We start from the raw sequence: 48,370 nt of genomic DNA, 5'->3' as shown, positions 1-48,370 counted from the left end.
GGCGCCACCCCCGCGGGGGGGGGGGGCGCCCGGCGGGGGGGGGGGCCGGGGGGGGTGGCCCCGCCGGGGGGGGGCTGCCCGGGGGGGGCCGCCCCCGGGGGGGGGGGCCGCCCCACGGCGAACCGGTCAGTTGGGGTTGTTGGCGTGGGTGAGCGTCTCCCAGGCGACGAACAGGTTGTTGGTGCCGGCCGGCCGTTGTTGCAGCGTGAGCGTCTGCGTGTTGGTCATGACGTTGCCCAGCCGGTTGCTCATCGCATTGAAGCCGACCTCGGTGATCGGGCCGAGGCCCCGGGTGAGGCTGCCACCGCACAGCCAGGAGGGTGCCGCCTCGCCGAGCTGGTAGCGCGAGTGCAGGCCGAGCGCCTGCCGCAGCCGCTCACCGACCTGCGGGTAGAGGTCCCGTCCCTGGATGCGGGAGGTCTCCGCGACGTGCGAGATGGCGGAGATCCCGTACCCGGTGTGCACGAAGTCGCGGCACGTCTCCTGGGCGAGGCCGGCGACGAATGTGGACTGACCCTGCCAGTAGCCGATGATCTCCGAGCTGGTGTCCAGGCCGCTGCCCGGCACCGTGTACGGCAGCGCGCCGTCGCTGGGCAGGTAGACGAAGGCCCGGGTGCGGTTGAGGAAGCGGGTGACCGCCGCGTCGTAGGCGCTGCGGTCGTCCAGGAAGACGGCGATGCCGACGGCCGCCTCCATCATCGTCAGCTCCCAGTTGCCGTTGCTGTTCGAGCCGTTGCGCACCACCGGCAGGTAGACGGTGCGCAGCATGGTGGCGAACCGGTTGGCGTTGGGCCAGCTCGGGTACGTGTACTTGATGATCTCGGCGGCCCGGGGCCAGACCGAGGCGGCCCAGCCGGTCTGCAACGGGCCGTTGCTGCCGGTGTGCGCGGTGATCGTCGCCGACCACGCGTCCATGAGCTGGATCGACTTCTGCGCGTACCTGACGTCTCCGGTGACGTACCAGGCGAGCGCGTCGGTGTACGCGGCGATCGCGTCCTCGCGCTCGTCGGTGCAGCCGTTGTTCGGGTTGGAGTAGGACCCGCACTCGACCACCGAACGGGGAGCCGGGGTGCGCGACAGGGAGGCGTACCGGCTGCCCATCATCTGGTTGTAGGCCGACGCCCACGGCTGCGCGCCGGCCTGCACGCGACCGCGGACGAAGTCGAGCTGATCCCGGCTGACCAGCACGCCGGGGTGCGTGAAACCACCGGACGGGGGTGGCGTGGTGCCACCGCCGGTGGGCAGCGTCCAGGTCTGGTTGGCGGCGCCCGTGCAACTCCAGATCTGCAGCGGGGTGCCGTCGGCGGCGCTCTGGCCGGTCGCGTCGAGGCACTTGCCGGAGGTGGGGTTGACCACCTGCCCGGCGGTGGACGACCACTGCTGTGCCCCGGTGCCGTTGCAGTCGTAGATCTGCACCCGCGCGCCGTTGGCGGTGCTGGCGGCGGCGATGTCCAGGCACTTGCCCAGCGCCCGGATCGTGCCGTCGTCGCCGACCGTCCACTGTTGCGCGGCCGAGCCGTTGCAGGTGTAGAGCTGGACGGCCGTGGCGTTGGCCGGGTTCGCGGCGGCCACGTCGACGCACGTGCCGCCGTACCCGGTGATGGCGCCCGTCGCGGCCGCGGCGGCCGGCGCGACGGCGACCAGCAGGCCGATCGGCACGGCGAGCAGGGCCGCGGTGAGCGCGGAGGTCAGTCTGATGCGGGGGCGGCGGGGCGCGAGCCCGGCCAGTCGTCGCGCCATGTGGGGTCCTTCCGGGGCGGCGAAGTCAACTGTAAAGTGTGTTAATCATTACAGCCGTGTGCACCGATATCAATGTCTTCGTCGCCACGGATGCCCTAAGGGTGCATGGACGCACCCTTGAGCACCTTGTCCACCACATTGCGCGGGGCGTGCAGCGCCACGCCGACCAGGTCGAGCTTGTCCCGGCCGACGGCCTGCACGGCGGCCCGGTTGTCCCGGTCGTTTCCGGTGGCGAACAACTCCGACGTGAAGGCCGCCATCCGCAACCCACGGGCCAGGGCGCGCGAGTGCGCGCCGACAAGCGTCGCCCGGTCACCGGCGAAGACCAGCACCGGCTGGCCGAACATCGGCAGGTAGGCGGTGCCGTCCGCGTCGCGGTACTCCTCGCCGAGCAGCTCCGGCACGGCGTTCGCGATGCCACTGACCAGAAAGGCCGTGACGTTGAGCCGCTGCCAGCTCGCCAGGTCGTCACGCAGCAGCACAGCGATCTTGGTGGGGAATCGGATGGGTTCGCTCATGGCATCGAGCCTGCCCGCCGCGACACCTACCGGTCTTGTACGTTCTTAGCGTGGCCACCCGCCCGCCGGGCTCGCACGTCAGCGCGTGGCGACCCGCGGTAGCCGGGGTCGCCGAGGTCTTCCACGCCCATTTCGTGGACCACGCCTACCCCCGGCACATCCACGACGTGTGGACGCTGCTGATCGTCGACGACGGCGCGGTCCGCTTCGACCTCGATCGACACCGGCACGGCGCGCTGCGCACCTCGGTCACGCTGCTGCCGCCGTACGTGCCGCACGACGGCCGCTCCGCCACCGCGAACGGCTTCCGCAAGCGGGTCCTGTACCTCGACACCTCGGCGCTCGGGGCCGAGCTGGTCGGCCGGGCGGTCGACGAGCCGGACCTGGCCGACCCGCAGCTGCGCGACCGGATCGACCATCTGCACCGGGTGCTCGCCGCACCCGGTGACGAGTTCGAGGCCGAGAGTCGGCTCGCGCTCATCCTGGACCGGCTGCGCGGGCAGCTCCACCGGCGTACCCCGGTCAGTCTCGCACCGCCCGCGGGTGGCCTCGCGGCCCGACTGCGGGAGCTGCTGGACGCCCGGACCGTCGAGGGCGTCACGCTGGGGGAGGCCGCCGAGCTGCTGCACGCCCACCCGACCCACCTGGTCCGTACGTTCACCCACGTGCACGGGGTGCCACCCCACTCGTACCTGACCGGTCGCCGGGTCGAGCTGGCGCGCCGCCTGCTCCTCACCGGGGAGCGGCCCGCCGCGGTCGCCGTCGCGGCCGGCTTCTTCGACCAGGCGCACCTGACCCGCCACTTCCGGCGTCACCTGGGCGTCAGTCCGGCCCGCTACCCGAGCACGCGGCGACCGGCCCAGCGCTCCGGCGAGGGCTGACGCGATCAGACGAGCTGGCCGCCGATGACGGTGAGCAGCCGCAGTTTCTCGTCGCTCGCCGAGCCGGGCGCGGCGGTGAAGACCAGCAACGTCTGGGACTCGTCGGGGTCCACCAGGGTCTGACAGTGCAACTCCAACGCCCCGACCTCCGGGTGCAGGAAGCGCTTCGGCGGGCAGGAGCCGGCCGGCACCGGGTGCTCACGCCAGAGCTGGGCGAACTCCGGGCTCCTGGCCAGCAGGTCGTCGACCAGGGCCGCCGCCCGCGACCCCCGGCCGTCACGGGTGTACGAGGCGTGCAGGCTCGCCACGAGCAGGCGGCTCTGCGTGTGGTGGTCCTCCACCGGGTACAGCCGCCGCGCCGTCGGGTCGGTGAACCAGCGGTGGTGCGCGCTGCGGGCCAGCCCTGTGTGCCGGGTCTCGTCGCCGAGCAGGGCGACGGCCGGGGCGGTCTGCGCCAGGGTCTCGCCGAGGTGGTTCACCACCTGGGCCGGTGTGTCGGGCATCCGGTCGAGGATCCGCATCATTCCCGGATTGACGTGGTCGGCCCGCACCGCCCGGTGGGGGATGGCGTGGCCGGCGAGTTGGAACAGGTGGTCCCGTTCGGCCAGGGAGAGCCGCAGGCCACGGGCCAGGGCGGCGAGCATCTGCTCCGACGGGCGCGGCCCCCGCTGCTGCTCCAACCGGCTGTAGTAGTCGGTGGACATACCGCTCAACAAGGCGACTTCTTCGCGGCGTAGCCCACCGGTGCGCCGACGTGGGCCTCGGGGCAATCCGACGTCCTCGGGCTGAAGGGCCTCGCGGCGGGTGCGCAGAAAACTGGCGAGCGGGGCGCGGTCCACGGTGTCTCATCCTTCCACCCGGAGTCGGATGTGGTGGACGCCGGCGGTAGCCGGCACATCAGGTGCAACAGGCGGGCAGGCGTGCGATGTTCCGCCGGCGGACGGCCTGGACCACAGGCGGGCCTGCCGCTGGGCGGGCCCGCCGCAGATGGATCATGGGGGCTGAAGGTGTCGTACACCTGTTCTGAGCTGCGCTCATGGTCGAGGAATTGACGCAGGCAGAGGACGCCTTCGCGGCCTGCGCCGACGCGGCCACCTGGGCGCTGCCCGAGGACGAGCTGATCGCCGCGCTCGACACCGCGCACCGCGTCGAGCAGCGTCTCGCCGCAGTGAAGCTGGCCCTGATTCGCGAGCTCGACGGCCGCAGCACCGCCGTCGCGCAGGGTGCCTCCTCCACCGCGGTCTGGCTCCGCGAACGGTTGCGCCTCACCATCCCGGCCGCCCGTCGCCTCGTCGACCTCGCCGCCCCCCTGAAAACCGGCAATCCTGGGGTACGCCACGCACTGGCCGACGGCCACGTCACCGTGGACCAGGCCCGGATCATCGTCGACGCGGTCGACACGGTGCAGACCGCGGCCGGTCCCGACGCCGCCGCCAAAGCCGCCCTGGACGCCGAGGCCCACCGCGCCACCCGCGATCGTCACCTCACTTTCTCCACCCTCACCGACGGTCGCCTGCGGCTCGCCGGCATCCTCGACACCGAAACCGCCGGGCTGCTCCGCGCCGCCATCGACCTTCTGCCCGCCGTCCTCAACAGCACCGGCCAACCACTCGACCTCGGCCGGCAACGCCGCCTCATCACCGGCCCTCTCCGGCGAGCCCTGGTGCTGCGCGACCGTGGCTGCGCCTTCCCGGGCTGCGACCGCCCACCGCGCTGGTGCGACGCCCACCACATCCACCACTGGGCTGACGGCGGCACCACCAGCCTCGCCACGCCGTCCTGCTCTGCGGCCACCACCACCGGCACCTGCACCACAGCGACTGGACCGTGCGGTTGGCGGGCGACGGCCCTGCGCCCGCTCAGCTACTGCGGTCGGTGGACCGGTTGATCACCAGGGCACCACACCGGCGTCCTCGAAGAACCCGCCGGTGGGCCCGTCGTCGGGCAGGGTCGCGAGTCGGATCGCGATCGCCGCGCCCTGTTTCGGGGTACGGATGCCGCGGAAGCCATTGAGGTCGGTCGCGACGAAGCCGGGGCAGGCAGCGTTGATCCGGATCTTCGTGTCGCGCAGTTCCTTGGCGTACTGGACGGTGACGGCGTTGAGGAACGTCTTCGATGGCGCGTACGCGACGGCGAGCGGGCCTGTCGTCAACTCGTCGGTGGAGTTGCTCTGCCGGGTGAGGGAGCCGACGCCGCTGGACATGTTCACGATCCGCGGTGACGACGAGTGGCGCAGCAGGGGCAGCATGGCGTTGGTGACGCGGATGACGCCGATCACGTTGGTCTCCACCGCCGTCCGTACGGCCGCGAGGTCGACCGTGGTCGGCTCCTGCGGCGCACCGCCGGTGACGCCGGCGTTGTTGACGAGTACGTCGAGGCCGCCGGCACGTTTCTCGACCAGCCGGGCGGCGGCGGCCACGCTCGCGTCGTCGGTCACGTCCAGTGGCACACCGAACGCGTCGACGCCGGCGGCGCGCAACGTCTCCACCGCGGCTTCTCGGCGCGTGTCGTCCCGAGCGCCGACCCCGACGCTCCACCCGAGGGCGCCCAGGCCGGCCGCGATCTCGTATCCGATTCCCTTGTTCGCGCCGGTGACCAGCGCGATTGTCGTTTGGCTCATGCATCCGATCCTGTCCACGCCCCAGCGGGCCGCCAACACCGCTTGGGTGGGCGTCGATACCTCCCGGGTATCCATCGAGGCCGCGGCGTCGGCGCCCGAGCGGGACGGGTCATGCCGTGCCGTGCCGTCGGTACCGTTGGGGCATGGAGACGCGTGAGCTGCGGTATTTCGTCGCGGTCGCCGAGGAGTTGCACTTCGGGCGCGCCGCGCGGCGGCTCGGGATCGCGCAGCCGCCACTGTCGCGGGCGATCGCGCAGTTGGAACGGCGGCTCGGGGTGGCGCTGCTGGAACGCACCAGCCGCGCCGTCGCGCTGACCGAGGCCGGCTCGGTGCTACTGGTCGAGGGCCGGGCGGCCCTCGACGCGGTCGAGGCCGCCGAGCGCCGTACCCGCCGTGCGGCCCTCGTCGGGGCCGGCCATCCCGGCCTGGTCCTCGTCACGAAGGCTGGAGCGTCCGGCGAGTTGCTGTCGAAGCTGCTTGACGCGTACGCCTCCGAGCCTGGCGCGGTCTCCGTCGACGTTCTGCTGTGCGGGATCGGCGAGCAGGAGCGGCTGTTGCGCGACGGGCGGGCGGACGTGGCGCTGCTGCACCGGCCGTTCGACTCGACGGTCGGACTGGACACCGAGGAGCTGAGCACGGAGGGGCAGGTTGTGGTCCTGCCGGCCGGGCACCCCCTCGCCGCCCAGGCCCAGGTGCGGATGGCCGACGTCACCGCGCTGCCCGACCTGCCGCCGCCCCGCCGCCCCGGCCCCGATGGCACGTACCCGGACGGACCCGGTCCGCAGGTACGGGACAGCACGCAGCTGTACCAGCTGATCGCGCTCGGCCGAGCGTCGGCGGTCTTGCCCGAGTCGTGCCGGGCCGACCTGCGCCGCGATCTCGTCGCCGTGCCGGTGCTGGACGCGCCAACCGTGACGACGGTGATCGCGTGGCCGCCGCACAGTCGATCCCTGGCCCTCGCCGCGCTGATCCGGACCGCGATCCGCCTCTAGGGCGCATGTCAAAGTCCTAGGGCGGCTGGTGCCGCTGCACACCGTCGTCACCGTCGCCGGCTCCCGCTGGAGCACGAGTTCCAGCCCCGGGACCGGAAGGCACTCGTCCCGCTGTTCAAGCGCGAGATCTTGTCCCCAGCGTGGCCCCCGACCGCTGGGTGGATCCGTCGCGGTCCTCCAGCCTGACGGCCGGATGTTCGAGTCTGAACGTTCTTGAACGTCTCCGTCTGTTTCCTGGCACCTATAGATCCGGATAGCATAAATATGCTTCGATGTGATCGGACGATGACGTGCCACCTCTGGACATCGCAGGCCGGTGAGCCCGAGGCGTCGCCTGCCACACCTTGACCGGTTGACTGGAGATCTCATGACCAGCCCTCGATCCGCTCCGCCTCGGCAGACTCCGGGAGTAGCCGGCCCGCGCCGTGCCCGCGTCAGGCCCAGCGCGCTGAGCATGCTGTCGGTCGTCGTGCTTGCCCTGACGTACGTGGTGACCATGCCTGTCGCATCCACGCCAGTGGGCCTCACCATGGAAGCAGCCGCCGCCTACGTCAAATTGGGCAACCGGACCACCGGCAAGTTCATCGACGGCATGGGCCGGACCACCAACGGCGCCGCGGTCGGCCAGTATTCCTCGTCGTCCAGCGTCAACCAGCAGTGGACGATCGATGCCGTCGGCGACTACGTCCGGATCAGGAATCGGGCCACCGGCCTGTACCTGGACGGGATGGGCCGCACGACGGGCGGATCCATCTGCGGCCAGTGGAGTGAGAGTGGCAGCACCAACCAGCAGTGGACCCGGGAGGACTCCGGCGGCTACGTCAAGTTCAGGAACCGCGCCAACGGGCTGTACCTGGATGGCGGGGGCAGCACGTCCGACGGCGCCAACCTCGTCCAGTACGCGAACAGCGGCAGCACCAACCAGCAGTGGATCGTCACTGACGTGTCGACTCCGGGGTCGGGCACGATCACGGTGGACGGCAACAACATCCGCACCGGCAACGTCAACGGCCTGACGTTCAAGGGCTTCGGTGCGCTCAGCGCCAACAGCACCAGCGAGTTGCTGATGGATTACAAGGCCCAGAGCCCGACCGCGTACGCGCAGCTGCTGCGGGTCCTCTTCGGTGGGGAGAATCCGGTCTTCACCAACGTGAAGATCGAGATGGGCAACGACCGCAACAACTCCACCGGACCGGACCCCTCGACCATGCGGTGGGAGTCCGAGACCCCCAACGTCGAGCGTGCGCAAGGCTTCCAACTCGCGGCCGACGCGAAGAAGGTCAACCCGAACGTCAAGGTGTCCCTGCTGCGCTGGAACTCCCCCGGCTGGGCGAACAGCAACGACAAGGTCTACACCTGGTTCAAGAAGACCATCCTGAGCGCGTACCGGACCTACGGGTTCATGGTCGACTACGTCAACCCGGGTCTCAACGAGCGCGGGGCGGACCTGAACTGGACCAAGACCTATGCCAACCGGGTCAGGACCGACAGTGCCGACTTCGCCGACTCGACAGAGCGATCCCGGTACAACCAGATCAAGGTCGTCATCTCCGACGAGGTCGGTGTCGGATCGTTCGGCGGCAGCATGATCAGCGACGCCGGCCTGCGTGACGTGGTGGCGGCGGCCGGCTACCACTACAGCCCCGACGACGACGGCGCCGGCAACTTCAAGCGCCTGGCGATGGACTACGACAAGGAGATCTGGAACAGCGAGGCACAGGCGACCTTCGGCAATTCCGCCTTCCGCCCCAGCAACAACATGCGGTCCCCGTCGGTGGTCGGAACCGGCATCGGCGGCACCAACAGTGCGCTGGAGATGGGAAACACCATCATCAAGGGATTCGTCAACTCGCGCCGGACCAACTTCATTTACCAACCGGCCATCGGGTCCTTCTACGAGGGTGGGCAGTACTCCTACAAGGAGATCGTCAGCGCCCGTGATCCCTGGTCGGGCTGGCTGCACTACGACGCCGCCATCGACGTCCTGCGGCACTTCAGCTGGTTCGCCAAGACCGGCTGGGAGAACTCCAGCAACACGGCCGGTATCTGGCGCGCCGTCCCCGAATCCAGCTATACCGGAGCGACCGGGACGAACCCGGTGGTCGGACGCAACGGCACGCCCAGCTACCTCACGCTCGCCGCGCCCGACAAGCGAAACTTCTCCACGGTCTTCATGAACGACAGCGAGTACACCCAGTCGTACCGCCTCCAGCCGGTGAACATGGCCTACTCCGGCGCTCCGGCCCTACAACTGTGGGAAACCCGCGCGGCCGACCCCGGCCAGGCGTTCAACGCCAACTACCTGAAGCACGTGGGCAGCGTCCCGGCCGATGACGGCGGGGTGTACTCCGTGACGGTCAGGCCGAACTCGGTCGTCACCGTGACGACGCTGGCCAACCACACCAAGCCCGAGTACCTGGAACCCCTGCCGGTGGAGGGCCAGCGCACCGTGCTGGACACCGACATCTCCGGCGACGTGCAGAACACCAGCGACAACATCCTCTACGCCGACGGCTTCGACTACTCCGGCAAGACGGTCCCGGTGATCGGCAGTGGCGGCACCATCACGGGCACGGCGGACTTCATCACGTCGCGTGGCGGCGCCAAGAGCGTCATCCCGCGCTACGCCAGCGACCGCAACGGCGCCTTCGAGGCGTACCGGCCGGACGGATCGACCAACTACGTGCTGCGCCAGCAACTGGATGGCCCGAGCCAGGGCCTGGGCGGTGCGTGGAACGGGGGCGACGCGGTCACCAGGATCGGTGACAGCCGGTGGCTCAACTACAAGGCCAGTGTCGACGTCTCCTTCGAGAACAGCAGCACCCAGAACGGCGCCAACCACGCCCGGCTGGGCATCCGTGAGCAGCACGGTGACAACGGTGCGCCGTACTCGGTGAAGTTCACCTTCGACGGAGGCTGGCAGTTGCTGGTCAACAACAACGCGGTCGCCAGCGGCAACGTGGTCAGCGGCGCCGGCGGCGTGCGGATCGGTGGGTTCAACACCGCTCACAACGCGTGGCACAACATCGCGCTGAAGGGCGTCGGAAGCACGGTGACCGCCTACCTCGACGGCGTCACACTGGCCACCTACACCGACCCGAATCCCAAACTGTCCGGCCGGATCACGCTGGGCAGCGGCTACTACTTCACCCGGTTCGACAACCTGCGGGTGGAGACGGTCGACGGAAGCCCGTCGTACTACTCCGAGGTGCTGGACAACCTGGAGATGTCCGACCTGGCCAACCCGCCCGCCAAGAAGCTGGTGTACGGCGGGTCCTGGGCGCACGAAAACGGCAAGGGTATGTACAACGTTCAGCGGAGCCTGTCCACCAGCCAGGGAAGCGGCTCGACGCTGACCTACACGTTCGCCGGTACCGGACTGGACATCATGGGGCCGAACAACGGCTCGGCCGTCCTGCAGGTCAGGGTGGACGGTACGGTGGTCAACTCCGCGGCGAGCACGCTCGCCTCTCCCGAGTTCTATCAGACGTACGCCCTGCGCAACCTCGGCGCCGGCACGCACACCGTGGAGATCACGGTGCGCAGCGGCAGTCTCGTCGTGGATGCCGTCGGGGCCGTCCGGCCGTGATGCCGGTCGCGCCTCGTACGCATCGACGACCTCGCCCTGCGAATCCCCACCACCGAGTGGCAGCCGCGCAGTCGCGGGCCAGGAGCGGAAGGACCCCACGACTAGTCACCAACCGCACCGCGTCAGCCGCGCGGTGAGGACGTCAAGATCAGTTACAACCGGTGATCACAAAATGGACAAAGAAGCCATCATCAATGGCTGGTTCACCCACAGTATTATGCCCGTTCAATTCGAGGCCTCAGAGCATTCTTATTAGCACAGACGGGAGCGGCGTCGGTGACTGGCGAGCTTCGCGCCACCGACGCCGCGACCGTCCGAGGCTGGCCCGGGTCTGACATTCGTCAGATGTCGTTCAGGTCGAACACGCTAAGAATATTGCCGCCGTTGGCGAACGAGTAGAGGCTCGCCTCGACGACTACGAGGCCGCGGAACTGTCCGGCATCGTCGATGATCTGCAGGGCTGGCTTGAGATGCCCGGCGTAGGGCGAGCCGCCCCCACCAATGCAATGGTCCGCGTTGACGCTGTACAACTGGTGGTTGTAGTACATCTTGCGATCCGTGCCGCTTCCGGCCAGGTAAATTTTGTTGCTTGGCACCGTCACGCCGGTCTCGTCCGGCTTGACCGTCGAGAGGTTCATGCAGTTTACATTGCACAGGCGGATCGGATTGTAGTCGTCGGGCCAGTGGATCTTCTGCGACGCGGACGGGAACTCCGTGATACTGCCGTAGTTGTTTTCCACTCCGGGGCCGGAGTATGTGCCGTGGAGGTTGTAGATGTCGGTGACACTGACGCCTGTACGGAAGTGTGTCGTACTCCCCCAGCCAAAGCCGCGATTGGCGGTCGGATGGCTGGCCAAGTCCACCTTGGTGACCGTGGCCATGTTCGTGAATTTCCACCGCTCGGTCTGGAAGTTGGTCGTCCACTGAATGGTCAAATCGTCACCCGTTACCGACCAGGTGCCATACAACTGCTTCGGCGCGGCTTCGAATCCGGCGGCCGTGTAGACCGGGCAGGCGTGGGCGCATCCGGACGTGGTGAATCCCGTCGTCGCTCGGCCTACGAGGGTCTTGGCGTTCCACGCCCAGTAGTCCGCCCGAGCCGTACCGTCCGACCGAAGGCTGTACTCGGCCAAGCGAACGAAGGACTCGGTACCCACGTTCCGCATCAGGGCCACCGTGTAGTTGGCACGCCCACCGGGCGGAACCGACACGGCATGCGCTGGCGCGGGAGCAGCGGCCATAACCGCCACCACGGCCAGCAGCACTGCCACCAGACGAGACCTGTAGGAGCGTCTGCCCCCATCCAAGATCGCCACAAACACCCTCCATACCCTGACCGGCTGCTCCACCTGAGCAACCATCAGCCGCAGCAGCGCGGCGGTCGACAGCCCGGCGGCGGCAAGCTTCCCATAAGGTCAACGGGTACGGGAGCCCACATTTCAGGCAGGCAAGCCGAGGACAGTGCCACGCCGAGCTCGCCGGGTAGGCCACCACCAGCAAGCGTCACCAGCGGCGCGTCCCGCTCGCCGCTGGCGGCCACCTTGGCTCCAGGTACGCCTGCACTGCGGAACTGGGTCCGCCAGGACGAGGCTCACCGCGGCCTCCACGGACAGTGACAGGGTGACGGCGACCGTGCGCTGGTAGTCGTCCGGAAGACCGTTGGGATCGTCGGGGCCGGGCATTAAGTCATCGAGGCGCACGCGGCGGTCGGCCCAGCGTGCCCGGTACTGGGAGCAGGGCACGTGCTCGTCGAGTAGAAACGCACTGGCCTGGCCCAGAGCAGCGGCAGGCTTCCCAGATCGGTGACCACGCCGTCGATGTCGTCGGCAAGGTCCAGGTGGCCTTCGAGCCGGGCTTGTAAGTATGCCGCCCCCTCAGCGGCGGTGAACGTGCCCATCTGCACAAGACGCTGATCCGGACCTTCGAGGGCCACACCGCGAAGGCGAGTGGTCAGCACGGTCCGACCGAGATCGCGCAGTGCTCTCGCTGATCGACGCCCCGACGTTCGGCCGTAACGGGACGGCCGAACGGATTGTGACTTCCCGGCGGTCACGAAACCTGGAGGCGAACCGTCACAACTGACGGTTAGTCTGCCAGCGCGTCGTCGCCTCGGCACGTCGCGTCACGCGCCGGTGCAGGCGCGGCACCTCGCCACCACCCATCATCCGGCGCTCAATCGAAGACTTCAGGAGAGTTAGTGACACAGCAATCCGTCGCGACATCGGACAAACTCGACGCCGCGGTGCTCAAGGTGGCAGGCGTCGTCGTCCTCGGTGCGATCATGTCGATCCTCGACGTGACGGTGGTCAGTGTGGCGCTGCCCACATTCCAGAGCGAGTTCGACGCGACGTACGCGCGCGTCGCGTGGACGATGACCGCCTACACCCTCGCGCTCGCCACCGTGATCCCGCTCAGTGGTTGGGCAGCCGACCGGTTCGGCACCAAACGGCTCTACATGGTGGCGTTGGCTTTGTTCACCATCGGATCGGGGCTCTGCGCCACGGCCGACACGATCGGCGAGCTGATCGGCTACCGCGTGCTCCAGGGCCTCGGCGGCGGCATGCTCATGCCGCTGGGCATGACCATCATGACCCGCGCGGCGGGGCCGCACCGGATCGGCCGACTGATGGCCGTCCTCGGCATTCCGATGCTGCTCGGGCCGATCGGTGGCCCGATCCTCGGCGGCTGGCTGATCGACACCGCGAGCTGGCACTGGATCTTCCTGATCAACCTGCCGATCGGCGTCGTCGCCCTGATCTACGCGCAGATGGCGCTCCCGAAGGACGCCCCCGAGCCGTCCGAGTCGTTCGACTTCGTCGGCATGCTCATGCTCTCGCCGGGCCTGGCGCTCTTCCTCTATGGAGTGTCGTCGCTGCCGGAGGCGGGCACCTTCGCCGCGACAAAGGTGTGGGCCCCGATGCTCGTCGGCGGCGCGTTGGTGGTGGCGTTCGTGCTCTACTCGTTCAAGCCCCGGCACCCGCTGCTCGACCTGCGGCTGTTCCGCAACCGCAGCCTGACCATCTCGTCGCTGACGCTGTTCGTGTTCATCATCGCGTTCATGGGCGCCGGCCTGCTGTTCCCGAGCTACTTCCTCCAGGTGCGCGGCGAGACGACGCTGACCGCCGGTCTGCTGATGGCCCCGCAGGGCATCGGCGCGATGATCACCATGCCGATCGCCGGCACGTTGGCCGACCGGGTGCCGATCGGGCGTACCGTCCCGTTCGCGCTGCTGCTCATCGTCGTCGGGTTCTTCAGCTTCACCCAGGTCGATCCGCAGACCTCGTACTGGCTGCTCGAGGGCTCGCTGTTCGTGATGGGCCTGGGCATGGGCGGCACGATGATGCCGATCATGACCTCGGCGCTGCGGACGTTGTCGGCAAACGACGTGGCGCGCGGCTCGACGCTCGTCAACATCCTTCAGCAGATCGGCGGCTCGGTCGGCGCCGCCGTCATGTCGGTGATCCTCACCAACGAGCTGAACGGCTCCCGGCTGATCCCCGGCGTGGTGGATCGGAGCGGCACGCCGGTCACCGAGGCCGGGCTGGCCATCGCCTCCCAGCGACAGCCGGAGCTGCTCCAGCAGATGCCGGTGGACCCGTCGATCATCGAGCGCGGGCTCGACTTCGCAGCCAAGTCGTTCGCCACCACGTTCTGGGTCGCGTTCGCGCTTGTCGTGCTCACGCTCGTTCCGGCGGCTCTGCTGCCGCGCCGACGTGAGCCGGCGAAACTCGACGACCCGCAGGGCGAGCAGGTCCGGACGCCCGTCGTCATCCACTGAAACGACGCGCCCGCCGCGCTCAGCACCTCCTCGGGTGGTGAGCGCGGCGGGCGCGGCAGTCAGCGCAGCGGGCCGTCGCCGGGCCCGTCCGGGTCCTCGACCACGTGGATCGCGGCCTCCTCGGCGCTTGCCCCACCCGCGTCGATGCCGGCGTCCCACGCCACCGACTCGGCCTCGTCGTCCTCGCGGACGCCCTCGTCGTAGGCGACGAGGCGGCCCGCGCGGGCCTCGCTCTCGTACCCCCGGCGGGTCAGCTCGTCCTCGTCGTCGCCGCCCTCGGCGTAGGGGTCGACATCCGGCACCTCCTGGGCGAGGTGCTGCGCCACGGACTCGCCCGCCCGCTCCTCGGCCGGCGTGGTGCCGAACCGGTTGGCGGCGGTCCAGTGGTCCTCGGCGACGATGCCGGTGTCGAGGGGGTCACCGACCCGGTCGTCGTCGAGGGTGTCGGAGGCGTCCAGGACACCGTCGTCCTCGGCCACGTTCCACTCGTCGACGGAATCCATCCGCTCGGTCTGGCTCACGGCGGTCTCCTCTTCGTCACGGTGCACCAAAGTGCCCAGCCTATGACCGCGCAACGCCAGCGAGCGCCGCGGCCTGCCCGCTGTGACGAACCGACCTCGGGTCGCGCCGGTTCAGCGCGTGAGCAGCCCCACCACGGTATCGGTGAACTGCGCCGGCTGCTCGATGTGGGCGAAGTGCCCGCTCTGTTCCAGCAGCACCAGCCGCGAGTCCTTGAGGCCCGCGTGCAGTTCCTCGGCGCGACGCGGCGGGCAGATGAAGTCGTACGCGCCGACGATCACCACGGCCGGCGCGGTGATCTCCGCCAGGTTCTCCCGCACGTCGAAGGGCGTCGGGTCCTGCGCGCTCGCCGGCGCCAACGAGATCCGGACAGCGGCCTGAAACGGTACGAACTCGTCCTGCCGGCCCCAGAAGTCCGCGAAGTAGACCGGAAGGGCGGCGCGCAGGGCGGTCGCCAACGACTCGTCGTCGGTGGCCGCGCCGATCTGCCCGAAGGCGGCCGGGATCGCCGCCGCCTCCGGCCGGTCCGGGTGCCGCTGCGGGTACGCGGAGAGCCCGGCCATCGCCTCGGCCCAGAACTCGGCCCCGGTGACGGGCGAGGTGTCGTACAGGGCGAGACCGGCGACCCGGTCCGGGTGTGCGAGCGCGTACCGCTGGATGACGAAACCGCCGTGCGAGTGCCCGAGGAGGTACACCCGGGGCTCGCCGAGGTGCGCGACGACGGCGTCGAGGAACCGGACATACGTGTCGAGACGGTAGTCGCTGGGGTCGTCGAGCCGCCCCGAGGCGCCCGTGCCCACCGGCTCGACGTACACCATCGTGAAGTGCTCCTCCAGGCTCGGCGTCCGCAGGTAGGCCCACTCGATGCCGGGGCCGCCGGAGTGCGCCACGCACACCGGGCCGGTGCCGGCGACGTGGTAGACCTGCCGGACGCCGTCGACGGTGAAGGCGTGGGCACCCGGTGCGAGGGCGCTGACGTCGTGGCTTGTGGAACCCATGAGTTGTCTCCCGATCCGAGATCCGCGCGGCGTGTGCCGGCACGGCAACTGGTGCATGACACGGACCAGATGCGTGGGTCGACGGAAAAGTTCGCTCGGTCGGGGATGTTCTTTCAGCGCAGCGCGGGCACGGGGTGGAAGAGGGTGAGCTGGCGCACCCGCCCCTCGCGCAGCACCTGCAACCACAGCGCCGAGGGCGGACAGTGCTCCGGGTCGTCCGGCGGGCTGATCAGGTCGGTCTCCCAGATCAGCACGTCGCCGCTGGCCACCACGTTGCGCAGCCGCTGGCGTACCCCGGCGGTCAGGTCGCGGTTCATGCCGGTGACCGCCAGGTCACGGCCACCGCGCGGGCCACCCGGCACGATCATCTCGGCGTGCGGCCACCAGCTCTCGCGCACGACCCGGTCGAAGTCGCCGCCCATCGCCGTGGCGACCATGTCGCGACCCTCCCGCCACCGGGACTCGCTCGCCGCGGCGACGTCGGTGTGCGCGGCGTCCGCCGCCGTGCGCAGGCCGCCGGTGAGCGCACGGCGGGCGTGGCTGAGCCGGCTGCGGACGGTGCCGACCGGGATCCCGCACACGGCCGCGATCTGCTCGTACGAGGACGCGTCGCTGAAGTAGCGCAGGAGCGTGACCAGCCGGTCCGGCTCGGACAGCCGCCCGATGGCGTGCCACACCCAGTCGCGCATCGCGCCCCGGTCCAGTGCCTCCTCCGGGGTGGGTGTGTCGGCGGGGCCGGCGAACCACTCCGGCTCGGCGACCGGGATGGCTCTGGGGCCGCGAAGCGCCGTCCGACTGTTGTTGCGGACGATGGCGCGCAACCACGGGCCGACGGCGGCCGGGTCGCGGACGTCGCCGATACGCCGCAGCGCCACCAGCATCGCGTCCTGCACCGCGTCCTCGGCGTCCGGCCCGTAGCCGAGGATGCTCAGCGCGACGGCCCGCATCTCGGCCTCGTGGCGGGCCAGCAGCGCACCGAGCGCCGCCGCGTCACCCGCCTGCGCCAGCACCACCAACTCCGTGTCACCCTGCGTCACGCGTACGTCCTCCTGCCCGTCCCATTAGCGGCGGTATAGGCGGTCTGCTCGGTGCCTGTCGCCCCTACCAGCCTACGACGGGTGACGGCGTCGATCTCTGGGCCGGAACCCGGACGGTCGGCGGCGGCTGCCGGAAAGTGACATACGTCGGTCGTAGCGTGGGCGGCATGACCAGACGCGCTCTCGAAGCCCCGCCCGCGGCCGGGGCCGACGTCCACGGAGGCCGCCCGTGACCGAGCTGAGCTGGGCGCAGGTGTCCGCCCGGCGGCTGGCGCGACACGGGCTCTCGGCGGCGTCCGCGCCGGACGCCGCCCCGGACGCCGCCCCGGACGCCGCCCGCGTCGCCGACGTGGTGTCGACGATGTGCGGCGCGCACGCCCAGGTCGCCTCCGCCGCCGAGCTGTCCGTCGGGCTCCGCGTCCCGGGTGCGACTCGCGCGCTGGTGCGCCAGGCGCTCTGGCGGGACCGCACCCTGGTCAAGACCCGTGGCCCACGCGGGACTGTGCACCTGCTCGCCGCCGCCGACCTGCCGATGTGGACCGGCGCGCTGACCGCGATGCCCGTCCCCGCCTGGGAGCAGAGCCGAGGGCTGTTGACTCCCGAGCAGACCGAGCAGGTCCTCGCGGCGATCGCCGACGCGTTGGCGGAGGCCGAGCTGACCACCGTCGAGCTGACCGAGGAGATCGTCGCGCGCACCGGCGCGTGGGCGGGCGAGCGGGTCATGGAGGCCTTTCAGGACCGGTGGCCCCGGTGGATGGCCGCGATGTCGGCCGCCACCCGGGGCGGGGTCATGTGTCACGGCCCGACCCGGGGACGCGCCACCACCTACACCAGCCCGGCCCGCTGGCTGCCCGGGTTCACCCCGATGCCCGGCCCGGCGGCGCTTGCCGACCTCGTCCGCCGCTACCTGCACGCGTACGGGCCGGCCACTCCGGCCCAGTTCGCCAAGTGGCTGTCGGCGACCGAGCGGTGGGCGACCGAGGCGTTCCAGTCGCTGGACCTGGCCGAGGTCACCGTCGCCGGCACGCGGGCGTGGGTGGTCGCCGGCGACACCGAGTTCCCGGACGATCCGCCGTCCGGGTTGCGGTTACTGCCCTACTTCGACGCGTACGCGGTCGGCTGCCACCCCCGTGACCGGCTCTTTCCCGGTGCCGCCGCCGAGCGGGCGCTGGCCGGAGGGCAGGCCGGCAACTTCCCGGTGCTGCTCGTCGACGGGACGGTCGCCGGGGTGTGGCACCAGCGGCGCTCCGGGCGCACGATCCGCATCACTGTCGAGCCGTTGCGGGCCCTCGGCGCGGGTCGACGCCGGGCGTTGGACGAGGAGGTCGAGCGGGTCGGCCACATTCTGGAAGGCAATCCGTCGTTGACAGTCGGAACCGTGGACGTCGGCCCGCACGCCTGAGACAGGATGAGGGCGTGCACATCGAACCGGTCGACCACTCGCCCCGGCGGGCGTTTCCCTGGGCGATCCTGCGGCAGCGCTGGGAGGACCTCACCTTCCTGCACTGGGCCGTCGCCCCGGACATCGTCGCGCCGTTGCTGCCGGCCGGCACCCGCCCGGACACGATGGACGGGGTGAGCTTTGTCGGCCTGATCGGCTTCCGGATGGTCGGGCTCGGCTTCGGCCGTGGTCCGGGTGTGCCCTATTTCGGCACGTTCGACGAGACAAACGTCCGGCTCTACTCGGTCGACGACGCCGGCCGGCGGGCGGTGGTGTTCCGCTCGCTCGACGCGTCCCGCCTGGTGCCGGTGCTGGTGGCGCGGGCGACACTGCGCCTGCCGTACCTCTGGTCGTCGATGCGGTTGGACCGCGACGGCGACCGCCGCACCTACCGCTGCCGGCGACGCTGGCCGGGCCCGGCGGGTACGACGAGCCGCATGGTGGTGCGGGTGGCGGAGCCGATCGCCGACCCGACCCCCCTGGAGCACTTCGTCACCGCGCGCTGGGGCCTGCACACCCGGGCACACGGGCGCACGCTGCACCTGCCGAACTGGCATCCGCGCTGGCCGCTGCACCGGGCCGAGCTGCTGCACCTGGACGACGAGCTGGTCGCCGCCGCCGGGTTGCCGGCACCGGTCGGCCCGCCGGTCAGCGTGCTCTACTCGCCCGGCGTCGGGGTCAGGTTCGGCCCGCCGGTGGCGGCCCGGCCGTGGGGTGCCGGGCCGCCGCAGCCTCAGTAGCGACCGCCCTCCGGTGCCGGCAGCGCGTCCAGGTCGGCCAGGTCCTCGGCGTCGAGCCGCACGTCGCCGGCGGCGCAGTTGTCCACCAGGTACTTCGGGGTCTTGGTGCCCGGGATCGGGATGACCTGGTCGCCCTGCGCGACCACCCAGGCGAGGGCGACCTGTGCGGGGCTGACCCCGGCCCGGTCGGCGATCTCCCGGACCCGGGCGACGATGGCGAGGTTGGCGCGCAGCGCGTCCTGCTGGAAACGGGGCAGGCCGCGGCGGAAGTCGTCGGCGGGCAGATCGTCGAACGAGGTGAACCGGCCGGCCAGGAAACCGCGACCGAGCGGGGAGAACGGCAGGAACGCGATGCCCTGCTCGACGCAGTACGGCAGCACCTCGGTCAGCGGGTCGCGGGTCCACAGCGACAGCTCGGACTGCACCGACGCCACCGGGTGCACCGCCTGGGCCCGCGCGATCTGGGTCACCGTCACCTCGGACAGCCCGATCTGCCGTGCCTTGCCCGCCGCGACGATCTCCGCCATCGCGCCCCAGGACTCCTCGATGGGCACCTCCGGGTCGACGCGGTGCAGTTGGTAGAGGTCGACGTGGTCGGTGCCGAGCCGACGCAGGCTGTCGTCGATCGCGGCGCGGATGTGCTCGGGGCGGCCGTTGTTGCCGATCCTGGGGGAGTTGCCGGGACCGCCGGTGGGGGAGGTGGCCACCAGGCCGGCCTTCGTCGCCAGGACGGCACGCTCGCGGTGACCGCCGGCCAACGCCCGCCCGACCAGCTCCTCGTTCGTGTACGGCCCGTACACGTCCGACGTGTCGATGAGCGTGGCGCCCAGGTCGAGTGCCTGGTGGATGACCGCGATCGACGTGTCGTCGTCGCGCGGGCCGGTGATGTCGTAGGCGTGGGTCATGCCCATGCAGCCGAGGCCGATGACGCCGACCTCGGGGCCTGCGCTGCCCAGCGTGGTGGTTCGCATGCGTCCCACGCTACGACCCGGCGCGGGCGGTGCGCACCCGGCGTGCCGGGGCGGCTCGGCAGGCCGGGGCGGCTCGGTAGGCCGTGGCGGCTCGGTAGGACACCGTAAGCGGACGGTAAGGCGGCCGGCGCAGGGTGAAGCACATCGGCCGCGGCGAGCGGTCGTTCACCCAGCGTGAAGGGACACTCCGATGTCGACAGGTCGCCTCCTCCCCGTACTCACCGCCCTGCTCCTGCTCGCGTCGGCCGCCCCGGCGAACGCCGCGAGCACCGGCCGCGACCACCCGGCCACCTGGTCGGCGGCCTGGTCGGTCACCCACCACCACCCCGTGCCGGGTAACGACTGGTTCGGCGCGAACTGGTCCGTGCCCGGCTTCGCCAACGAGTCGGTTCGGCAGGTGGTCCGGGTCAGCGCGGCCGGTTCCCTGCTCCGGATCCGGGTGTCCAACAGGTACGGCAGCCAACCGCTGCGGCTCACCGGCGCCACCGTGGGACGCCCGGACGCCGGCGCGGCGGTGCGGCCCGGCACCCTGCTCCCGGTCACGTTCGACAGGCGGCGCACGACCACCGTGCCGGTCGGCGCAGAGACCACCTCCGACCCGGTGCTCCTGCCGGTACGGGCGCTGGAGGCGGTGACCGTGACGCTGTACTTCGCCGGCGCGACCGGCCCGGCCACCTACCACCAGGACGGACTCACCAGCACGTACCGCGCGACCGGTGATCACCGCTTCGACCATCGTGCCGCCGCGTTCTCCGGCGAGACCAGCCAGTCGTGGTACCACCTGGCCGGGGTGGACGTCGCCGGGTCGCCCCGTACCCGGGGCACGGTGGTGACGTTCGGTGACTCGCTGACCGACGGCTACGGCTCCACCCCGGGCACCGACAACCGTTACCCGGACCAGTTGGCCGAGCGCCTGGTCGCCGCCGGCCGCCCGCTTGCCGTGGCAAACGCCGGGATCGGCGGCAACAAGCTGCTCGCCGACTCGCCGTGCTTCGGTGAGCGGGGCGTCACCCGGTTCCGCCACGACGTGCTCGGGCAGCCGGGCGTGCGGTCGGCCGTCGTCCTGATCGGCATCAACGACATCGGTGGCGGCGGCTTTCCCGACTTCGGCTGCGGCGCCTCGCCCGTGGTGACCGCCGCGCAGCTCATCGACGGTCACCGGGCGCTGATCCGGGCCGCCCACGCCCACCGGATCACCGTCATCGGCGCCACGGTGCCGCCGATCAAGAACGCGGCCGGCTACGACACCCCGGGCAACGAGGCGGTCCGCGACGAGGTGAACACGTGGATCCGCACCAGCGGCGCGTACGACGCCGTCGTCGACCTCGACCGGATCCTCGCCGACCCGGCCGACACCGACGCCCTGCGGCCCGCGTACGACCACGGTGACCACCTGCACCTCAACGACGCCGGGGCGAGCGTCGCCGCTGCCGCCGTCGCCGCCCGGATCCGCTGAACCCGATCGCCCGTCGGGCGGCGGGCTCCGGTCGGAGCGAGGTCGAAAAAGAATCAGGGGAACGTGTCGAGAGCGGCGGCGCCGGCTTCGACCACTGGGTGAGGGCCGGGGATAACCCGGTCCCACCTGAAGGCCGACCTGGCCCGGACCAAGGAGTGGATCGATGACGAAGGTGACGACCGGCGCGACGATGTCGTTGGACGGCTACATCGCGAACGCGTCCCACGGTGGCTTCGAGTACCTCTTCCAGTGGTACAGCAACGGCGACGTCGAGACGCCGACGGCCAACCCCGAGATGACGTTCCGGACGTCCGCGGCGAGCGCCCAGCACCTGCGGGACCTCAACGAGCGGACCGGCGTGCTGGTCGTCGGCCGGCGACTGTTCGACATGACGAAGGGGTGGGGCGGCCGGCACCCGATGGACGTGCCCGTCGTGGTCGTCACGCACAGCGTGCCGGAGGGCTGGGAGCCGGAGAACGAGTCCTTCGTGTTCGTCACCGACGGCATCGCCAGCGCCATCGACCGGGCGAAGGCGCTCGCCGGTGACAAGGAGGTCGGCGTCAACGGTGGCACCATCGCGGCCCAGGTCGTCGAGGCCGGCCTGCTCGACGAGGTGCACGTCGATCTCGTCCCGGTGGTGCTCGGCGGTGGGGTCCCCCTCTTCGCCGACCTGCGGATCGCGCCACTTCAGCTCGACGGCCCCCTGCGCGTCGTCGAGGGCAATGGCGTCACCCACCTGGCATACCGGGTACGCCCCACGGCCTGAGCGCCTCGGGGACCGGCCCGGTCGGGTCGGTCCCCGCTCGACCTGACGCCGGGTCCGCTGCTCTCCGCGCCACCGTCGGCTCTGGCGGGCACGGGGCACCGGGCGGTATGATCCGCCGCGATGATCACTTCCTCTCATTCCAGATTGGGGGTCCATTCCGCGAACGGTGAGTGCTGATGCATTCCCGGGCCGCGGATGCGGATCCTCGACTGTCCTTCTGGCGGCGCGTGCGCGAGTTCGCCGTGCCGCCGTCCATGATCGAGCTAGCGAGTGCTCGCCGTCAGGTCGGTGACTGGGGCGGGGCATGTGCCGCCGCGCGCGTCGATGCCGACATCAGCCTGCGCGCGGTCGCCCACCGCCACGGTCGAGACCTGGCGGCACGGCTGCGGGCCGACCTCCGTCACCTGGCCCCTGACCTGCTGCGCTGGCACCTGCCAAGGGTCGCCCCCGATGGTCTGCTACGTCCGGGCCTGACCATCTCGCTGATCCGGTACGACCCGGAGCAGCCCACCGCCGGCGCGGTGCACCTGGTGGCCCGCACTCCACCGGCCTGGGCCGACGCCGGGCAACGGATCAGCCTCGGGCTCTGGGACGAGTCCCGTCGCGGGTCCGGCCCGCATCCCCACCCCGACCAGCGCTTCCGCCTCGACCTGCACCGCCACCTGTTCGACGCGCGCCGGACCGGAGAGTTGCGGGCGCGATCAGGTGCCGGCCGGGCCGGCGCCCCCGCTCCACCCGACGAGCTGGGGACGACTGTTGGCGCGCACCGGGACCGGTACGCGACCGACAGGTGGCCGGCCGAGGCCGCGCTCCTGCTCGGGGCCGAGGGTCGGACCAGCGGGGCCGTCACGGTGCGGCTCGGCACCGGACGCCGGCTGGTCCTGCGGGTCGGCGATCGAGCGGGGATGACCTCGGGCGGGGACGGCAGCCGGTCGGTCGTGGCGCGGGTCGGCCCGCCGGCGGGCGGGACGCGTCCGCCGGTGCTGCCCGACGCGGCGACCTGGGTCCTTCCCGATCTGGCGCTGCTGCGCGCAGGGCTGATCGAGCCCGCCGAACTGCATCCCCTGGTCGCGGCGGCGCTGGTGCCCGAAGGTCAGGCGCCCACCCGCCCGGCGGCGTCGGATCCGGCCTCGGCACCACGGCTGGTGCCCTGCCGAGGCGCCCTGCATCGCGTCGGCCTGGTCGACGGGGTGCTCAGCGCGCTGGACCACGGCCCGGCCGAGATCCGGCGGGAGGAGCTGCTGGCCGCGCTCACCGGGACCCCGCTGCCCTGCCTGCGGGCCATCGACGAGGCGCACCGACAACCGGAGTGCCTACCCGACGTGCGGGCGCGGCTCGACCACGGCGACACCGCCGCCGCGCTGGCCACCGTCGAGGCCCTGCTCGGCCCCGAGGCGCTGCTGCGCGACGGTGCCCTGCGCGACGAACTCGAGGCCGCCGTGGAGCGGCGGCTCACCCACGGCCTGTTCCGGGCCGGACTGATCGAGGCGGGGCGTGGCCCCACCGCCGAGAAACCCCGCCGCTCGGGCGGCCGCCGCCAACGCACGCGGCACGCGACAAGCGGCTGACCGAGCACCCCTCTCCCCGGTACGGCTCCCACCGCACCCCACGCGAACCCCAAAGGTGATGACCATGCCCACGTCCAGTCCTCAGCTCGATGTCGCCGACGACCTGCTCGCCCTGCTCGGCGCGACCACCACCGAACCCCGCACCGACACCCAGTTGTCGGCCCTGACCCTGACCGTGGCGGCCGACCTGCCCGTCCTCCTCTGGGGGGCGCCCGGCATCGGCAAGACGGCGGCCCTGACCCACCTGGCCGCAACCCTGGACCTGCCACTGACGACTGTCGTCGCCAGCGTCCACGAACCGTCCGACTTCTCCGGACTGCCGATCGTCGGCGACGACCCGGCGACCCAGGGTGTCCCGATGGCCCCGCCGGACTGGGCGGTCCGCCTGGTCCGGGCGGGTCGCGGCCTGCTGTTCCTCGACGAGTTGTCCACCGCGCCACCCGCCGTCCAGGCCGCCCTGCTGCGCCTCGTCCTGGAGCGCCGCGTCGGCGCCCTGCGGCTGCCACCCGGCGTACGGATCGTCGCCGCGGCCAATCCACGATCGTCGGCTGCCGATGGATGGGAGCTGACTCCGCCCCTGGCCAACCGCTTCGTCCACCTCCAGTGGATACACGACCACGAGGTCGTCGTACGCGGACTTGGCGGCACCTGGCCGCGTGCGGCGCTGCCCCGGCTCGACCCGGACCTGCTGCCGGAGGCCGTCGCCTTCGCCCGCCGGGCGGTGTGTGGTCTGCTGTCCGTCCGTCCGGATCTCGTGCACCGGCTGCCCACCACCGACGCCGCCCGTGGTGGGCCGTGGCCGTCGCCCCGGAGTTGGGAGATGGCGCTGCGCCTGACCGCCTTCGCGACGGCGGCGGGTGTCTCCCGTGAGGTGCTGTCGCTGCTGGTCCGGGGCACGGTCGGCGACGGCCCCGGGCTGGAGCTGCTGGCCAGCATGGATCGGATGGACCTGCCCGACCCCGAAGACCTGTTGGCTGACCCGGCTGCGGCGGCGCTGCCCGACCGGGGTGACCTGCGGCAGGCCGTGTTGGACGCCGTGGTGGCGGCGGTCCGCAACCGCCCGGAGCGGTCCCGGTGGGACGCGGCGTGGGTGTTGTTGGCGCGGGCCGTGGAGACGGGCGCTCCGGATCTGGTGGTGGTCCCCGCGACCACTCTCGCCAGCCTGCGCCGCGAGGACTGGGACGTGCCCGCCATGATCGAAGGCCTCGCCGGGGTGGTGTCGCTGTCCCGGCGAGCCGACGAGGCGGCGACCCGGATCGCGGCCGCCGCCGGGGCTCGACGATGAACGCGGGGGCCTCGACGACGTGGGACGTCGACAAGCTGTACGCCGCCCGCCTGTACGCCGCCAAGGTGCGCCCCTACCTGGCGACCGCGTTGTTCGCCCTGCACCCGGTGGAGTCGAGGCAGGTGCCGACGATGGCGGTGGACCGGCACTGGCGCTGCTACGTCTCGCCGACGTTCGTGGACCGCACCCCGCTCGAGGAACTCGCCGGGGTGTGGGTGCACGAGGTGTCGCATCTGCTGCGCGACCACCATGGCCGCGGTGACCGGGTCGCCCGGGATCGAGGGCTGAACGGTCCGGGGGAGCGGCTGCGCATGAACATCGCCGCGGACTGCGAGATCAACGACGACGTCTTCGGGGACGGGCTGACGATGCCCGAGGGCGCCGTCGAGCCGGCGTCGTTGGGGCTCGCCCCCGGGGAGTTGATGGAGGACTACCTGCGTCAGTTCGGGCTGGGTCCGCGTACCCAGGGTTTGGTCTGGTTGGACTGCGGCAGTGGCGCGGACGGGTTGGAGCGGGGGTGGGACCTGGGACCGGACGGCGCGGACGGCCTCAGCGAGCAGGAACGCGACGCGGTCCGGTTCCGGGTGGCGGAGGGCATCACCGGCCACCCGGGATCCGTGCCCCAGGGGTGGCGACGGTGGGCGGAGCAGGCGTTCCACCCACCGCAGCCGTGGCGTGACCTGCTGGGTGCGGCGGTCCGCTCGGCGGCGGTGGCGGCCGGGACCGGTACGGACCACACCTACGGCCGGCCGTCCCGGCGATCCCAGGGCGTGCCAGGGGTGATTCTGCCCAGCCTGCGCCGCCGACCTCCGACGGTCTGCGTCATCGTCGACACGTCCGGGTCGGTCAGCGACGCCGAGCTGGGCAGCGCGCTGCTCGAGGTGGCGGCGATATCCCGGGCCCTGGGCGGTCGACGTGATCTGGTCAGCGTGTTGCCGTGCGATGCGGCAGCACGAGTCGTGCATACGCTGTGTCGTGCGGAGGAGATCCCGCTGATCGGCGGTGGAGGCACGGATCTGCGGGCCGGCTTCGCCCGTGCGCAGCGGGTGCGGCCGGACGTCATCGTGGCGCTCACCGACGGGCAGACGCCCTGGCCGAGCGCCCGTCCGGTGGCGCGCACGGTCGTGGGCCTCTTTTCCCGCAGCCGGGCGTCGTGGAGCGAGGACGTGGACCGCGTTCCGGACACCCCACCGGAGTGGGCGCGGGTGGTGACCATCGGGCCACACTGAGTCCGACGAGCGGCCGCCCACGGCCGACGCCCGGTCAGCGCGGCCGACGCCCGGTCAGCGGGAAAATCGGCGGGCCGACCTTGAAATGCATAGTGGATGATCGATATTGTCTGCCGCAGGCGCCGCCCCGCCCCAGGCCATCACCGTCGATCGACCGAAGCGGGTTCAGCATGCGCGCACTGAGACTTGTCACGACTCTGGCCGTCGCCGGCCTGCTCGCCGGTGCGGTGGCGACGCTCGCCACACCGGCCAGCGCGGCGACCGCCGTGTTCTCCGTGACCAACACCTGGGGCAGTGGCTACCAGGGGCAGGTCACCGTCACCAACAACACCTCCACCCAGATCAGCGGTTGGCGCGTCGAGTTCGACCTGCCGGCCGGCACGAGCATCAGCCAGTCGTGGAACGCGCAGCAGACGACCTCCGGCAGCCACTATGCCTTCAGCAACGTGTCGTGGAACGGGACGCTCGGCGCCGGCGCGTCGACCTCGTTCGGTTTCCTCGTCAACGGGTCGGGCACCCCGGTGAACTGCACGGTCAACGGCGACAGCGTGTCCTGCACCGGCGGCACACCGCCGACGACACCTCCGCCGACCACCCCGCCCCCCACGACTCCACCGCCGACCACCCCGCCCCCGACCACCCCGCCCCCGACCACCCCGCCCCCGAGCACCGGCACGCCCGTCGAGCGGCACGGGCAACTCCGGGTCTGCGGCACGACGATGTGCGACAGGTCCGGCGCGCGGGTGCAGTTGCGCGGCATCAGCAGCATGTGGCTCAACTGGGAGACCGCCCCGTACGCCGAGAACCTCTCCGCGCTCACCTGGATGCGGGACAACTGGAACCTCCAGGTGATCCGCGCGGCCATGGGCGTGGAGCCGGCCGGGGCGTACCTGAGTGACCCGAACAGGGCGCGGGCGCAGGTGGAGACCATCATCAACAACGCGGTCACCGCCGGCGTGTACGTGATCGTCGACTGGCACGCGCACGAGGCGCAGAACAACAGGTCCCAGGCAGTGGCGTTCTTCGGTGACCTGGCCCGCCGCTACGGCCACCTGCCCAACGTCATCTGGGAGCCGTACAACGAGCCGTTGCAGGTGAGCTGGACAAGCGTCATCAAGCCGTACCACCAGGCGGTGGTCTCCGCGATCCGCGCCGTCGACCCGGACAACATCGTCGTGCTCGGCACCCCGACCTGGTCGCAGGACGTGGACGTGGCGGCGGCCAGCCCGGTGACCGGCACCAACCTCATGTACACCCTGCACTTCTACTCGTGCACCCACGGCGCGTCGCTGCGGGCCAAGGCTGACGCCGCGATCCGTGCCGGACTCGCGCTCTTCGTCACCGAGTGGGGCGCCAGCAACGCCGACGGCGGCCTCGACGGCCGGTCCTGCCTGCCGGAGGCGCAGTCCTGGATCGACTGGATGAGGGCGAACGGCATCTCCTGGACGGCGTGGAAGCTCGACGTCGGCACCGACACCACGAACCTGCTCAGCCCCGGCGCGCCGGTGACCGGCGGGTGGAGCAACTACCTGCACGGCCACGCGCCGTTCGTGGTGGCCAACATGAGGTAGTTCCCGTTCAGGTCGACGAGGTCGGGGTGTCCGGGCACGTGGGACACCCCGACCTCGTCGATGCCTGTCAAGCGCCTGCTCCCGCCGCGCGTCGCCGGGGTGCCCGCAGAACGGTCCGCCACCTTAACGCACCGGAAACACGCCCGGTACCAAACCTGGGAACGCTCGTCGGACAGCCACGACCACCGACACGTGAACCGGGGTGACCATGGCCGACAACACCACGAACGCGCCGACGTTCGACGGGCCGATCAGCCGGTCCGGCAACGGCCGGGCAGTGCCCACGCCGCGCGCCAACCCGGCCGCGACAATCGACGACGGCGACCCGGCGGATCTCGCCACGATCGGTGTGGAGGAGGAGTTCCACGTCGTCGACCTGCACACCCGGGAGCTGGTGCCCCGGGCGGGGGAGTTGCTCGACCGGCTGCCGGCCGACTCGTTCACCGCGGAGTTGCACCGCAGCGTGGTGGAGACCAACACCGCGGTCTGCCGCACCCTGGACGAGATCCGCGCCGAGCTGACCCGGCTGCGCCAGCTTGCCGTCCAGGTCGCCGACCGGGCCGGGCTGGGCATCGTGGCGGCCGGCACGGTGCCGTTGCGCGCCGACGGCGACCCGAGCGTCACCCCCACCTCCCGTTACCGACGCATGCTCGACGAGTACCAACTGCTCGCGCGGGAGCAGCTCATCTGCGGTGCGCAGGTGCACGTCGGGGTGTCCGACCGGGACCTGGCCGTCGCGGTCACCCGTCGGGTGCAGCCGTGGCTGCCGGTGCTGCTCGCCCTGTCGACGAGCTCGCCGTACTGGATGGGTCAGGACAGCGGCTACGCGAGCGTCCGGTCCCTGGTCTGGCAGCGCTGGCCCACGGCCGGCGACCCGGGCGAGGTGACCAGCGCGGCAGATCATGAGGCGCTGGTGGCCGAGCTGATCTCGTCCGGCACGATCACCGACCCTGCCATGATCTACTTCGATGTCCGGCCGTCGGCGCACGTGCCCACAGTGGAACTGCGGATCACCGACGCCAACGCCGACGTGGAGACCATCGTCCTGCTCACCGGGCTGTTCCGGGGGTTGGTCCGGCGGGAGGTCGCCGCCCTGCGCGCCGGGGTGGAGCGCACCGCCGTGCGGCCCCCGGTGCTGCGCGCCGCCGTGTGGCGGGCGGCCCGCTCCGGGCTGGAGGGCGACCTGCTCGACCTGCCCCGCTCGGCCCGGCCGGTACCGGCCGCCGAGGCGGTCCGCCGTCTGGTGACCGACCTGCGCCCCCAGTTGGAGGCGACAGGTGACTGGGAGCAGATCCGGGAGCTGACCCGGCACGCCCTGGAGCGCGGCAGCTCCGCCGCGCGGCAGCGCCGGGCGTACGAGCGTCGTGGCCGGCTGGCCGACGTCGTGGACCTGCTCCTCGACGAGACCCGGGGTCGGGTCCGCGAGGCGCTGCCGGGCGCGCACACACCGCCGGCGTTGCCCACGTACGCCGATGCCGGCGACGAGGTCTTCGGACCGGCCGGACCGGAGCCGGCGTACGTCCCGATCCTGGCGACCCTGCGCCACCTCGGTGCCGGCGCCCTCCGGCAACGCGAGCACGACCGGGACGAGGAGCAGCGCGCGCGGGGCGTGACGTTCAGCGTGGCCGGTGAGGCGAGCACCCGGCTCTTCCCTGTCGACCTGGTGCCCCGCGTGGTGCCGGCGGCCGACTGGCGGACCCTGCGCACCGGCCTGGTGCAGCGCGCCCACGCCCTGGACGCCTTCCTGCGGGACGTCTACGGCGACCGGGCCGTGGTGGCCGACGGTGTGGTGCCGGCGTGGGTGGTGGAGTCCTCACCCGGGCTGCGCCCGACCGGCGCGCTGATGGGCCGGCGCGGCACCCGCGCCCAGGTGTCCGGGACCGACCTCGTCCGGGACCCGGACGGCGGCTGGTACGTCCTGGAGGACAACCTGCGGGTGCCCTCCGGGATCGGCTACGCGGTGCAGAACCGCCGGCTGACCCAGGCGGTGCTCCCGGAGCTGCCGGTGCCCGACGACCTGCTGCCCGCCGACGAGACGCCGGCGATGCTGTACCGGGCGCTGATCGCCGCCGCGCCCGCCGCCGCCGCCGACGATCCCGCCGTGGTGGTGCTCAGCACCGGCCCGGGTGACCCGGCGTGGTTCGAGCACCGGTTGCTCGCCGACGAGATGGCCGTGCCGCTGACCGAGACCAGCGACCTGCTGGTGGAGGAGGGGCGGGTCTGGCTGGTCCGTGCCGGCACCCGCAGCCGGGTCGACGTGATCTACCTGCGGATGGACGAGGAGGCGCTGTTGCACGCGCCCGGCGCCGACGGGGTGCCGCTGGGCTGGCCGTTGCTCGCCGCGGTGCACGCCGGGCGGCTTACGCTCGCCAACGCGCTGGGCAACGGCGTCGGCGACGACAAGGCGCTGTACGCGTACGTGCCCCGACTCATCGAGTACTACCTGGGCGAGAAGCCCCTGCTGGGGGATGTGCCGACGTACCTGTGCGGGCTGCCCGAGCAGCGGGCCGAGGTGCTGGACCGGCTCGACGAGTTGGTGCTCAAGCCCGTCGACGGGTACGGCGGCGACCGCGTGGTGATTGGCCCGCGGGCCGAGGCGGAGGAGCTGGACGCCGTCCGGGAGCAGATCCTCGCCGCCCCGCACCGGTGGATCGCCCAGGAGATGGTCTCGCTCACCACGCACCCGGTCTTCGACGGCACGGCTCTCGCCCCCCGCCACGTCGACCTGCGGGCCTTCGTGTTCCTCGGCGAGCGGGCCGAGGTCGCGCCGGTGGCGCTGACCCGGGTGGCGCCCGCCGGCAGCATGATCGTCAACTCGTCGCGAGGCGGTGGGTCGAAGGACACCTGGCTGCTCGGTGGAACCGAGCAGAATTCGGTGTAACGCACGGTTGACCTTTCCGTCATCGGTACGCAACCCGGCCCGCCAAACCTGGACCGGTCAGCGGCCCGAGCGGATCCGAGCCGATGAGAGGTGAGTGCCATGTGCGGTATCGGAGGCGAGTTACGCCTCGACGGGGCGCCATCGGACCTGGCCGCCGTCGAGCGGATGCTCCCCGCCCTGAACGCCCGAGGCCCGGACGGTGAGGGGCGGTGGCAGCACGGCCCGGTGGCCCTGGTGCACCGCCGGTTGCGCATCATCGACCTCTCCGACGCCGGCGCCCAGCCGATGGTCGACCCCGAGCTGGGCCTGGCGATGGTCTTCAACGGCTGCATCTACAACTACCGGGAGCTGCGCGACGAGCTGATCGGCCTCGGCTACTCCTTCCGGTCGACCTCCGACACCGAGGTGATCCTCAAGGCGTACCACAGGTGGGGGACGGCCTGCGTCGAACGGTTCTTCGGGATGTTCGCGTTCGCCCTGGTCGAGCTGGCCACGCACACCCTCGTGCTGGCCCGTGACCGGCTCGGCATCAAGCCGCTCTACCTGGCCGAGGGGCCGGGCCGGGTCCGCTTCGCCTCGACCCTGCCGGCGCTGCTCGCCGCCGGTGACGTGGACACCGACCTCGACCCGGTGGCCCTGCACCACTACATGACCTTCCACTCGGTGGTGCCCCCGCCGCGCACGATCCTCGCCGGGGTCCGCAAGCTCCCACCGGCCACCGTACGGGTGATCACCGCGGACGGCCGGAGCACCGACACGCTCTACTGGCAGCCGGAGTTCAACCGTGCCGCGGCCGACCCGATGTCCGCCGAGGAGTGGCAGGAGCGACTCATGGCGGCGTTGCGCACCGCCGTACGCCGACGGATGGTCGCCGACGTGCCGGTCGGGGTGTTGCTCTCCGGCGGGCTCGACTCCAGCCTGATCGTCGCGCTGCTGGCCGAGCAGGGCCAGACCGGGTTGGCCACCTTCAGCATCGGGTTCGAGGCGGCGGCGGGGGAGAGCGGCGACGAGTTCCACTACTCCGACCTGGTGGCCCGCCACTTCGACACCGACCACCAGCAGATCCGCATCGGCGCCAGCCGGTTCGTCCCCGCCGTGCACGACGCCATCGCGGCCATGAGCGAGCCGATGGTCAGCCACGACTGCGTCGCGTTCCACCTGCTCTCCGAGGAGGTCTCGCAGCGCATCACGGTGGTGCAGTCCGGGCAGGGCGCCGACGAGATCCTGGCCGGCTACGACTGGTACCCGCCGATGGCGAACGTGGCCCGCGCGGACGCCGTCGAGGCGTACGCCCGGGTGTTCTTCGACCGTCGGCACGACGCGCTCGCCGGGCACCTGGCGCCCGAGTGGATGCTCGACCACGACGCCAGCCTGGAGTTCGTCGCCGCCCACTTCGGCGCGCCCGGCGCGGACACCGCGCTGGACGCGGCGCTGCGCCAGGACAGCCTGGTGATGCTCGTCGACGACCCGGTCAAACGGGTCGACAACATGACGATGGCCTGGGGGCTGGAGGCCCGCGTGCCGTTCCTCGACCACGAGGTGGTCGAGCTGGCCGCCGCCTGCCCACCCGCGCTGAAGCTGGCCCAGGGTGGCAAGGGCGTGCTCAAGGCGGCGAGCCGGGGCATCGTCCCGGACGAGGTGATCGACCGGCCGAAGGGCTACTTCCCGGTGCCCGCCATCCGGCACCTCTCCGGCCCACTGCTCGACGACGTCCGGGACGCGCTGACCGCCCAGCCGGCGCGCGAGCGGGGCCTGTTCCGCAAGGACTACCTGGAGGAGTTGCTGGACGCGCCAAACGCCCGGCGGACCACGCTGGGCTCCAACGCGCTCTGGCAGCTCGGGCTGCTGGAGCTCTGGTTGCAGCGGATCGGGGTTTAGATGATCGTTCGGACCGAGGTGCCGCGTACCGTCCTGCGGACCCGACCCGCCAGCCCTCGGCCGGCGCTGCCGGTGCCCGTGGGCGAGGACTACCGTCCGGCGCCGTCGCCGGACGGCCGCCGGGTGGCGTACCTCTCCGATCAGGGCGGCAGCCCGCGCGTCTGGGTTCGCGACATCGACGCCGCCGAGGCCGTCGCGCTGCCCACCGGCGACGAGCCGGTGCTGGCGCTGAGCTGGTCCCCGGACGGGCGGTGGCTGGCCTGCGTCGTCGCCCCCGGTGGCGCGCCCCGCACCGAGCTGTGGGTGCTGCGCCCGGACGGCTCACGACGCCGGCAGGTCGCCGGGTTCGGCAGGCGCAGCGCCGCGCTGGCCGGTTGGCTGCCCGACGGCGCGGTCCTGATGGTCACCGAGACCGACGAGCAGGGCCGGGCCGTCCTGGTCGACGCGGGCACCGGGCACCGGCGGGTCCTCGCCGAGGGTGATCTGCTCACGCTCCTGGACGTGACCCCGGACGCCGGCGCGGCGCTGCTGCGCCGGGGCCCCCGCAACGCCCGGTGGCTGGAACTGCTCGACGTGGCGACGGGCGAACGGCGGCGGTTGTTGCCGGACACCGGCCGGGGCAGCACCGACCAGGGCTGGTTCGGCCCGGACGGCACGACGGTGCTGGCCCGCACCGACGCGTTCTCGGAGTTGGCCGCGCTGGTACGTGTCGACCTGAGCCGACCGGAGCGGACGCCGACGCGGCTCGCCGGGCGACCGGACGCCGAATTGGAGCAGGTGGCGCCGAGCGCGGACGGGCGTCGCGCCGCGCTGCTGTGGAACACCTACGGCGGGCGCAGCGAGCTGAGCCTGCTCGACCTCACCGACGGCGTGCAGCGGGTCGTCACCGCCCCCGGGGAGGTGTGCGACGACGCCGTCTTCGCCGCCGGTGGCGACCTGCTCTGCCTGACCGCGCAGGGGCCGGTGCAGCCCCGGGAGGTCTGGCTCGTCGACCCACCGACCGGCGGGCTGCGCCCGCTGCGACCGGGCACCACGGCCACCGCCACGACCGGCGGCGTCGCGCCCCAACTTGTCGACCTGCGCGCCCCGGACGGGTTGCCGCTGTCCGGCTGGCTCTACCGCCCGGCCGGGCCGGGCCCCTGGCCGACCGCGATCAGCCTGCACGGCGGCCCGGAGGCGCAGGAACGCCCCGGCTACAACCCGCTGTTCCAGGCCCTCGTGGCGCAGGGTGTCGCGGTGTTCGCGCCGAACGTCCGCGGGTCTTCCGGGTTCGGCCGCTCCTTCGTCGCCGCCGACAACCTCGCCGGCCGCTACGGTGCGATCGCCGACGTCGCGGCCTGCGCCGAGTACCTCGTCGACGCCGGTGTCGTCCGGCCCGGTCAGCTCGGCTGTCTGGGCCGTTCCTACGGCGGTTACCTCGTCCTCGCGGTGCTCGTGAACTTCCCCGGGCTGTTCGCCGCCGGGGTCGCCGAGTGCGGCATCTCCGACTTCCACACCTTCTACGCCGGCACCGAGCCGTGGATCGCCGCCGCCGCCGTCAGCAAGTACGGCGACCCGCAGCGGGACGCGGAGCTGCTGCGTGACCTGTCGCCGCTGACCCACATCGACCGGCTGGACGTACCGGTGCTGCTCATCCACGGCGCGAACGACACGAACGTGCCGGCCGGCGAGTCGGCGCAGGTGGCGCGGGCCCTCGCCGCCCGGGACGTGCCGCACGGGCACCTGGTGCTCACCGGCGAGGGGCACGACTTCCTGGCGCGGGCCAACCAGGAGGCGGCCCGTACGGCCACCACCGCCTGGCTGACCCGGCACCTCGCCGCGACCGTGGCCACCGTCGGCTGAGGCGTTATCCTGCGCCGGTGGAGGTCACGACGCAGGGCGAGCATTTGGCCGCGGACCTGGGTCGCTGGTTGGCCGAGCTGACCTTCGTCGACCTGGACACCGACGCGGTCACCGCCCGGGTGATCGACGCGGTGGTGCGGTGGGCCGAGGCGCAGGGCTGGCGGGTCTACCGGCGGGCGCCGAGCGTGTTGCCGTTGCCACCGCCGATGGAGCAGCGGCACTCGGTCCTCGACGTGGCGTGTGCCCGCCCGGACGGCCCGCCGGTCGTGGTGGAGGTCGACCACACCGACCGGGCCCGTACGGTGCAGAAGCTGCGTGCCGAGGCGGACGCCGGTCGCATCCCACTCTGGGTGCGGTGGGGTGTCGGGCGGTTCACCGCGCCGCCGCCACCGGTGCGGATGGTGACCGTCGAGGTGACCCGGCGGGCCGGGCCCGCCGGGCACGGGCGGTTGCACAGCCGCACCGGGGACCTCCCCGCGCCGGCGCACTCGACGGGCGGTGGCACGGCGGCCGCGCAGGCGCTGCCCATCCCCCTGACCGACCCGGCCCCGGGCGACGGTAAGGGCGTCTGAAGCGAACCGTAAGTGGGGGCCGGCAGAGTTCTGGGTGTCACCGGAGAACACGACGAAAACCCAGGAGATTCCGATGCGCAAGCTCATCAACTCGACCTACCTCACCCTCGACGGCGTCATCGAGAACCCGATGTGGACCATGCCGTACTTCGACGAGGAGGCCGCCAGCCTCGCCGGGGCGCAGACCGCCGAGGCCGACGCGATGCTGATGGGTCGGGCCACCTACGACGGCTTCTCCGCCGCCTGGCCGAACATGGACGAGAGCGACCCGACCACGGGCGCGGCGTTCTTCAACAACGTCAAGAAGTACGTCGCCTCGACCACCCTGACCGACCCCACCTGGAAGAACACCGAGGTGCTCCAGGGCGACCTGGTCGAGGCGGTCACCGCGCTCAAGGCCCAGGAGGGCAAGAACATCATCCAGTACGGCTTCGGTTCGGTCACCGCCGAACTGATCAAGGCGGGCCTGGTGGACGAGGTCCGGTTCTGGATCCACCCCGTGCTGCAGGGTGGCGCCAGCGTGACGGCGGCGCTCACCGATTTCAAGGCCTCGTTCGACCTGGTCGACACCCGGGTGCACAAGAGCGGCGTGATCGTCGCCTCGTACGCGCCGAAAGCGACCGCCTGAGCGTCGGTCAGAGCTGAGCCCGGGCCTCGCCCGGGCTCAGCTTCGCGCCCTCGGCGAGCAGCGCGTCGAACCGTTCCGGCCCGAGTTCGGCCCGCAGTCGCGCGGTCGTCCGGTCGGTGTCGTCGCGTTCGGCCGGCGCGGCGGGGGACCGCGTGGCGAGTCGGGCGGCGGCCGCGGCGCCCAGCAGTCGGGCGGCCACCTCGGGGGAGCGCACCGCCGACGCCATTCCCTCCAGCGGGCCGACCGCGTCACGCATCGTCGCCATCGCCTCGGCGGCCTCGAACGCCTCGACGTGCAGGGGCAACGCCGCGTCCGGGTCGCCACCCTGCTCGACCGCGTAGCCCAGCTCCACCAGGACCATCGGCAGATAGAGCGCGGGTTGGCTCTCGCCCCGGCCCAGGTCGGCGAGACGGGTGAGGTGGGTGACGGCCAGGTCGAGCTTGCCGTCGCGGCGGGCGGCCAACCCGAGGCTCATCTCCGCGAAGATCAGCGCACCGGGAGAGCCCTGCTCCACCGCCAGGTCGTACGCGCGTTCGGCGAGTTCCCGGCCCTGGGAGTAGTCGCGGGTCTGCACGGCGAGCCAGGCCAACCAGGACAGTTCCGCGCAGACCTGCGGCCAGAGCGCCAACTCCTCGGCCCAGCGCAGCCCCTCCCGGTGCAGCGCGACGGCGCGCTCGTGCTCGCCGCGCATGTCGGCGAGCCCACCCACCCACTCGGTCGCCCGAAGCCGTCCCCACCGGTCGCCGAGGTCGGCGAAGATCGCCGCGCTGCGGGTCGCGGTGCGCTCCAGGGTGGCCTGGTCACCGTTGGCGTGCGCGAGGTGTGCCCGGGAGGTGAGCACCGCCGCCTCGGTCCAGGCGTCGACGACGTTCGTGGGCAGCAGCTCCGCGGCCAGGGCCAGGTCGCCGTGCTCGATCACGGAGTTGGCCGCGAACCAGGCGGCGTGGCCGTCCGGGTCGACAGCCACCGCGGCGCGTACGTCGTCAGGTGCGACCGCCTCGCCCTGCGACAGGGCGAAGCCGACCCGCCAGGGCGCCGCGCGGGTCTCCTGTCCCGGGTCACCGGGCACGGCCAGGGCCTGCCGCGCCTCGGTGAGCCGGCCGCGCAGATACCAGTACCAGCTCAGCGCGACGGCCAACCGCAGCCCGCCACCGTTGACGAGCGCCGACCGCAGGTTCGCCGTCTCCGCGTCCAGCAGCGCCAGCCACCGCTGCTGGTCGGCGCCGCGCAGCTCGGGGTCGGCGCGTTCGGCCAGCTCCGTGAAGTAGGTGGCGTGTCGCGCGCGTACCTCGTCGGCGTCGGTCAGCCGGCCCAGGCCGAACGCGGCCACCGATTCGAGCAGCCGGTAGCGCGGCTCGGCGCCGGAGTCGTCGAGCACCACGAGCGACCGGTCCACCAGCCGGGCGAGGGTGTCCAGGTCGGTGCGGCAGACGTGCTCGGCGGCCTCCGGGGTGCAGCCGTCGGGGAACACCGCCAACCGGGCCAGCACCTCCCGGTCGGCCGGGTCGAGGAGGTCCCAGCTCCAGCCGATCACCGCGGTGAGTGTCCGCTGCCGGGTCGGCACGTCCCGTTGCGCGGTGGTGAGCAACCGGAAACGGTCGTCGAGCCGGTCCACCACACCCCGCACACCGAGGGCGCGGACCCGGGTCGCGGCCAACTCCAGGGCCAGCGGCAACCCGTCGAGGCGGCGGCAGAGCTGCGCCACCGCCGGCGCGGTCTGCTCGTCGAGCCGGAAGCCGCGCTGTTGCGCGGCGGCGCGGGCGGCGAACAACCGGGCCGCCGCCGAGCGCCGGACCGCGTCCAGGTCACCGTCGGCCGGCACGGGCAGCGGGGGTACGTCCCAGAGCAGCTCGCCGGTCAACCCGAGCGGCTCCCTGCTGGTGGCCAGCACGCTCACCCCGGGCACGTCGCGCAGCAGTCGGGCGACCAGGTCGGCGGCCGGCTCGATCACGTGTTCGCAGTTGTCAAGTACGAGGAGCAGGTGCCGGTGTCGCAGGGCCGTGACCAGGCGGTCGCTGGCCGACAGGCTCGTGCCGGCGACCTCGTGGGCACCCAGCACCGCGAGCACCTGCTCGGCGACGCGCGGCTCGCCGGCCGACAGCGGGGCCAGCTCCACAAGTTGGACGCCGTCCGGAAAGGACTGGGTGCGCGCGGTCTCGGTGGCCAGTCGGGTCTTGCCGACCCCACCCGGCCCGACAAGTGTGACGAGCCGTTGCCGGGGCAGCAGCGCCCGCAGCTCGGCCAGCGCCTCGGCCCTGCCGACCAGTTCGTCGAGTTGGGCCGGCAGGCTGTTGCGGATGAGCGCGGCCTTCGGCGGTGCGCTCAGGCCGGCGTCCTGGTCGAGGATCCGGCGGTGCAGGGCGACCAGCTCCGGTCCCGGGTCGAGGCCCAACTCCTCGGCGAGCCGCTCGCGCAGGTCGGCGTAGCTGTCCAACGCCTCGGACTGGCGGCCGGCCGCGTACAGCGCGCGGAGCTGCACGGCCCGCAGACCCTCGCGCAGCGGATGCCGGGCGACCAACTCGGCGAGGTCGGCCGCGACCAGGTCGTGTTCACCACGGGCCAGTCGGGCCTCGGCCAGCCGTTCGTGCACGGCGAGGCGCTGCTCGGTGAGACGGGTCGCCTCGGCGCGGACGAACTCGGCGTCGGCCACATCGGCGTACGCCTCGCCGCGCCACAGCCCGAGCGCCTCGGTCAACCGGTCGGCGTCGTTGCTGCGGGCCAACTCGGCGAACCTGTCGGCGTCGACGGTGGCGGTGCGCAGCAGGTAGCCGGGGGGCCGGGACTCGACCAACTCGCGGGCGCCCGGCTCGGCGTCGTTGAGCGCCTTGCGCAACTGGGACACCCGCACCTGAAGGGCGCCCAGGGGGTTGGCGGGGGATTCCGCACCCCACAGGTCGTCGACGAGGCGGTCCGCCGAGACGACCTGGTTGCGGTTGGCCAGCAGGTCGGCCAACAACGCCCGCACCTTCGCGCCGGGCACCACCACCGGCTCGCCGTCGTCGGTGGCCACGGCGAGCGGCCCGAGCACCCCGAACTGCACGGCGGTCAGCCTAGTGCGGCAACCGCCTTCGTGGTCATCCGGGAATCGGCAGCGAGTCTCACCGTCCTGACGCCTTCACGTCGATGGCCGATGGCTGACAGTCCCGGTGTGACGCGTGCCACTAGCCTGCCGCCATGGCAACAGGGCAGAGCGGCGCGCTCTCGGCCGCCGATGAGGCGGCCAGACCGTTGCGCGGCGTGCTGGAGGACGCCTGGCTGACGCTCGACGCCCGGCCCGCCGGCGACGGCCGGTGGCTGGAGGTGTACCGCGGCGCCCCGGCCGACCCGGTCTTCGTGTGCATCGACGTGATGGGCAACGTACTGCACGTCCAGTTCCGGGACGCCACCACGCTGACCGTCAGCTACCTGCCCGGCTGGTGCTACGAGGCGGCCACCGCGGCGCACGCCGACCGGCGCCCGGACCCGCCGGAGATCCTCGTTACCGACCTGGACTCGGCCCAGCCGTTGGTGTTCGAACTGACCGTCGAGAACCCGATCGACGGCGCGTACCGCAGCGTCACCGTTGCCGGCGAGGCCGTCGCGTACCGGCCGCTGCCCTTCGGGTACGCGTTCAGGCCCGCACGAGGGTTCCTGATCGAGGAGGCGCGGGCCGGATCCACGCCGCTGGTGCACTGGAGCGCGCTGCGGCTGCGGCTGGCGGCGGCGCCCGGCGTCGCCTACTCCGCCCGGCCGCTGCTCAGCACCGCCGCGCTGACGACGCTGCGCGCGGCGTACGTGATCGGCGACGGGCCGACCACCTGCGACCAGGCCCTGTCGTTCGAGTTCGAACGCCACCGCCACCCCGGCACGGTGCCGCCGCTCGGCGAACCGCTGCGTACCGTCCCGGCCGCCGAGGCGGACCTGGTCGCCGGTGCCGTGGCGATGCGCGCCGCGGCCAGCGCCGGACCCGACGCCGGCGGCGGCGAACCCGACGCGGGCGGCTTTGCGGGCTTCGAGGGCCTTGCGGGCTTCGACCTCGGCGGAGGCCCGCTGGCGACCGCCACGCACCAGGTCCGCGCCGACGGGATCGATCTGCTGCTGGTGAAGCCCGACCAGCGCAGCGCGCCGAGCGTGCAACGGTCGTGGCAGCCGGCCTGGTATGTCACGGCCGCGACGATCCTCGACGCCGCCCTGTTCGCCCTGGCCAAGGACATGTACGACTCGTACGTGCAGTGGCTGGGCGGGCTGCCGGACACCACGCCGCTGCCGATCCGGATCCGGGTCGATCCGGCCAGCGCCGAAGACCGCTTCGCGTACCGCCTCGACCACCTCGACGCCGACGGCGAGCCGACCGACCGGCCGGTCCCCGCCGAGCAGGGCCGGGCGGCATTCCGGCTCTCCGTCGTGCACACCCCCGGGGTAGAGGTCTTCCTGGACCTGCCCGTCGGCAACGCCGCGGCCGAGGGGCCGGACGCGATCAGCGGCATCGTCGAGTACCGGGCGCGGGAGGAGAAGTACTTCGACGACGTACCGCTGGAGATCACCGACGAGACGCTGGTGCCGGAGGCGGTGCTGCCCGACCGGCCGGCGACGCTCGCCGAGATCGTCCACGTGATCCACACACTCGGCCAGCTCGTGCCGATCCCCATCGTGCAGAACATGTACGACCTGGAGGACCTCGGCAGCGTCGCCGCCTACGTGCTCACCGGCCGGAACCTGTACGGCGAGCCGATGACCGGCCTGGAGGCGGCCCTCACGCTGGGCGGGGTGCTGCTGCCCGACATCGCCGAACGGGTCGGCGGGACGCTGCTGACGACGGCGCGGCGCGTGCTCACCCTGGGCGACACCCCGCTGTACCGCCTGCGGGGCGCCGCCGCGGCCGTCCAGCCGGTGGACGCGCGCGTCGCCGAGGCGCTCGTCGACACGCTCCCCGAGGCGGCCCGATGACCCGGCCGATGTCGATGCTCGAGGAGTTGGGCCTGCTCATCCCGGAGCAGCGCCTCACCCGGCAGTTCCCGTCCGGCATGCCGGACGGCGCACCGCCACCGTTGCCCGCGTTCGTTCGCGACCCGACCGAGCTGATCGACCGCTCCGGCATCGCGTTGCGCTCCGGGTACCTGCAGAACGGGTTCGTCGCCGCCCGGGAGGCGGACCCCAACCTGACCCTGCTGGAGTACCTGGCCGGCGGCGGATTCGACTCGCTGTTCCGTGGTGTCATCGACGATCTGCTCGGCCATGCCTCGGCCACGATGCTGCGCACCACCGACGCCGCCCGGTACGTTCGGGCGCTGCAGGACGTGTACCGCGAGTTCCGCGCCGTCCCCACCCCGTTCGACGGGGGCGTCGCCTACGCTGCCTACCGTTACCAGACCGGCTTGCACGTCGAGCTGCCGGAGAACCTCAACGTCCTGCCGATGAACGCGCCGATCGTCGTGGGAAGCGACCTGCGCTACCCGGCCTACGGCAGCGTGGTCACCGCGCGCGGCCACCGCGCGATCGGCACGGTGATGGCCGGCCGAGCGTGGGGCCGGGACATCTCCCTCACCGCCCGTGGCAAGGAGCTCTTCAACGAGCTGGGGCTGGAGAGCAGGGACGTGCTACACGGCTGGGACTACGACCCCGACCTGCTGATGTCCGAGGTGCAGATCGCGCACATGATCTCGACCGGCGAAGGGCCGGCGTACCGGTTCCAGATCCTCGGCGGCCCGCCCCGGCCGCGCGCGCGGTCGCAGGCCCGCTGGGAGCTGGCCGCCCGGCTCGGCGACGACGCGATCCTCGACGCGGACGAAGCGGGCCTTCGGCGGCTGTGGAAGTCCCACGGCTCGGACGCGGCCCGGCGCACCGGCGACCCGTCCAATCTGAGCACCCGCTACGGCCGGGACCCCTACTACCGGTTCTCCCGCGACGAGCTGTTCGAGATGGCGCTCGGCCTGCCGCACGCGATCGACGTCCGGGACGTGGTGTACGAGTGGGAGCACGCCAGGCCGCAACGGTTCATCCGGGAGATGCAGCGCTGGGTTCGGCGGCTGGGCGATCAGCTGCCCGAGGCCGAGGACTTCTGGAGCAGCCGACTGTCCATGCTCACCGGCGCGTCCGAGCCGGGCAACCTGCAGCTGCTCTCGCCGTACGCGCACGCCCGCACCGATCTGGTCGCCGGACGGATGTTCGGCGGCGCGACCCGTGTCGACCGGTACGGCAACCGGGCGGTGGCCACCATCGCCGCGGCCGAGGAGTACGACCTGGCGGCGCGGGCCGCGGACTACGCCTCGAAGAGCGGTGACCCGCTCAGCGCGTTCTCGCTCGGCGACCTGGCCCGGGCGGAGGAGCCGATCGTCGCCTTCGACCAGCACACCCTCGCCGAGCTGACCGCCGCCCTGCAGGAGCACGAGTGGCAGGCCGCCCTGCGGGCCACCACGGGCGCCCAGGCCGACTGGAACGACCTCGTCAGGCGGCTGAACGCCCAGCTCATCGCGTACGGCATGCCGAAGGCTCTGCTACTGCCCACGATCTGATCGCAAGTCTCCGGCGGGACCACCCCGCCGGGTGGAGAGGACGATCCGATGACCACACCGGCACAAGCCACCGTGCGTTTCGTCCAGCTACGCCGCGTCGGCGGGCCGGACGAGGACGCCTGCACCACCGGCCCGAAGACCACCGGTCCGCTCGTCGACTTCCGCGACGACTGGAGCGGACCGGTCCGGGACGCGATCACCTCCGGTGACCGCGACGCCGCCCAGCAGCTCCTCGAGGCACTGCTGGCGCAGCACGACGAGCTGCTGGACGAGACCGCCCGGCTCGCCCTGCTGCTGCTGCGCCGCGCCGGAGTCGACGCCCGGCTCACCGTCGGGCAACTGCGGGAGGCCCTCACCGGCTGGGCGGCCCAGCGGGACATCGGCGGGGAGCAGCTGCGCACCGCGGTCGCCCGGCTGACCGCCTGGGCCGTCGACGTGCTCGTGCTCGGCCGGTTCCTACGGCTTCGCAAGCAGCCCTTGGCCGACACGCTGGTCCGGGTACTGCGTGGCGTGACGCTGCTGCGGCTGGCCCGCTCGGCGGCGCAGGAGGCGTGTCTGGTGCGCGCCCTGCTCGGCGGGCGGGACCTGGTGCTGCCCGATCCTCCGGCGTCGCCGCAGCGGCCGGCCGACCCGAACGCCGAGCGCGCCGACCGGTTCGCCGAACTCGGCGGTACCGTGCGGCGGCTGCTGGCCCGCGCCCGGGTGACCGGCCGGCCCAACCCGACGCTGCGGGACCTGCAGGCCGACGGCTTCCCCGACCTCGGCGCGGCAATCGAGGCCACCGCGCAGGCCGCCGACGAGCTGGGCGCGCCACCCGCCACCACGCTGCGCGGGCTGCAGCGGGTCTTCGACGCCGAGCGCGACGACGCCCGCCGCCGCGCCTCGGCCCGGACCGCCACCGGCATCCCGGACGTCGACCCGAGCCCCGGCAATCCGATTCCCGGCAACGGCAACACCGTCCCCTACCTGCCGCCGAAGGTGCCGGTGTTCGACGCGTACGCCCGCGTCGCCGGCCGCGGCGACCTCATGCTGATCCGCACGACGCACCTGCGCTACGAGGCGGCCGACATCTCGCACGTCGAGAACGTGCTGGCCAGCGAGGTCCGGGGGCGGGTGCACACGGTCGACGCCAGCACCAAGGAGACCGTCACCACCGCCAGCCAGACGATCGCCGAGTCCACCGAGGAGATGGAGTCCACCGAGCAGAACAGCCTGGATCGGGCGCTGCAGACGGCGGCGACCCAGCAGACCTCGACCTCGCTCGGGGTCAGCGTCTCCGGCGGGTTCGGGCCGATCCAGGCCGGTATCGAGGTCAACGCCGACCGCTCCAACACCACCGAGACCAGCATGAGTTCGGCCGTCTCGTACGCCAAGACGCTCGCCGAGAGCGCCTCGGAGCTGCTGCGCACCGAGACCTCGCAGCGCCGCACCACCACCAGCAGAACCCGGGTCACCGAGACCAACGAGCACCGGTTCGACAACGCCGACGGCGTGACGAACATCGCCGGGATCTACCGGTGGCTGAACAAGGTCGACCGGGCGCAGGTGTACAACTACGGCGAGCGGCTGATCCTGGAGTTCATCGTTCCGGAGCCGGCCGGGACCCTGGTGTGGCTCGCCGAGCAGGCGGAGCAGACCAGCAGCCTGGGCGCCGTACCGGAGCCGCCGGGCTGGTTCCTGGAGGTGGGTGATCTCCACGACGACAACTACGCCGACAAGGCCGCCCGCTGGGACATCTTCGGCGTCGAGCCGCCGCCGGACTTCGAGATCTTCGCGACCGCCACGTTCCTCGACCCGGCCGCCCGGCCGTTCGAGTACAGCAAGAACTCCACCGACAAGTCGCAGCCGGAGTGGGGGTACACCTCGTACACCGGTGAGGTCGCCGTGCCGGCCGGGTACGCGGCCACCGAGGCGTACGTGACGGTCACCTGGTCGCTGGAGGAGGGCGAGTACAGCGCCGAGGAGGGCAGCCCGCCGCAGGCCGTGCAGATCGCCATCGGCGAGGACCGGATCGTCGACAACGACACCGACGACGGCGAGCACGTCGTCCCGCTCGACCACGTGATCCCCGGGCCGGTACCGATCGGGATCAGCGCCGACCAACGCGGCGGGCTCACCGTCGTGGTGCGGGTGCGCTGCGAGCGCACCACCGCCGCGTATACCGCGTGGCAGCTACGCGCCTGGGAGGCGATCCGGGCCGGGTACCTCGCCCAGCGCACCGCCTACGACAACGACCAGGCCCGCCGGCAGGCCCGGAACGCCTACCGGGCCGACCAGCCGGCTTCGGCTCTGCGGCTGGTCGAGCAGTTGGAGCTGAAGCGCGCCTGCCAGTCCCTGCTGACCGGGCAGGAGTTCGACCTGTACGGCTCGCTCGACTTCCCGGCCGACGAGGCGCCGCGGATCGACCGGCTGGAGCTCGTCGCCGAGGCCGACCACATCCAGTTCTGCGAAGACCTGTTCGAGTGGGACAAGATCAGCTACCTGTGCTACTCGTACCAGTGGGCCGGCCGGGACCGCTGGGCCACACTGCGAACCCGGACCAGCTCCGACCCGCTGCACCAGGTGTTCCTGCAGGCCGGCGCCGTCCGGGTGATGGTGCCGGTGCGCGCCGGGTACGAGCACGTCATCGGCCGGTACCTCGCCACGTCGGAAGTTCCGGCGCTGACCCCGCAGCCGTGGCGCGGCGGACACAACCCCTACCCGCCGATCGACGATCTGATCGGCGACGCCCTCGACCGGCCCGGCGAGGAGGTCACCGTCGGCGAGCCGTGGGAGGTGGTCACCCCGACCGACCTCATCCAGCTCCAGACGGGTACCGAACTCAACCCGGCTGCCTGAGCACGGCAGCCGCCGTCCAGCCTCGACAAGGGGATCGAAAGCGGACCGTAAGCGCGCTGGCGCACCGTGTGGGCATGGACATCTACCACGAGACACATGGCAACGGCGAGGGCCGCCCCCTGGTGCTGATCCACGGAGCGCTCTCCGGCATCGGCACCTCGTTCGGCACGATCCTGCCGTTGCTGGCGAAGACCCGACAGGTGCTCGCCGTCGAGTTGCAGGCCCACGGCCGCACGCCGGACACCGACCGCCCGCTGACCGTGGAGCACTTCGCCGCCGACGTGGTGGAACTGCTCGACCGGCTGGGCATCGCGCGGGCCGACGTGTTCGGCTGGAGCATGGGCGCGGCGGTCGCGCTGCGCCTCGGCACCGATCACCCCGACCGGGTCGGGCGGCTGGTGCTCGCCTCGGTGAGCTTCGACGACGACGGCCTGCACCCCGGGCTCCTGGACGGGATCCAGGACCTGCAACCCGAGCACCTGCACGGCTCGGAGTTCCACGAGGAGTACCTGCGGACCGCGCCGGACCCGGCGGGGTGGGCCAACCTGGTCACCAAGATGAAGGCGCTGGACGCGAACCTGCCGCAGTGGACGCCCGAGCAGATCCGTGCGCTTGCCGCACCGACGATGATCGTGCTGGCCGACTCGGACATCGTCCAGCCGGAGCACGCGGTGCTGATGTTCCGACTGCTCGGCGGCGCGGTGCCCGGCGACCTGACCGGTCTGCCGGCCTGCCGGCTGGCCATCCTGCCCGGCACCACGCACACCTCGATCCCGCAGCGCGCCGACTGGCTGGCCCCGATGATCGACGAGTTCCTGACCGACCTCTAGACGGCAACGCCTTCGCTTGACGCGGAGGGCTGCCATGTGCTGCTATTTTATCCATGCAGATAACACCGGAGCTCGATCGGAAGACGCGGATTCTGGAGGCGGTCGTCGAGTTGCTGGCCGAGCACGGCTACGCGGGGGCGACGTTCGCGCGGATCGTCGAGACGGCGCGACTCAGCAGCACGCGGCTCATCACGTACCACTACGACACCAAGCAGGAGCTGGTCGCTGCGGCGTTGCGCCACATCGGTGAGCGGGCGCAGCAGTTCATGGTTCCGGCGATCGAGGCCGAGGCGTCGGCGCGCGGCAAGCTCGCCGCGTACCTGCGCTCGAACTTCCGCTTTCTCGGCGAACGACCGGCGTACGCGCGTGCCGCGGTCGAGATCGCCCGCAACCTGCCCCGGGACACGACGGACGCGGATCTTCGCGAGGACGTGCCGGTGGTGCTGCTGGCGCAGCTGTTCGTCTCCGGTCAGGAGTCCGGGGAGCTGCGCCGGTTCGACCCGGTCGTGATGGCGGTGACGGTCCGCGCCGCTGTCGATGCCGCTGTGGAGCGGTTCGCCCGCGGAGACGGGATGGACCTGGCCGCCTACGCGGAGGAGTTGTGCGCGATCTTCGATCGCGCGGTCACCGTGGACCCGACCTCGGGGGATCTCGGGGAGGTGCTCTCGTGAGGCTGGTCGACGACGACCCGAAGGACGCGACAGACGCCGCCGAGGTGCGGGTGAGACGGGGTGCGCGCCGCGCTCTGGTCGGACGAGTCGTCGTCGACGCGGTCCTGCCGCTTGTCGTCTACTACGCGCTCCGCGCCATGGGCGCCGACGTGCTGGCCGCAACCCTCGCCGCGGGCGCGGTTCCCGCCGCGAACGCCGCCCTGGTCGCCGCCCGCAGCCGACGGGTCGACGTCGCCGGCCTCGTGGTCGTCAGCCTGTTCGTCGCGGGAGGCGCGTTGAGCGTGGTCACCGGCGACGCCCGCCTGCTCTACATCAAGGACGGATGGCTCACCGGCCTGCTCGGCGCCTGGGTGCTGCTGTCGCTGACCATGAAGCGGCCGTTCATGCTCCACCTCGGCACGGTCATCGCCACGGCCAAGGTCGGCGATGCCGGAGCCGCGGCGTGGCAGCGGCGCTGGATCGACGATCCCGTCTTCCGGCGCCGGCTGCGCCTGGTGAGCGTGGTGGTCGGCGTGGTGCTGCTGCTGGACGCAGTGGTCCGCGTCGCGATCGCCTCGGTGATCGACCTCGACGCGGTCGCGACGGTCACCAACGTGCAGTACGTCGTCATGCTCGCCGGGCTGCTGTCCTGGTTCTTCTGGTACACCGCCCGACACGGGCTGCGCGCGTGAGCACGACGATCGGCGCGCACGTCGCGGTCCTCGCCGTCGGGGCCACCGGGCACCTGCTTCCCGTGCTCGACGTGATCACGGAATTGCGGGAGCGCGGGCATCGGGTCACCTGTTTCGTCCCGGACGTCGCGGCACCTGCGGCGAGCCGTGCCGGCGCTGACGTCGTCACCTATGAGTCGACGCTCGTCGCGCGGCCGTCGTCGACGCCGCCGAGCGATTTCGCGGTGTGGCTGCCGTTCGTACTGCTGGCGGAGGCAGCCGCCGTCGTACCCCAGGTCATCCCCGTCCTGGGCCGCGACGTTCCCGACGTCCTGCTCTACGACCGGGCCGCCCACCCGGCCGGCCGCGCGCTGGCGCAGCTGCTCGACCGGCCGGCGGTGGCGTTGTTCCCGTCCTTCGCCCAGGGGCCGGCCTGGTCGCTGGCCGCGGCCACCGGCCAGACGAGCGTGCTCGACCCGGCACATCCCGCCTTTACGCCGTTGCAGGACCAGCTCGACCAGTTCTCCGCGCGCTGGGGAGTCGAGCGCAGCACCGTCCGCGATCTGGCCGAGGCGCGCGAGCGGCGATCGGTCGCGTTCCTCCCGCGCTGGTTCCAGTGGAACGGAGACGAGTTCGGCACGGACCACCACTTCGTCGGACCGTGTCTGGGCTCGCGGCTCGGCACCGGACCCGCGCGGCACGAACGGCTCGTGTACGTCAGCGCGGGCACCGCAGCGGCCGAGCCGGAAGCGGTACGGTCACTGGTCCGCTCCGCGGCCACCGCGGCGCCGAACCACCGGGTGCTCGTGTCCACCGGCGGGTTCCCGGTCGCCACTCTCGGGACGGTGCCCGACCGGGTCGAAGCGCACGAGCACGTCGACCAGCTCGCCGCGTTGGCACAGGCCGACCTCTTCGTCACGCATGCCGGGATGGGCAGCGTCATGGAGGCCCTCTGGTTCGCCGTCCCGATGGTGTGTGCGCCGCGCACAAGCGAGCAGCACCTCGTCGCGGCACGGGTCGAGGCCCTCGGTCTCGGCGTGAACCTCCCGGACGGCGGTGCCCCGAGCGGGGACGAGGGCGTGGCCAGGATGCGCGACCTCGCGCACGATCCGACGATGCGCGAGCGGTTGGGCGCCGCCTCCGCGAAGGTGCGGGCCGCCGGTGGGCGCCGAGCGGCAGCGGACGCGGTGGAGACGGCCCTCGCGTCCGATCGGGATGAGGTCGGTGCATGACCGCGGTTCCGTCCTCCGTCGAGCTCACCCCGATGCCGGGGCTGGACCGGGTGTGCGGCTGCACCACATCATGACCGATCTCGGGCGCACCGACGGGGCCGGAGCCGGCGAGGCTCCGGCCTCGTCGTCGGTGACGCCGCGCGGTGCGGTGGGTGGAG

Annotated in this window: 35 protein-coding genes; 25 read left to right on the top strand and 10 right to left on the bottom strand. The window is 72.0% G+C overall.

The features are described from left to right. Nucleotides 1-126 precede the first annotated feature (126 nt). Complete coding sequence (locus ACGFH8_RS25325) at nt 127-1,740, bottom strand: ricin-type beta-trefoil lectin domain protein (RefSeq protein ID WP_393371453.1); 1,614 nt, start codon at nt 1,738-1,740, stop codon at nt 127-129. 95 nt (nt 1,741-1,835) lie between these two features. Further along, the gene (locus ACGFH8_RS25320; RefSeq protein ID WP_393371450.1) at nt 1,836-2,258 is read right to left on the bottom strand and encodes a DUF2000 family protein; all 423 of its coding nucleotides are present in this window, start codon (nt 2,256-2,258) and stop codon (nt 1,836-1,838) included. A 50-nt stretch (nt 2,259-2,308) separates the two neighbouring features. On the opposite strand from ACGFH8_RS25320, the gene ACGFH8_RS25315 reads away from it, so the two are divergent. Further along, nucleotides 2,309-3,139 (top strand): AraC family ligand binding domain-containing protein, encoded by an 831-nt coding sequence (locus tag ACGFH8_RS25315; RefSeq protein WP_393371447.1) that lies wholly within the window; start codon nt 2,309-2,311, stop codon nt 3,137-3,139. Nucleotides 3,140-3,144: 5 nt separating this feature from the next. On the opposite strand, the gene ACGFH8_RS25310 is transcribed toward ACGFH8_RS25315, so the two are convergent. Then, nucleotides 3,145-3,978, bottom strand: coding sequence for a helix-turn-helix transcriptional regulator (locus tag ACGFH8_RS25310; RefSeq protein ID WP_393371445.1), 834 nt, complete (start codon nt 3,976-3,978; stop codon nt 3,145-3,147). Between the two features lie 197 nt (nt 3,979-4,175). Here ACGFH8_RS25310 and ACGFH8_RS25305 point away from each other — a divergent pair, with 197 nt between their 5' ends. Further along, nucleotides 4,176-5,027: a DUF222 domain-containing protein gene (locus ACGFH8_RS25305; RefSeq protein ID WP_393371442.1), complete on the top strand. Its 852-nt coding sequence runs from the start codon at nt 4,176-4,178 to the stop codon at nt 5,025-5,027. On the opposite strand, the gene ACGFH8_RS25300 is transcribed toward ACGFH8_RS25305, so the two are convergent. Next, nucleotides 5,028-5,759 (bottom strand): SDR family oxidoreductase, encoded by a 732-nt coding sequence (locus ACGFH8_RS25300; RefSeq protein WP_393371439.1) that lies wholly within the window; start codon nt 5,757-5,759, stop codon nt 5,028-5,030. Between the two features lie 143 nt (nt 5,760-5,902). Between ACGFH8_RS25300 and ACGFH8_RS25295 the strand changes: the two genes are divergently transcribed. Continuing rightward, nucleotides 5,903-6,751: a LysR family transcriptional regulator gene (locus ACGFH8_RS25295; protein WP_393371437.1), complete on the top strand. Its 849-nt coding sequence runs from the start codon at nt 5,903-5,905 to the stop codon at nt 6,749-6,751. 454 nt (nt 6,752-7,205) lie between these two features. Further along, nucleotides 7,206-10,340 (top strand): RICIN domain-containing protein, encoded by a 3,135-nt coding sequence (locus tag ACGFH8_RS25290; RefSeq protein ID WP_393371434.1) that lies wholly within the window; start codon nt 7,206-7,208, stop codon nt 10,338-10,340. Nucleotides 10,341-10,681: 341 nt separating this feature from the next. Here the strand turns inward: ACGFH8_RS25290 and ACGFH8_RS25285 are convergent, their stop codons facing one another. Then, nucleotides 10,682-11,611: a hypothetical protein gene (locus ACGFH8_RS25285; protein WP_393371432.1), complete on the bottom strand. Its 930-nt coding sequence runs from the start codon at nt 11,609-11,611 to the stop codon at nt 10,682-10,684. 926 nt (nt 11,612-12,537) lie between these two features. Here ACGFH8_RS25285 and ACGFH8_RS25280 point away from each other — a divergent pair. Continuing rightward, nucleotides 12,538-14,118, top strand: coding sequence for a DHA2 family efflux MFS transporter permease subunit (locus ACGFH8_RS25280; RefSeq protein WP_393371429.1), 1,581 nt, complete (start codon nt 12,538-12,540; stop codon nt 14,116-14,118). A 59-nt stretch (nt 14,119-14,177) separates the two neighbouring features. Here the strand turns inward: ACGFH8_RS25280 and ACGFH8_RS25275 are convergent, their stop codons facing one another. From ACGFH8_RS25275 to ACGFH8_RS25265, 3 genes are all read right to left on the bottom strand, one after another. After that, complete coding sequence (locus tag ACGFH8_RS25275; RefSeq protein ID WP_357253378.1) at nt 14,178-14,639, bottom strand: DUF5709 domain-containing protein; 462 nt, start codon at nt 14,637-14,639, stop codon at nt 14,178-14,180. A gap of 111 nt (nt 14,640-14,750) precedes the next feature. Further along, the gene (locus ACGFH8_RS25270) at nt 14,751-15,635 is read right to left on the bottom strand and encodes an alpha/beta fold hydrolase (protein ID WP_393371426.1); all 885 of its coding nucleotides are present in this window, start codon (nt 15,633-15,635) and stop codon (nt 14,751-14,753) included. A 113-nt stretch (nt 15,636-15,748) separates the two neighbouring features. Further along, nucleotides 15,749-16,672 (bottom strand): RNA polymerase sigma factor, encoded by a 924-nt coding sequence (locus ACGFH8_RS25265; RefSeq protein ID WP_393371423.1) that lies wholly within the window; start codon nt 16,670-16,672, stop codon nt 15,749-15,751. A gap of 229 nt (nt 16,673-16,901) precedes the next feature. On the opposite strand from ACGFH8_RS25265, the gene ACGFH8_RS25260 reads away from it, so the two are divergent. Beyond that, complete coding sequence (locus ACGFH8_RS25260) at nt 16,902-18,074, top strand: winged helix DNA-binding domain-containing protein (RefSeq protein WP_393371420.1); 1,173 nt, start codon at nt 16,902-16,904, stop codon at nt 18,072-18,074. A 14-nt stretch (nt 18,075-18,088) separates the two neighbouring features. Further along, nucleotides 18,089-18,853 (top strand): YqjF family protein, encoded by a 765-nt coding sequence (locus ACGFH8_RS25255; RefSeq protein WP_393371417.1) that lies wholly within the window; start codon nt 18,089-18,091, stop codon nt 18,851-18,853. Here the strand turns inward: ACGFH8_RS25255 and ACGFH8_RS25250 are convergent. Next, on the bottom strand, nt 18,847-19,824 hold the full coding sequence (locus ACGFH8_RS25250; RefSeq protein ID WP_393371414.1) for an aldo/keto reductase: 978 nt from the start codon (nt 19,822-19,824) through the stop codon (nt 18,847-18,849). The genes ACGFH8_RS25255 and ACGFH8_RS25250 overlap by 7 nt on opposite strands. 190 nt (nt 19,825-20,014) lie before the next feature. On the opposite strand from ACGFH8_RS25250, the gene ACGFH8_RS25245 reads away from it, so the two are divergent. The 11 genes from ACGFH8_RS25245 to ACGFH8_RS25195 all read left to right on the top strand — a co-directional run bounded on the left by ACGFH8_RS25245 (nt 20,015) and on the right by ACGFH8_RS25195 (nt 35,500). After that, a complete protein-coding gene (locus ACGFH8_RS25245) occupies nt 20,015-21,280 on the top strand; it encodes a GDSL-type esterase/lipase family protein (protein ID WP_393371412.1) in 1,266 nt (421 codons plus the stop codon). A 163-nt stretch (nt 21,281-21,443) separates the two neighbouring features. Beyond that, a complete protein-coding gene (locus tag ACGFH8_RS25240) occupies nt 21,444-22,046 on the top strand; it encodes a dihydrofolate reductase family protein (protein ID WP_393371409.1) in 603 nt (200 codons plus the stop codon). 176 nt (nt 22,047-22,222) lie between these two features. Further along, nucleotides 22,223-23,614 (top strand): hypothetical protein, encoded by a 1,392-nt coding sequence (locus tag ACGFH8_RS25235; protein WP_393371406.1) that lies wholly within the window; start codon nt 22,223-22,225, stop codon nt 23,612-23,614. Between the two features lie 58 nt (nt 23,615-23,672). Continuing rightward, nucleotides 23,673-24,899, top strand: coding sequence for an AAA family ATPase (locus tag ACGFH8_RS25230; RefSeq protein WP_393371404.1), 1,227 nt, complete (start codon nt 23,673-23,675; stop codon nt 24,897-24,899). After that, nucleotides 24,896-26,128, top strand: a complete 1,233-nt coding sequence (locus ACGFH8_RS25225) for a VWA-like domain-containing protein (protein WP_393371401.1) — start codon at nt 24,896-24,898, stop codon at nt 26,126-26,128. The genes ACGFH8_RS25230 and ACGFH8_RS25225 overlap by 4 nt, the downstream gene beginning before the upstream one ends. 170 nt (nt 26,129-26,298) lie before the next feature. Then, nucleotides 26,299-27,699 carry a cellulase family glycosylhydrolase gene (locus ACGFH8_RS25220; protein WP_393371398.1) on the top strand — a complete coding sequence of 467 codons (1,401 nt, stop codon included), beginning with the start codon at nt 26,299-26,301 and terminating at the stop codon, nt 27,697-27,699. 208 nt (nt 27,700-27,907) lie between these two features. Further along, nucleotides 27,908-30,580 (top strand): glutamate--cysteine ligase, encoded by a 2,673-nt coding sequence (locus ACGFH8_RS25215; RefSeq protein WP_393371395.1) that lies wholly within the window; start codon nt 27,908-27,910, stop codon nt 30,578-30,580. 99 nt (nt 30,581-30,679) lie between these two features. Then, a complete protein-coding gene (locus ACGFH8_RS25210) occupies nt 30,680-32,458 on the top strand; it encodes an N-acetylglutaminylglutamine amidotransferase (RefSeq protein ID WP_393371392.1) in 1,779 nt (592 codons plus the stop codon). Next, nucleotides 32,459-34,300, top strand: coding sequence for a S9 family peptidase (locus tag ACGFH8_RS25205; protein WP_393371390.1), 1,842 nt, complete (start codon nt 32,459-32,461; stop codon nt 34,298-34,300). Between the two features lie 17 nt (nt 34,301-34,317). Further along, a complete protein-coding gene (locus tag ACGFH8_RS25200) occupies nt 34,318-34,872 on the top strand; it encodes a hypothetical protein (RefSeq protein ID WP_393371387.1) in 555 nt (184 codons plus the stop codon). A gap of 73 nt (nt 34,873-34,945) precedes the next feature. Continuing rightward, nucleotides 34,946-35,500 (top strand): dihydrofolate reductase family protein, encoded by a 555-nt coding sequence (locus ACGFH8_RS25195; protein WP_393371384.1) that lies wholly within the window; start codon nt 34,946-34,948, stop codon nt 35,498-35,500. Between the two features lie 7 nt (nt 35,501-35,507). Here the strand turns inward: ACGFH8_RS25195 and ACGFH8_RS25190 are convergent, their stop codons facing one another. Further along, nucleotides 35,508-38,540 (bottom strand): BTAD domain-containing putative transcriptional regulator, encoded by a 3,033-nt coding sequence (locus tag ACGFH8_RS25190; protein ID WP_393371381.1) that lies wholly within the window; start codon nt 38,538-38,540, stop codon nt 35,508-35,510. Nucleotides 38,541-38,674: 134 nt separating this feature from the next. Between ACGFH8_RS25190 and ACGFH8_RS25185 the strand changes: the two genes are divergently transcribed. From ACGFH8_RS25185 to ACGFH8_RS25155, 7 genes are all read left to right on the top strand, one after another. Next, nucleotides 38,675-40,426 (top strand): hypothetical protein, encoded by a 1,752-nt coding sequence (locus ACGFH8_RS25185; RefSeq protein WP_393371378.1) that lies wholly within the window; start codon nt 38,675-38,677, stop codon nt 40,424-40,426. After that, nucleotides 40,423-41,991 (top strand): hypothetical protein, encoded by a 1,569-nt coding sequence (locus ACGFH8_RS25180; RefSeq protein WP_393371376.1) that lies wholly within the window; start codon nt 40,423-40,425, stop codon nt 41,989-41,991. Before ACGFH8_RS25185 ends, ACGFH8_RS25180 begins: the two co-directional genes overlap by 4 nt. A gap of 48 nt (nt 41,992-42,039) precedes the next feature. Next, nucleotides 42,040-44,829, top strand: a complete 2,790-nt coding sequence (locus tag ACGFH8_RS25175) for a hypothetical protein (RefSeq protein ID WP_393371373.1) — start codon at nt 42,040-42,042, stop codon at nt 44,827-44,829. A 74-nt stretch (nt 44,830-44,903) separates the two neighbouring features. Continuing rightward, nucleotides 44,904-45,659 (top strand): alpha/beta fold hydrolase, encoded by a 756-nt coding sequence (locus ACGFH8_RS25170; RefSeq protein WP_393371370.1) that lies wholly within the window; start codon nt 44,904-44,906, stop codon nt 45,657-45,659. A 53-nt stretch (nt 45,660-45,712) separates the two neighbouring features. Further along, a complete protein-coding gene (locus ACGFH8_RS25165; protein WP_393371368.1) occupies nt 45,713-46,330 on the top strand; it encodes a TetR/AcrR family transcriptional regulator in 618 nt (205 codons plus the stop codon). After that, nucleotides 46,327-47,001 carry a VC0807 family protein gene (locus tag ACGFH8_RS25160; RefSeq protein WP_393371365.1) on the top strand — a complete coding sequence of 225 codons (675 nt, stop codon included), beginning with the start codon at nt 46,327-46,329 and terminating at the stop codon, nt 46,999-47,001. Before ACGFH8_RS25165 ends, ACGFH8_RS25160 begins: the two co-directional genes overlap by 4 nt. Further along, entirely contained in the window at nt 46,998-48,212 is a 1,215-nt protein-coding gene (locus ACGFH8_RS25155; RefSeq protein ID WP_393371362.1) for a nucleotide disphospho-sugar-binding domain-containing protein, read from the top strand. Before ACGFH8_RS25160 ends, ACGFH8_RS25155 begins: the two co-directional genes overlap by 4 nt. Nucleotides 48,213-48,370: the final 158 nt, after the last annotated feature.

Origin of the sequence: Micromonospora sp. NPDC049175 (assembly GCF_043197345.1) — a bacterium.
Taxonomy (GTDB): domain Bacteria; phylum Actinomycetota; class Actinomycetes; order Mycobacteriales; family Micromonosporaceae; genus Micromonospora.
The sequence above is the reverse complement of the archived record's forward strand: the minus strand, read 5'-3'. Positions and strand labels throughout refer to the sequence as shown.

What these genes read in the sequence shown, in the direction of transcription:
- ACGFH8_RS25325 (WP_393371453.1), bottom strand. Translation starts at nt 1,740, where the DNA reads ATGGCGCGACGACTGGCCGGGCTCGCGCCCCGCCGCCCCCGCATCAGA.
- ACGFH8_RS25320 (WP_393371450.1), bottom strand. Translation starts at nt 2,258, where the DNA reads ATGAGCGAACCCATCCGATTCCCCACCAAGATCGCTGTGCTGCTGCGT.
- ACGFH8_RS25305 (WP_393371442.1), top strand. Translation starts at nt 4,176, where the DNA reads ATGGTCGAGGAATTGACGCAGGCAGAGGACGCCTTCGCGGCCTGCGCC.
- ACGFH8_RS25300 (WP_393371439.1), bottom strand. Translation starts at nt 5,759, where the DNA reads ATGAGCCAAACGACAATCGCGCTGGTCACCGGCGCGAACAAGGGAATC.
- ACGFH8_RS25295 (WP_393371437.1), top strand. Translation starts at nt 5,903, where the DNA reads ATGGAGACGCGTGAGCTGCGGTATTTCGTCGCGGTCGCCGAGGAGTTG.
- ACGFH8_RS25290 (WP_393371434.1), top strand. Translation starts at nt 7,206, where the DNA reads ATGCTGTCGGTCGTCGTGCTTGCCCTGACGTACGTGGTGACCATGCCT.
- ACGFH8_RS25270 (WP_393371426.1), bottom strand. Translation starts at nt 15,635, where the DNA reads ATGGGTTCCACAAGCCACGACGTCAGCGCCCTCGCACCGGGTGCCCAC.
- ACGFH8_RS25250 (WP_393371414.1), bottom strand. Translation starts at nt 19,824, where the DNA reads ATGCGAACCACCACGCTGGGCAGCGCAGGCCCCGAGGTCGGCGTCATC.
- ACGFH8_RS25245 (WP_393371412.1), top strand. Translation starts at nt 20,015, where the DNA reads ATGTCGACAGGTCGCCTCCTCCCCGTACTCACCGCCCTGCTCCTGCTC.
- ACGFH8_RS25240 (WP_393371409.1), top strand. Translation starts at nt 21,444, where the DNA reads ATGACGAAGGTGACGACCGGCGCGACGATGTCGTTGGACGGCTACATC.
- ACGFH8_RS25235 (WP_393371406.1), top strand. Translation starts at nt 22,223, where the DNA reads ATGCATTCCCGGGCCGCGGATGCGGATCCTCGACTGTCCTTCTGGCGG.
- ACGFH8_RS25230 (WP_393371404.1), top strand. Translation starts at nt 23,673, where the DNA reads ATGACCATGCCCACGTCCAGTCCTCAGCTCGATGTCGCCGACGACCTG.
- ACGFH8_RS25225 (WP_393371401.1), top strand. Translation starts at nt 24,896, where the DNA reads ATGAACGCGGGGGCCTCGACGACGTGGGACGTCGACAAGCTGTACGCC.
- ACGFH8_RS25220 (WP_393371398.1), top strand. Translation starts at nt 26,299, where the DNA reads ATGCGCGCACTGAGACTTGTCACGACTCTGGCCGTCGCCGGCCTGCTC.
- ACGFH8_RS25215 (WP_393371395.1), top strand. Translation starts at nt 27,908, where the DNA reads ATGGCCGACAACACCACGAACGCGCCGACGTTCGACGGGCCGATCAGC.
- ACGFH8_RS25210 (WP_393371392.1), top strand. Translation starts at nt 30,680, where the DNA reads ATGTGCGGTATCGGAGGCGAGTTACGCCTCGACGGGGCGCCATCGGAC.
- ACGFH8_RS25205 (WP_393371390.1), top strand. Translation starts at nt 32,459, where the DNA reads ATGATCGTTCGGACCGAGGTGCCGCGTACCGTCCTGCGGACCCGACCC.
- ACGFH8_RS25195 (WP_393371384.1), top strand. Translation starts at nt 34,946, where the DNA reads ATGCGCAAGCTCATCAACTCGACCTACCTCACCCTCGACGGCGTCATC.
- ACGFH8_RS25185 (WP_393371378.1), top strand. Translation starts at nt 38,675, where the DNA reads ATGGCAACAGGGCAGAGCGGCGCGCTCTCGGCCGCCGATGAGGCGGCC.
- ACGFH8_RS25180 (WP_393371376.1), top strand. Translation starts at nt 40,423, where the DNA reads ATGACCCGGCCGATGTCGATGCTCGAGGAGTTGGGCCTGCTCATCCCG.
- ACGFH8_RS25175 (WP_393371373.1), top strand. Translation starts at nt 42,040, where the DNA reads ATGACCACACCGGCACAAGCCACCGTGCGTTTCGTCCAGCTACGCCGC.
- ACGFH8_RS25170 (WP_393371370.1), top strand. Translation starts at nt 44,904, where the DNA reads ATGGACATCTACCACGAGACACATGGCAACGGCGAGGGCCGCCCCCTG.
- ACGFH8_RS25165 (WP_393371368.1), top strand. Translation starts at nt 45,713, where the DNA reads ATGCAGATAACACCGGAGCTCGATCGGAAGACGCGGATTCTGGAGGCG.